Annotated in this window: 51 protein-coding genes and 3 tRNA genes (1 of these 54 cut by a window edge); 29 read left to right on the top strand and 25 right to left on the bottom strand. The window is 70.5% G+C overall.

The window, feature by feature from the left end:
• Positions 1-264: the 5' portion of a PH domain-containing protein gene (locus tag GUI43_RS12360; protein ID WP_112583838.1), read on the bottom strand. The gene continues 165 nt to the left of window position 1, outside the view; 264 of the gene's 429 nt are visible here — the first part of the coding sequence; it begins with the start codon at positions 262-264; the stop codon falls past the left edge of the window.
• 112 nt (positions 265-376) lie between these two features.
• Between GUI43_RS12360 and GUI43_RS12355 the strand changes: the two genes are divergently transcribed.
• The 6 genes from GUI43_RS12355 to GUI43_RS12330 all read left to right on the top strand — a co-directional run bounded on the left by GUI43_RS12355 (position 377) and on the right by GUI43_RS12330 (position 6,132).
• Positions 377-1,549 carry a thiolase family protein gene (locus GUI43_RS12355; RefSeq protein ID WP_112583837.1) on the top strand — a complete coding sequence of 391 codons (1,173 nt, stop codon included), beginning with the start codon at positions 377-379 and terminating at the stop codon, positions 1,547-1,549.
• A gap of 56 nt (positions 1,550-1,605) precedes the next feature.
• Positions 1,606-2,619, top strand: coding sequence for an aminoglycoside phosphotransferase family protein (locus GUI43_RS12350; RefSeq protein ID WP_112698844.1), 1,014 nt, complete (start codon positions 1,606-1,608; stop codon positions 2,617-2,619).
• Between the two features lie 111 nt (positions 2,620-2,730).
• Positions 2,731-3,237 carry a hypothetical protein gene (locus GUI43_RS12345; RefSeq protein ID WP_112583835.1) on the top strand — a complete coding sequence of 169 codons (507 nt, stop codon included), beginning with the start codon at positions 2,731-2,733 and terminating at the stop codon, positions 3,235-3,237.
• An 87-nt stretch (positions 3,238-3,324) separates the two neighbouring features.
• On the top strand, positions 3,325-4,017 hold the full coding sequence (locus GUI43_RS12340; protein ID WP_112583834.1) for a response regulator transcription factor: 693 nt from the start codon (positions 3,325-3,327) through the stop codon (positions 4,015-4,017).
• Complete coding sequence (locus GUI43_RS12335) at positions 4,010-5,476, top strand: sensor histidine kinase (protein ID WP_112698843.1); 1,467 nt, start codon at positions 4,010-4,012, stop codon at positions 5,474-5,476. The genes GUI43_RS12340 and GUI43_RS12335 overlap by 8 nt, the downstream gene beginning before the upstream one ends.
• A gap of 56 nt (positions 5,477-5,532) precedes the next feature.
• Positions 5,533-6,132: a hypothetical protein gene (locus GUI43_RS12330; protein WP_112698842.1), complete on the top strand. Its 600-nt coding sequence runs from the start codon at positions 5,533-5,535 to the stop codon at positions 6,130-6,132.
• Positions 6,133-6,171: 39 nt separating this feature from the next.
• Here GUI43_RS12330 and GUI43_RS12325 read toward each other — a convergent pair whose 3' ends face one another.
• Positions 6,172-7,773: a ricin-type beta-trefoil lectin domain protein gene (locus GUI43_RS12325; protein WP_112601315.1), complete on the bottom strand. Its 1,602-nt coding sequence runs from the start codon at positions 7,771-7,773 to the stop codon at positions 6,172-6,174.
• A gap of 174 nt (positions 7,774-7,947) precedes the next feature.
• Positions 7,948-10,167, bottom strand: a complete 2,220-nt coding sequence (locus tag GUI43_RS12320; RefSeq protein ID WP_249037730.1) for a glycosyltransferase family 39 protein — start codon at positions 10,165-10,167, stop codon at positions 7,948-7,950.
• 123 nt (positions 10,168-10,290) lie between these two features.
• Between GUI43_RS12320 and GUI43_RS12315 the strand changes: the two genes are divergently transcribed.
• Positions 10,291-10,998, top strand: a complete 708-nt coding sequence (locus GUI43_RS12315; protein WP_030487790.1) for a glycosyltransferase family 2 protein — start codon at positions 10,291-10,293, stop codon at positions 10,996-10,998.
• Here the strand turns inward: GUI43_RS12315 and GUI43_RS12310 are convergent.
• Positions 10,984-11,877, bottom strand: coding sequence for a transketolase family protein (locus GUI43_RS12310; RefSeq protein WP_112698880.1), 894 nt, complete (start codon positions 11,875-11,877; stop codon positions 10,984-10,986). The two genes, GUI43_RS12315 and GUI43_RS12310, sit on opposite strands and share 15 nt — an antisense overlap.
• A gap of 5 nt (positions 11,878-11,882) precedes the next feature.
• Positions 11,883-12,578 (bottom strand): thiamine pyrophosphate-binding protein, encoded by a 696-nt coding sequence (locus GUI43_RS12305; protein WP_112698841.1) that lies wholly within the window; start codon positions 12,576-12,578, stop codon positions 11,883-11,885.
• Positions 12,579-12,625: 47 nt separating this feature from the next.
• Here GUI43_RS12305 and soxR point away from each other — a divergent pair, with 47 nt between their 5' ends.
• The gene (gene soxR, locus GUI43_RS12300; protein ID WP_112583829.1) at positions 12,626-13,099 is read left to right on the top strand and encodes a redox-sensitive transcriptional activator SoxR; all 474 of its coding nucleotides are present in this window, start codon (positions 12,626-12,628) and stop codon (positions 13,097-13,099) included.
• Positions 13,100-13,119: 20 nt separating this feature from the next.
• Here soxR and GUI43_RS12295 read toward each other — a convergent pair whose 3' ends face one another.
• Positions 13,120-14,115: an NAD(P)H-quinone oxidoreductase gene (locus GUI43_RS12295; RefSeq protein ID WP_112583828.1), complete on the bottom strand. Its 996-nt coding sequence runs from the start codon at positions 14,113-14,115 to the stop codon at positions 13,120-13,122.
• A 161-nt stretch (positions 14,116-14,276) separates the two neighbouring features.
• On the opposite strand from GUI43_RS12295, the gene GUI43_RS12290 reads away from it, so the two are divergent.
• Positions 14,277-14,366: transfer RNA gene (locus GUI43_RS12290), tRNA-Ser, on the top strand.
• A 123-nt stretch (positions 14,367-14,489) separates the two neighbouring features.
• Here the strand turns inward: GUI43_RS12290 and GUI43_RS12285 are convergent.
• The gene (locus tag GUI43_RS12285; protein WP_112698840.1) at positions 14,490-14,678 is read right to left on the bottom strand and encodes a hypothetical protein; all 189 of its coding nucleotides are present in this window, start codon (positions 14,676-14,678) and stop codon (positions 14,490-14,492) included.
• Between the two features lie 110 nt (positions 14,679-14,788).
• On the opposite strand from GUI43_RS12285, the gene GUI43_RS12280 reads away from it, so the two are divergent.
• Positions 14,789-15,331 (top strand): YbhB/YbcL family Raf kinase inhibitor-like protein, encoded by a 543-nt coding sequence (locus GUI43_RS12280; RefSeq protein ID WP_112583826.1) that lies wholly within the window; start codon positions 14,789-14,791, stop codon positions 15,329-15,331.
• Between the two features lie 63 nt (positions 15,332-15,394).
• Here the strand turns inward: GUI43_RS12280 and GUI43_RS12275 are convergent, their stop codons facing one another.
• The gene (locus tag GUI43_RS12275; protein WP_112583825.1) at positions 15,395-16,105 is read right to left on the bottom strand and encodes a class I SAM-dependent methyltransferase; all 711 of its coding nucleotides are present in this window, start codon (positions 16,103-16,105) and stop codon (positions 15,395-15,397) included.
• 314 nt (positions 16,106-16,419) lie between these two features.
• On the opposite strand from GUI43_RS12275, the gene GUI43_RS12270 reads away from it, so the two are divergent.
• Positions 16,420-18,153: a DUF6311 domain-containing protein gene (locus tag GUI43_RS12270; RefSeq protein WP_112698839.1), complete on the top strand. Its 1,734-nt coding sequence runs from the start codon at positions 16,420-16,422 to the stop codon at positions 18,151-18,153.
• A 39-nt stretch (positions 18,154-18,192) separates the two neighbouring features.
• Here GUI43_RS12270 and GUI43_RS12265 read toward each other — a convergent pair whose 3' ends face one another.
• Positions 18,193-18,969, bottom strand: a complete 777-nt coding sequence (locus GUI43_RS12265) for an IucA/IucC family C-terminal-domain containing protein (RefSeq protein ID WP_112601320.1) — start codon at positions 18,967-18,969, stop codon at positions 18,193-18,195.
• Positions 18,970-19,295: 326 nt separating this feature from the next.
• On the opposite strand from GUI43_RS12265, the gene GUI43_RS12260 reads away from it, so the two are divergent.
• Positions 19,296-20,825, top strand: a complete 1,530-nt coding sequence (locus GUI43_RS12260; RefSeq protein ID WP_112583823.1) for a peptide deformylase — start codon at positions 19,296-19,298, stop codon at positions 20,823-20,825.
• 68 nt (positions 20,826-20,893) lie between these two features.
• Here GUI43_RS12260 and GUI43_RS12255 read toward each other — a convergent pair whose 3' ends face one another.
• Positions 20,894-22,009 (bottom strand): globin domain-containing protein, encoded by a 1,116-nt coding sequence (locus GUI43_RS12255; RefSeq protein ID WP_112698838.1) that lies wholly within the window; start codon positions 22,007-22,009, stop codon positions 20,894-20,896.
• A 144-nt stretch (positions 22,010-22,153) separates the two neighbouring features.
• Between GUI43_RS12255 and GUI43_RS12250 the strand changes: the two genes are divergently transcribed.
• A complete protein-coding gene (locus tag GUI43_RS12250) occupies positions 22,154-22,924 on the top strand; it encodes a CPBP family intramembrane glutamic endopeptidase (protein WP_112583994.1) in 771 nt (256 codons plus the stop codon).
• 4 nt (positions 22,925-22,928) lie between these two features.
• Here the strand turns inward: GUI43_RS12250 and GUI43_RS34540 are convergent, their stop codons facing one another.
• On the bottom strand, positions 22,929-24,317 hold the full coding sequence (locus GUI43_RS34540) for a hypothetical protein (protein ID WP_249037729.1): 1,389 nt from the start codon (positions 24,315-24,317) through the stop codon (positions 22,929-22,931).
• A gap of 146 nt (positions 24,318-24,463) precedes the next feature.
• Between GUI43_RS34540 and GUI43_RS12240 the strand changes: the two genes are divergently transcribed.
• Both GUI43_RS12240 and GUI43_RS12235 read left to right on the top strand, forming a co-directional pair.
• Positions 24,464-24,554 (top strand) — tRNA-Ser (locus tag GUI43_RS12240).
• A 35-nt stretch (positions 24,555-24,589) separates the two neighbouring features.
• Positions 24,590-24,662: transfer RNA gene (locus tag GUI43_RS12235), tRNA-Arg, on the top strand.
• Between the two features lie 179 nt (positions 24,663-24,841).
• Here GUI43_RS12235 and GUI43_RS33845 read toward each other — a convergent pair.
• Positions 24,842-25,219 carry a dihydrofolate reductase family protein gene (locus GUI43_RS33845; RefSeq protein ID WP_249037728.1) on the bottom strand — a complete coding sequence of 126 codons (378 nt, stop codon included), beginning with the start codon at positions 25,217-25,219 and terminating at the stop codon, positions 24,842-24,844.
• Positions 25,220-25,537: 318 nt separating this feature from the next.
• On the opposite strand from GUI43_RS33845, the gene GUI43_RS12220 reads away from it, so the two are divergent.
• The 4 genes from GUI43_RS12220 to GUI43_RS12205 all read left to right on the top strand — a co-directional run bounded on the left by GUI43_RS12220 (position 25,538) and on the right by GUI43_RS12205 (position 31,329).
• Positions 25,538-25,819 (top strand): SCO0607 family lipoprotein, encoded by a 282-nt coding sequence (locus GUI43_RS12220; protein ID WP_249037727.1) that lies wholly within the window; start codon positions 25,538-25,540, stop codon positions 25,817-25,819.
• A 389-nt stretch (positions 25,820-26,208) separates the two neighbouring features.
• Entirely contained in the window at positions 26,209-27,321 is a 1,113-nt protein-coding gene (locus tag GUI43_RS12215; protein WP_112698836.1) for a ricin-type beta-trefoil lectin domain protein, read from the top strand.
• A 340-nt stretch (positions 27,322-27,661) separates the two neighbouring features.
• Positions 27,662-29,272 (top strand): serine/threonine protein kinase, encoded by a 1,611-nt coding sequence (locus GUI43_RS12210; protein ID WP_112698835.1) that lies wholly within the window; start codon positions 27,662-27,664, stop codon positions 29,270-29,272.
• A gap of 527 nt (positions 29,273-29,799) precedes the next feature.
• Positions 29,800-31,329, top strand: coding sequence for a non-reducing end alpha-L-arabinofuranosidase family hydrolase (locus GUI43_RS12205; RefSeq protein ID WP_112585954.1), 1,530 nt, complete (start codon positions 29,800-29,802; stop codon positions 31,327-31,329).
• 83 nt (positions 31,330-31,412) lie between these two features.
• On the opposite strand, the gene GUI43_RS12200 is transcribed toward GUI43_RS12205, so the two are convergent.
• Together GUI43_RS12200 and GUI43_RS12195 are read right to left on the bottom strand one after the other, a co-directional pair.
• On the bottom strand, positions 31,413-31,907 hold the full coding sequence (locus tag GUI43_RS12200) for a class I SAM-dependent methyltransferase (RefSeq protein ID WP_146765897.1): 495 nt from the start codon (positions 31,905-31,907) through the stop codon (positions 31,413-31,415).
• 227 nt (positions 31,908-32,134) lie between these two features.
• The gene (locus tag GUI43_RS12195; protein WP_112698833.1) at positions 32,135-33,622 is read right to left on the bottom strand and encodes an MFS transporter; all 1,488 of its coding nucleotides are present in this window, start codon (positions 33,620-33,622) and stop codon (positions 32,135-32,137) included.
• A gap of 332 nt (positions 33,623-33,954) precedes the next feature.
• Here GUI43_RS12195 and GUI43_RS12190 point away from each other — a divergent pair, with 332 nt between their 5' ends.
• On the top strand, positions 33,955-34,677 hold the full coding sequence (locus GUI43_RS12190) for an SDR family NAD(P)-dependent oxidoreductase (protein ID WP_249037726.1): 723 nt from the start codon (positions 33,955-33,957) through the stop codon (positions 34,675-34,677).
• A 67-nt stretch (positions 34,678-34,744) separates the two neighbouring features.
• Here GUI43_RS12190 and GUI43_RS12185 read toward each other — a convergent pair whose 3' ends face one another.
• Positions 34,745-37,975 carry a S8 family peptidase gene (locus GUI43_RS12185; protein ID WP_112698832.1) on the bottom strand — a complete coding sequence of 1,077 codons (3,231 nt, stop codon included), beginning with the start codon at positions 37,973-37,975 and terminating at the stop codon, positions 34,745-34,747.
• Positions 37,976-38,156: 181 nt separating this feature from the next.
• On the opposite strand from GUI43_RS12185, the gene GUI43_RS12180 reads away from it, so the two are divergent.
• The 3 genes from GUI43_RS12180 (at position 38,157) to GUI43_RS12170 (ending at position 41,279) form a co-directional block, all read left to right on the top strand.
• Positions 38,157-38,657: a sigma-70 family RNA polymerase sigma factor gene (locus GUI43_RS12180; protein WP_112585943.1), complete on the top strand. Its 501-nt coding sequence runs from the start codon at positions 38,157-38,159 to the stop codon at positions 38,655-38,657.
• A complete protein-coding gene (locus GUI43_RS12175; protein ID WP_112698831.1) occupies positions 38,650-39,339 on the top strand; it encodes an RICIN domain-containing protein in 690 nt (229 codons plus the stop codon). Before GUI43_RS12180 ends, GUI43_RS12175 begins: the two co-directional genes overlap by 8 nt.
• Positions 39,340-39,569: 230 nt before the next feature.
• The gene (locus tag GUI43_RS12170) at positions 39,570-41,279 is read left to right on the top strand and encodes a glucuronyl esterase domain-containing protein (protein ID WP_249037725.1); all 1,710 of its coding nucleotides are present in this window, start codon (positions 39,570-39,572) and stop codon (positions 41,277-41,279) included.
• A gap of 70 nt (positions 41,280-41,349) precedes the next feature.
• On the opposite strand, the gene GUI43_RS12165 is transcribed toward GUI43_RS12170, so the two are convergent.
• On the bottom strand, positions 41,350-42,012 hold the full coding sequence (locus GUI43_RS12165; RefSeq protein ID WP_112698829.1) for a type 1 periplasmic-binding domain-containing protein: 663 nt from the start codon (positions 42,010-42,012) through the stop codon (positions 41,350-41,352).
• Between the two features lie 340 nt (positions 42,013-42,352).
• Between GUI43_RS12165 and GUI43_RS12160 the strand changes: the two genes are divergently transcribed.
• The 3 genes from GUI43_RS12160 (at position 42,353) to GUI43_RS12150 (ending at position 46,698) form a co-directional block, all read left to right on the top strand.
• On the top strand, positions 42,353-43,411 hold the full coding sequence (locus GUI43_RS12160) for a HupE/UreJ family protein (protein ID WP_249037724.1): 1,059 nt from the start codon (positions 42,353-42,355) through the stop codon (positions 43,409-43,411).
• Between the two features lie 144 nt (positions 43,412-43,555).
• The gene (locus GUI43_RS12155; protein ID WP_112698879.1) at positions 43,556-45,529 is read left to right on the top strand and encodes a purple acid phosphatase family protein; all 1,974 of its coding nucleotides are present in this window, start codon (positions 43,556-43,558) and stop codon (positions 45,527-45,529) included.
• 89 nt (positions 45,530-45,618) lie between these two features.
• Positions 45,619-46,698, top strand: coding sequence for a WxL protein peptidoglycan domain-containing protein (locus tag GUI43_RS12150; RefSeq protein ID WP_112698827.1), 1,080 nt, complete (start codon positions 45,619-45,621; stop codon positions 46,696-46,698).
• 12 nt (positions 46,699-46,710) lie between these two features.
• On the opposite strand, the gene GUI43_RS12145 is transcribed toward GUI43_RS12150, so the two are convergent.
• On the bottom strand, positions 46,711-47,409 hold the full coding sequence (locus GUI43_RS12145) for a YoaK family protein (protein ID WP_112601346.1): 699 nt from the start codon (positions 47,407-47,409) through the stop codon (positions 46,711-46,713).
• 234 nt (positions 47,410-47,643) lie between these two features.
• Here GUI43_RS12145 and GUI43_RS12140 point away from each other — a divergent pair, with 234 nt between their 5' ends.
• Entirely contained in the window at positions 47,644-48,615 is a 972-nt protein-coding gene (locus tag GUI43_RS12140) for a quinone oxidoreductase family protein (protein WP_211326680.1), read from the top strand.
• A 4-nt stretch (positions 48,616-48,619) separates the two neighbouring features.
• On the opposite strand, the gene GUI43_RS12135 is transcribed toward GUI43_RS12140, so the two are convergent.
• The 5 genes from GUI43_RS12135 to GUI43_RS12115 all read right to left on the bottom strand — a co-directional run bounded on the left by GUI43_RS12135 (position 48,620) and on the right by GUI43_RS12115 (position 52,865).
• On the bottom strand, positions 48,620-49,210 hold the full coding sequence (locus tag GUI43_RS12135; RefSeq protein WP_112585927.1) for an HAD family hydrolase: 591 nt from the start codon (positions 49,208-49,210) through the stop codon (positions 48,620-48,622).
• Between the two features lie 16 nt (positions 49,211-49,226).
• On the bottom strand, positions 49,227-50,483 hold the full coding sequence (locus GUI43_RS12130) for an RNA polymerase sigma factor (protein WP_112698878.1): 1,257 nt from the start codon (positions 50,481-50,483) through the stop codon (positions 49,227-49,229).
• Between the two features lie 2 nt (positions 50,484-50,485).
• On the bottom strand, positions 50,486-50,833 hold the full coding sequence (locus tag GUI43_RS12125; protein ID WP_112585978.1) for a YciI family protein: 348 nt from the start codon (positions 50,831-50,833) through the stop codon (positions 50,486-50,488).
• A 129-nt stretch (positions 50,834-50,962) separates the two neighbouring features.
• On the bottom strand, positions 50,963-52,174 hold the full coding sequence (locus GUI43_RS12120) for a low temperature requirement protein A (protein WP_170158719.1): 1,212 nt from the start codon (positions 52,172-52,174) through the stop codon (positions 50,963-50,965).
• Positions 52,175-52,214: 40 nt separating this feature from the next.
• A complete protein-coding gene (locus tag GUI43_RS12115; protein WP_146763139.1) occupies positions 52,215-52,865 on the bottom strand; it encodes a winged helix-turn-helix transcriptional regulator in 651 nt (216 codons plus the stop codon).
• A 72-nt stretch (positions 52,866-52,937) separates the two neighbouring features.
• Between GUI43_RS12115 and GUI43_RS12110 the strand changes: the two genes are divergently transcribed.
• Complete coding sequence (locus GUI43_RS12110) at positions 52,938-53,663, top strand: hypothetical protein (protein ID WP_112601335.1); 726 nt, start codon at positions 52,938-52,940, stop codon at positions 53,661-53,663.
• A 58-nt stretch (positions 53,664-53,721) separates the two neighbouring features.
• Here GUI43_RS12110 and trpS read toward each other — a convergent pair whose 3' ends face one another.
• The 3 genes from trpS to GUI43_RS12100 all read right to left on the bottom strand — a co-directional run bounded on the left by trpS (position 53,722) and on the right by GUI43_RS12100 (position 55,520).
• On the bottom strand, positions 53,722-54,780 hold the full coding sequence (trpS, locus tag GUI43_RS12105; RefSeq protein ID WP_112601336.1) for a tryptophan--tRNA ligase: 1,059 nt from the start codon (positions 54,778-54,780) through the stop codon (positions 53,722-53,724).
• An 88-nt stretch (positions 54,781-54,868) separates the two neighbouring features.
• Positions 54,869-55,045 carry a hypothetical protein gene (locus tag GUI43_RS33840; protein WP_170158718.1) on the bottom strand — a complete coding sequence of 59 codons (177 nt, stop codon included), beginning with the start codon at positions 55,043-55,045 and terminating at the stop codon, positions 54,869-54,871.
• A gap of 4 nt (positions 55,046-55,049) precedes the next feature.
• Complete coding sequence (locus tag GUI43_RS12100; RefSeq protein ID WP_112698824.1) at positions 55,050-55,520, bottom strand: PRC-barrel domain-containing protein; 471 nt, start codon at positions 55,518-55,520, stop codon at positions 55,050-55,052.
• A 175-nt stretch (positions 55,521-55,695) separates the two neighbouring features.
• Between GUI43_RS12100 and GUI43_RS12095 the strand changes: the two genes are divergently transcribed.
• Positions 55,696-55,950 (top strand): SCO4848 family membrane protein, encoded by a 255-nt coding sequence (locus GUI43_RS12095; protein WP_112585916.1) that lies wholly within the window; start codon positions 55,696-55,698, stop codon positions 55,948-55,950.
• Positions 55,951-56,641: the final 691 nt, after the last annotated feature.

The following is a 56,641-nucleotide window of genomic DNA, read 5'->3' as shown; positions in this document are numbered from 1 at the left end:
CGACCAGGGCAGCAGCCGCCGGCCGGCGAAGCCGTGGATGACGGTGAGCCCGGCCGGGTCCACCGCCAGTCGGACCGGCGCGACCAGGTCACGTACCGCCCAGCCGGCCAGCGCGGCGGCGGCCAGGACGGCCACCGCCAGGCGGACCGGGTCGCCGTCGGCGAAGAGCAGCCCGAGCGCGACGAGCAGGACGGCGCCGGCCAGTTTCGCCGCCGGCAGGCTCGACGGCACCCGCCACTGCTGTGCCGGGGAGGTCTCATTCACCCGCCCAGCATGCCAGCGGCAGTCGGACTCCGGCACCTCGTGCGGGTGTGGCCGGACGACCGGTCGATGGACGACGTAGGATCGGGGCAGCCCAAGTTACCGGGGAGTAAACATGAGTGACGCGGTCATCGTCGGCGCGGTACGTACCCCGGTCGGGCGGCGCAAGGGCAGCCTCGCCAGCGTCCACCCGGTCGACCTCTCGGCGCACGTGCTGCGCGCCCTCGCCGAGCGCACCGGGCTCGACCCGGCCCAGGTCGACGACGTCTTCTGGGGCTGCGTGTCCCAGGTCGGCGAACAGTCGTGGAACATCGCCCGCAACGGCGTGCTCGCCGCCGGCTGGCCCGAGACGGTGCCCGGCACCACACTGGATCGGCAGTGCGGCTCCAGCCAGCAGGCCCTGCACTTCGCCGCAGCGACGGTGCTCTCCGGTCAGGCCGACCTCGTGGTCGCCGGCGGCGTCGAGTCGATGACCCGGGTGCCGATGGGCTCCAGTGTGGCCGGCGGCATGCCGTTCAGTGACCAGCTACGCGCCCGTTACCGGGGCGTCGAGGGCTTCGCCGACGACGCGCCGCTGCCGTTCAACCAGGGGGTCGGGGCCGAGCTGATCGCCCAACGGTGGCGCCTCTCGCGTACCCAACTGGACGAGTTCGCGCTGGCCAGCCACGAGAAGGCGGCCGCCGCGCAGGACGCTGGCGCGTTCGACCCGGAGCTGGCTCCGGTGCCGCTCGCCGACGGTGGCAAGTTCGCCGCCGACGAGGGCATCCGCCGGGAGACCTCCCTGGAGAAGCTGGGTGAGCTGGCCACCCCGTTCCGTGCCGACGGCGTGGTGACCGCCGGTTCCGCGTCCCAGATCTCCGACGGCGCCGCAGCCCTCGCGGTGACCACCTCCGACTGGGCCAGCCGACACGGTCTGCGCCCGCTGGCCCGGATCCACACCGCCGTGGTCGCCGCCGACGACCCGGTCACCATGCTCACCGCGCCCATCCCGGCCACCGCGAAGGCGCTGCGCCGCGCGGGGCTGGGCATCGAGGAGATCGGGGTGTACGAGGTGAACGAGGCGTTCGCCCCGGTGCCGCTGGCCTGGCTCGCGGAGACCGAGGCGGACCCGGAGCGGCTCAACCCGCGCGGCGGGGCGATCGCCCTCGGCCACCCGCTCGGCGGCTCCGGTGCCCGGATCATGACCACCATGCTCCAGCACATGCGGGACAACGGCATCCGCTACGGCCTCCAGACCATGTGCGAGGGCGGCGGCATGGCCAACGCCACCATCGTCGAGCTGGTCTGACGCGGGGCGGGAAAACGCCTCGCCTCGACGCGGAACGGCCGCCTAAGGTGCCCAGCGTGACGACGATCGCCGGTGAGCGCGCCCCCGACTGGTCCAGCGAGCAGTGGCAGGTGCGGGCCCGATCCTGGGTCGACGCGCAGCTGAGCCAAACCGGCCGACGGGTGACCGGGCTGGTGGAGCCGAGGCTGCGGCCCTGGTCGCTGGTGTGGCGGGTGCCCACCGACGACGGTCCGGTCTGGTTCAAGGCCAACAACCCGGGCACTGTGCACGAGGCCGTCCTGATCGCGGCGCTCGCGGAGTTGACGCCCGACCGGGTGCTGACGCCGATCGCGGTGGACCCGGCGCAGGGCTGGTCGCTGCTGCCCGACGGCGGCGAGTCGTTGCGCGACGTGCTGGCGCGCGACCCCGACCTGGCGCACTGGGAGCGGGCGCTGCCCGGGTACGCGGCACTGCAACTGGCGAGCGCGTCGCGCGCCGACGAGCTGGTCGCCCTGGGCGTGCCGGATCAGCGTCCGGAGGTGCTGGCCGGTCTCTTCGCCGAGCTGCTCGACGATCACGAGGCGCTGCTGGTCGGCGCCGAGGGCGGGCTCAGTCCGGAGGTGCACGAGCGGTTGCGGGCCGAGCTGCCGGCGTACGCGCAGCGGTGTCGCCGGCTCGCCGACCTCGGCATTCCGGCGACCGTGCAACACGACGACCTGCACGACGGCAACGTCTTCGCCGGCGCGGCCGGGTACCGGTACTTCGACTGGGGCGACGCCTCGGTGGCGCACCCGTTCGGCACGCTGCTGGTGACCCTGCGCTCCATCGGGCACGCCGGGAAGCTCGCCGCCGACGACGCCCAGCTGGTGCGGTTGCGTGACGCGTACCTGGAGGTGTGGACCGACCGGTACGACCGGCGGACCCTCGTGGAGGCCGCCGACCTCGCGATCGGCCTGGGGCCGGTGAGCCGGTCGCTCTCCTGGCGTCGGGCACTGGACACCCCCGAGGAGTCCCGCGCCGAGTACGCCGACGCGGTCCCGGGCTGGCTGGAGGAGCTGTTCGCCGCCAGTCCACTTCAGCCGAACTCCTGACCATGATCCGTCCGAGTCGGAAGTCGGACAGGCAGTGCGACAGGCGGCGTGGAACTTCCAAAATTCCCGCGTGACCCACGTCACCCTGCTGGGGGCGTCGTTGGGCAGGTCATGGACGTCTTCTCCCGAACGTTCCTCCCGGCCGCCGCTGAGGCTGGCCTGGCCGTGCAGACGGTGAGCCGGCACATGCCGGTCTTCCGGCGCTGTGTCGGCTCCGGTGACGCCACCATCCTGGTCACCCGTTGCAGCCGCCCCGACCGCCCGGTCACCGGCGACTACCTGTTGCTACTCACGCACCGCCGCCTGGTGGTGACCCAGCAGACCCGGCTCCTGCACCGACTGCGACTGCACCTCAACACCGAATTGCGCGAGCTGAGCAACGTCACCTGGAGCCCGGACCCGCGGCTGCAGTCGGTGGAGATGGCGGCCACCGCGATCGACGGGATCCGTGAGCGGTTCCTGATCCGGACCAGTCACCCGAAGCAGGTCTGGCAGCTCGACGCGTTGCTCAACCAGGCGTTCCGGACCCGCCTGCGGCCGGCCGGCGCGCGGGTCGTCGCCAGCATCGGTGACGCACCGGCCGCCGCCCGGCCCGGGATGTTCGCTCCGTCCTGGTGAGCTGACTCCGCTGGGCGTCGCCCGGCTTTACCGAACTCGAACACACACCGATCGCGCCGAGCCCGCGCAGTCGGCAATCATGGGCCGGTGACCGTCGAACCACCGCATCGCGGGCTCGTCCTCGTCGTGGAGGACGAGCCGGCCATCGCCGACCTGGTCCGGCTCTACCTGACCCGGGACGGGTTCGGCGTCCACCTGGAACGTGACGGCGAGGCCGGGCTGAACGCGGCACGCCGGTTGCGCCCGGTGGCCTGCGTCCTGGACATCGCGCTGCCGGGCCTGCCCGGCACCGAGATCTGCCGCCGGCTGCGCGAGGCCGGCGACTGGACCCCGGTCATCTTCCTCACCGCCCGCGACGACGAGGTGGACCGGATCGTCGGTCTGGAGTTGGGCGCCGACGACTACGTCACCAAGCCGTTCAGCCCCCGGGAACTGGTTGCCCGGGTACGCGCGGTGCTGCGTCGATCCGCCGGCGGCCCGGAGGGCGCGGACCGGCAGCGTGTCGTCGGCCCGGTGACGCTCGACCCGGCCCGCCGTACTGTCACCGCCGCCGGCTCTCCGGTGCAGCTCACCTCCACCGAGTTCGACCTGCTGGCCCACCTGATGGCCCGGCCCGGCCGGGTCTTCACGCGGGAGGAGTTGCTGGCCGGTGTCTGGGGCTACGCGGCGCACGCCGGCACCCGGACGGTGGACGTGCACGTCGCCCAGGTGCGGGCGAAGCTCGGCCCGGCGAGTGTGATCCGGACCCATCGCGGCGTGGGGTACGCGGTCGATGCCTGACCACCCTGGGCACGTCGAGTCGCCGACCATGGCCCTGCCGGTGGTGGGCGCCGCCCCACCCACCGCACCCCGACGAGGCCGACTCGGCCGTACGCTGACCGCCCGCGCGGTGCTCGTCACCTGCGCGGTGGCGCTGGTGTCGGTGCTGGTCACCGCCATCGTCGCGGTGCCGTTGGCGATCCGTGGCGCGGAGCGGAGCGAGCAGGAGGCGCTCGCCGCCCAGGCCCGACTCGCCGCCGAGGTGCTGCGGACCCGGCTCGACCGGGGTCGCAGCGCCGACGAGGAACGGCTCATCCGGCAACTGCGCGACCAGGGCATCGACGCGTACCTGGTCCGCCGTGGGGCGGTCGACCGGGCGGGTCTGCCGCCCCGGGTGGTGCAGCGGATCGGGCAGGGCCGCAACGTGTCGGCCCGCCGCTCGGTCAGCGGTGAGCGGGCTCTGGTCGAGGGTCGGGCCCTGCCCGGCGGCAACGGGGTGGTGCTCTCCCGTCCGCTGGCCGACGGGCTGTGGGCCCGGGTGCTGCTCAGTCTGTGGTTGCCGCTGCTGGCCGGGTTGACCGCCGGTGTGGTGGCCGGGCTGCTGCTGGCCCGTCGGCTGGCCCGGCCGATCCGGGTCGCGGCCACCGCCGCCGCCCGGCTGCGCGCGGGTGACCGCGCCGTCCGGGTGCCGGTCGAGCCGCCGGACGAGGTCGCCGACCTGGCCGAGGCGTTGAACGGCCTGGCTGCCGCGCTGGCCACCAGCGAGGGCCGACAGCGGGAGTTCCTGCTCTCCGTCTCGCACGAGCTGCGCACCCCGCTGACCGCGATCCGGGGGTACGCCGAGGCGCTCGCCGACGGGGTGCTCGGTGCCGACGACACGGTGGACACCGGTCGGACGATGCTGGCCGAGGCTCAACACCTGGACCGGCTGATCGGCGACCTGTTGGCACTGGCCCGGCTGGAGGCCGCCGACTTTCCCCTGGAACCGGTGCCGGTGGACCTGACCCAACTGGCAGTGGACGCGGAGCCGACCTGGTCCGGGCGGTGCGCGGCGGTGGGCGTGCCCTTCCGGGTGGAGACGCCCGGCCAGCCGGTGCCCGCGTACACCGATCCGGGGAGGATCCGGCAGGTGCTGGACGGGCTGCTGGAGAACGCGCTGCGGGTCGTACCCCCGGGGTCGCCGGTGGTGCTCGCGGTCCGGCCGGCCGGTGCGGACCCGGCGCACGGCGGCGTGTTGGAGGTTCGCGACGGCGGGCCCGGCTTCACCGACGACGACCTGGCGGTGGCCTTCGAACGCGGTGCGCTGCACGAGCGTTACCGGGGGGTGCGCAAGGTGGGCAGCGGACTGGGGTTGGCGCTGGCCGCCGGGCTGGTCCGCCGGTTGGGCGGGGAGATCGCCGCGGGGCACGCGCCGGAGGGCGGCGCCGCCTTCACCGTCCGGCTGCCCGGCGATCCTTACCTGACCCGAACATCGGCCTGACGCTCCGCTCGTCGTTCCCGGGAAGGCTGAGGGCTCCACGGACGAGAGGGAGAGTCATGCCACGTTGGGGTATCGCCACCGGCACTACGGCACTGCTCGCGGCGGTCGCGCTCGGCGTCAGCGGCTGCGGCGCAGCCGAGGTGGCCAGCCAGCCCGCCCGGGATGTCGCCGTCGAGGTCGCCGCCGCCATGGGAGTCGAGGGTCAGGCGCTGGCCGCGATGGGCTTCGACGCCGACGACCTGGACGTGCGGACCGTCGCCGCACCGGCCACGCCGACGCCGGGTGCGTCCCCCAGCGCCAAGGAGAAGGCCCGGGACAAGCGCGGTGAGGAGTGGCGCAAGCGCCGCCAGGCCCGCGTGCTGCTGCGCAGGAACACCTTGCACGGTGAGGCGGTGGTGAAGACGAAGGACGGCGGTACGCAGACCGTCGCCGTGCAGCGCGGCGAGGTGACAGCGATCGACGGCGACTCGATGACCGTCAAGTCCACCGACGGCTTCACCATGACCTGGACCTTCGGCGACGACCTGCGGGTGGTCGAGCGGCGGGCCACAGTGCAGCCGAGCGACGTCACTGTCGGCGCGACGCTCGGCGTCGCCGGCGCGAAGGACGGCGACAAGGGCGTGGCCCGGCTCGTCCTCATTCCCCGCGCCAAGTGAGCGCAGGGGCCCTGGTCGACGCCAGGGCCCCTGCCCTCGTCAGTAGACGCGGGAGCCGATGAAGTCGTCGTGACCGTAGCCGACCGGGTTGGCGGCGGTACGGGCCTCGAACGACCACTGCTGCCGGGTGCTGCTGGAGCAGTTCGCCAACCGCAGGCGAGAGCTGCCCAGCAGCGGGTTGTCGAACGCCACGCAGAGGTTGTTGGCGCTCGCCGGCCTGATCTGGTTACCCACGAAGACGAACTGCTGCGCTCCGGTGCCGTTGCAGTCGTAGATGTTGACAGCGGTGCCGGCGGTCATCGAGCTGTTGGCGACGTCCAGGCAACGGTCGTGGGACAGCTCCGAGTGCAGCGACCGTCGGGCCGAGTCGTACCAGAAGCCCTGGTTACGCCCGCCGTGGCAGGAGTACGGCTGCTGCGCGGTGCCGTTGCGGGAGTCGTACCCCTTGCCGTCGACACAGGTGCCGGTGGCCACGTTGCGCAGTTGCTTGAACTCCAGCAGCCCCGGGTAGAGCACGCCACCGCCGGTGCTGGCCGGGTCGACGCAGCTGGCCCGCGTCTGCCCGGAGTTCCAGAACTGGGTGATGCACTGGGCGAACATGCCGTGCCCGCGGGCGTTCGGGTGGAACGACTGTCGGGCGGCGTTCTCGTTCCAGATGCCGACCTCGATGAAGAGGCCGCGGACCGAGGTGTTGTCGGTGCACACCTCGTGCCCGTGGAAGAGCCGGCTGGCATCCAGGTAGCGGGTGCCGGTGTTCGCCGCGGCCGAGCGCAGCGCCGACTCGAACATCGGCACCGCCTTGTTCCGGGCGAACGCCGCGTCGGCCAGGTAGAGCAGACAACCGCCGGAGTACCAGCCGGGGAAGTTGGGGTTGTCCTCCACGTCGGGGCTGCCGGGGCTTGGGTACGACATCAGCACCAGTTCGTAGTCCGACCGCAGGTAGCCGGCGTTGGTCATGGTCTGCCGGATGTCGGTCAGCGCCGACTCCACGGCCTGCCGGCTGCCGTCGGTGCGGATCGTCCACTGGTCGGTGTAGGTGGGGTAGCAGGCACCCTGGAAGAAGACGCGGCGGACGGCGCAGTCGGTGGCGACCGGACCGAACTGGATGGTGCCGTCACCGTTCGCGCCGACCACCACCCAGATCAGCTTCACGTGCGTGTTGCGCGCCTTGATGCCCAGGTAGTCGCCCTGGTTCAGCTCGTTGTGCTGGGTCGGGCCGCCGGCGATCAGGTTCCACGGGGTGGCACCGGAGCAGGCGATGTTGTACTGCGCGTCCGACGTGATGCCGGTGCGGAAGACCGCCTGGTCGTACGAGCGGTCGCACCAGTTGCCGTCCTGGTGGGTGCCGGGGACGTAGTTGCCGACCCCCTCGCCGGATATCTCGCTGTCACCCATGGTGATCAACGCGGTACGCCGTTGTTCGATCGGGCGTATCGCCGGGCTGCCGTAGAGGGCGGTCGCCTCGGCGGCCCGGATGGCTTCGAGGTTGGCGGGGAGTGGTTGGACGGTCGGTCTGTCGGCGGCGGTGGCGGGGGTGGCCGGTCCGGCGAGCATCGGTAGGACGAGAGCGGCGACGGCGACGGCGACGGTAATGGCCCGTCGTCGGGTCGCGCGTTCGGGCCTGGCGGGGATTGCAGGCATCGACGCACTCCTTTCGGCTCAATCGCGGGACGTCGATTGAGTTACCAGACGGTAACGTGCGGATCAATAGATGTGAATGCGCTTCAGGTCCTTGCGCGCCGGATGCGGAACCGCCCGGATCGGACTATCCGGGCCCGCGCGCCAGCGCCACGGCAGCGCGGGCCGGCTTCTGGTTCAGCGGCCCGGCGGCAGGGCGTAGCCCACGTAGCCGCGGAACTCCAGCCGCCAGCCGGCCGGGACGAGTTTGGCGCAGGCCGCCTTGTTGCCGGTGCAGACGATCGCGTCGACCGAGGAGGGGTCGGCCGGCGGCCGTTCCGGCAGTACCGACTGCAACGCCACCAGGTCCGGTGAGCCGCCGTCGGGCTGCCGCAGCAGCAGCCACCACGGGTACTCCCAGTTGTCGTTCTGCTGCACCAGCCCGATCCGCCGCGCACCGCTGTCCTGGACCGCGGTCGCCGCCCAGCGGAACTCGTCGGCCCACTGGGGGCGGCGCAGGAACCGGGTGTCCCAGTCCGAGGTGGTGAAGACCGAGCCGGCGCCGACCAGCCGGCGCGGGAAGCCGTACGACACTGCGAGTACCCCGGCCAGCGCCGAGGTGGCCAGCACGGTGACGGCCGCCACCGTGGCAACCGTTCGACGCCCACCGGCGCGGTTGCGCAGGAGAGCGTCCAGCCAGAGGCCGGCGAGGGGCACGGCGAGCACCACGGCGTAGAGCAGCAGCCGGTTCCCCCACGGCTGCCACTTGATCATCGCGGTGTGCAGCAGCACGGCGGTCAGCACCACCGCGGCGTACGCCCGCAGCGACCCGGCCCGCTCGGGAGCGATCCGCCGTGGTCGGGCGAGCGCCATCACCGCACCGATCACCGCCAACGCCCCGGCCAGCGGAAACGCGACCCGGTCCTCGTCCGGATACCAGGCCGGCTCCGGGAACAGTTCCCGCCCGAAGGTGATCGCACGGTCCTGCGGGTCGACCCCGATCGCCTCGGCGCCGCTGATGATCAGCTCGGCCCCGGCCCGACGCAGCGGCGCCAGTGGCGTGTCGAACGCGGTGTGCCCGATCCGCAGCGCGTTGACCACTATCGACGCCGGGTCGTGCCGCTCCATCGGAATGGACTCGCGCAGCCGGGGCGGCCCCAGCGGGTGCCCGAACTCGGCGGTCACCCGAGCCAGGAAAGGGCCGACCACCACGGCAGCGACCACCAGGATCAGCACCGAACCGCCGACCGTGCGGGCCAGCCCACCGATCGGCCAGGACCGCCGACCACCGCCCGCGGCTGCCGGGTCGGTCGACGCGGCGTTCCTGCTCCGGGCCAGCCTCAACTGGGCCAGTCCCCAGAGCACCAGCAGCGGGCCGACCGCGATCAGGCCGCTGGTCTTGGTCACCGCGGTCAGCCCGGTGGCCGCACCCAGCCCGAGCAGCGTGCCCCAGCCGGTCCGTCGACTCAGCCCGTCCAGCACCACTGTCGCCGCGCAGGCCACCCACGCCGCGCAGATCAGGTCGGTCTGCGTGCTGGTGGCCTGGAGCACCACCATCGGCGTGGTCGCCAGCACGAACGCGGTGAGCAACTGGGCCCGCCTGCCGCCGCCGAGCTGTGCGGTGATCCGGGCGGCCACCAGGAGACAGACCACCCCGGCCGCCCACTGCACCAGGTTGTGCAGGTGGTCCCCGCCGGTGAGCAGGCGCAGGTGCAGCAGCAGGTACTCGGCTCCGGGCGGGATGGTCACCTGCCGGTGGATGGCGGTGGGCCAGAAGTCCAGGTCGCCCTGGGCCACCCAGTGCTCCACCTTCGGCAGGTGGTACGTCTGCGAGTCGAAGTTGTTCGGCTCGGCCAACAGCGCGACCAGCAGTTCCACCAGGACCAGCCCGCCGACCGTGCCGGCGAGGAGCCGCTCACCCGGTCGGGCCGTACGCCACGCGTCGACCGCTACGGCACGAAGGTCAGCGAACCTTCGAGCAGCCCGGGTCGGCGCGGAGGTGGGCTCACCGCGCTCGGCGGCCGGGGTGGACACGTCGGGTCCGCCACCGGACACCACAGCGCCGACCGGCACCGGCCGCGATGCAGCGCTGACTGCCGGCGCAGCGCTGACCGGCACCGGTGCGGCGGCGGGCGGCTGCCCGAGGCGGGTCGCCCGTCGCCAGCGCAGACCGGTCGCCGCTGCCGCCGCGACCAGGAAGAGCAGCCAGGCGACGGTGAACGCGCCTCGGGTCAGCGCGTGCGACGCGCCGAGCACCTCGACGACGAGCACCGCGTACGCCCCGGTGAGCAGGACGGCGCGCACCACGGCGAGCCGCAGCGGTGCGACCGCGCCAGCCTCGCGTGGCATCGCCGCGACGATGAGCAGGAGCACCGCGGCGGCAGGAACCGCCGCGAGCAGGGAGCCGGCAGCCGACATGGCGGAAGTAAACACCATTGATCTGAAGCCGCCGCGCCGACTGCCCAGCGGTAGCGGTACGCGGTAAACAAACCAACCAGGCTAGGCTATGGCCGACGTGTTGCCGCCACCGTGGAGATCCCCGTGAAGCTCTCGATCCTCATGCCGGTCTACAACGAGGAAGAACGCATCGCGGATGCCCTCAAGCAGGCATTGGCGGTGGACTATCCCTGTGAGATCGAATTGGTCGTTGTTGACGACGGCAGCCGCGACGGCACCGGCGAGGTCCTCGGTCGCGCCGACGACGCGCGCCTGCGGGTCATCACCCACCAGCGCAACGCCGGCAAGGGTGCCGCCATCAAGACGGCGGTCGACAGCGCCGAGGGTGACTACATGGTCATCCTCGACGCCGATCTGGAGTACGACCCGCAGGACATCCCCAAGCTGCTCGACCCGGTGCTCGACGGTCGGGCCACGGTGGTCTACGGCAATCGCACCTTCGGCAGCCACAGCGCCTACAGCTTCTGGTACGTGATGGGCAACAAGGGCGTCACGATGGCGGCCAACGTGCTGTTCAACTCGTACATCGGCGACCTGGAGACCTGCTTCAAGCTGATGCCGGTGGCGCTCTACCGGTCGCTTGAGGTGCGCTCGCGCGGCTTCGGCATGGAGGCCGAGGTGACCGGCAAGCTGCTGCGTCGCCGGATCCGGCCGTACGAGGTGCCGATCAGCTACCGGGCGCGCGGCCGCGAAGAGGGCAAGAAGATCACCTGGAAGGACGGCGTCGAGGCGATCTGGATCCTCGGGCGCGAGCGCGCTCGCCGCCGCCCCGCCGTCTCAGCCGCCAACTGACCCCAGGAACCCGCTGATCGACCGCCGCAGGCCGTCGGCGTCCAGACCATGCCACCGGGCGTGGTCGGCCGGATCGCCGTACCGTCGCAGGTCGGTCTGACCCACCCCGAGGGCGAGCAGTCGGTGCGGCACGTCCGCCAGGGCCCGGCTGACGAGCGCGCTCGATGTTCCCGCCAGGTACGGCTCGACCAGCACCACGTCGGTGTTGGCGAGCGCCCGCAGCCCGGGCGTGTCGAGCGGCCGGGGCGTGTGGGTGTACGCCACAGTCACGTCCATTCCCTCGGTCGCCGCCACTGTGGGGTCGAGCATCGGTCCGACCGCCACCACGAGGGGCGCATTCGTCAGGCCTCGCCGGATCACCCGTAGCCCTGTGGCGTCCGGGTACGCCTCGGCGTTGCGCTGCTCGGAGAGCCGCAGGTAGATCGGATCGTCGCTGGTCGCGGCGTTGCGCAACAGCGGCGCCACCTCGTCCGGGTGGCCGGGCACCCGGACCGTCCAGCCGTCACCGAGGGAGTCGAAGAGCGCCACGTCCCCGGGCGACTGGTGGGTGCGGCCCTCAGCCGACCCGTCGTACGACGCGCCGATGCTGACCAGGACGGCGCCCACGCCCTGGTGGTCCAGATCCAACTTGATCTGCTCGTACGCCCGGTCCACCAGGAACGTCGCGTACGAGTGTGCGATCGGACGCAGCCCGGTCAGGGCGAGCCCGCCGGCCACCCCGATCATCAGTTGCTCCCGGATCCCGACGTTGAGCACCCGGTCCGGGTGGCGGTGGCTGGCCGAGGCGAACTGGGCCACCGAGATGTCGGCCAGCACCAGTGCGGTACGCGGATTCTCGTCGAGGAGCGCGTTGGCGGTGTCGATGAAGGCGGTACGCATGTCGGTCATCCCTTGCTCTCGGTGCGGGCGACCACCAGGTGCGGGTGTCGTGGTCGGTGCCCGGTCAGCGCCGCGTACAGGGCTTCGTGGTTCCGGCCGTCGACGGTGTCGGCGGTCCAACCGTTGACGGTGAACCGGCTGGCGATGCCACCGGCCCACCCGTGGCTGGCCGACGAGTTGTCGACAACGATCGCGGTGAGGCTGTCGAGGCCTGTCGCTCCCGCGTACGCGATCGCCTCGTGGTTGGATCCCTCGTCCAGTTCGGCGTCGCCGAGCAGCACGTACACCCGGGGGTTGAGCAGCCCCTGGGCGCGCAGGCCGAGCGCGGTGCCGACGGCCAGCCCGAGCCCGTGCCCGAGGGAGCCGGAGCCGATCTCGACCCCGGGCACCAGGAGCCGGTCCGGGTGGTGGCCGAGCCGGCTCGCCGGTCCGGCCAGGTCGTCGAGCCAGGCGTCCGGGATGAAGCCGTGCGCGGCGAGCACCGCGTAGTAGGCGGCCGGTCCGTGACCCTTGGAGAGCAGGAACCGGTCCCGCTGCGGATCGTCGGCGGTGTCGGGGGTGACCCGCAGCACGCGGTCGTAGAGCACCTGGAGCACATCGGTGGTGGAGTGCGCGCTCGGCGCGTGCTTCTCGTCGCCGGTCAGTCGTCGGATCAGCCCGGGCAGTCGGGCGCTGCTGTCGGTGGGCAGTGTGGTGGTCATGCCACTACTGTGTGAGTTGAAGTGGACTTCAACTCAAGGACCTGGGGATGCCGGATCTACTGACGATCGGTGAGCTGTCCGCCCGCTCCGGGGTGGCACCGTCGGCGCTGCGCTACTACGAGCGACTCGGGCTGATCCGCGCCGACCGCACCGGCGGCAATCAGCGCCGGTACGCCCGCGCCGAGCTGCGGCGGGTCGCCTTCATCCGGATCTCCCAGCAGGTCGGCGTCTCGCTCGACGAGATCCGGGAGGCACTCGACTCGCTTCCCGAGGCCCGCACCCCGAGCCCGCAGGACTGGGCGCGGCTCTCGGCGAGCTGGCGCAGCCGACTGGACGAGCGGATCCGGTTGCTCACCAAGCTCCGTGACGACCTGGACGGCTGCATCGGCTGCGGCTGCCTGTCCTTGCAGCGCTGCACGCTCAACAACCCGGAGGACACGCTGGCCGGCGAGGGCCCGGGCGCCCGGCTGGTGCTGCCCCGACCGACGGACGACCCGACGCTGGCAGGCTCGCTCAACTGACGGCCACCCGGCAGGCTCGCTCAGCTGACGGCCGACCCGCCACCCGGCGGGCGGGTGAGCAGCACCTTGCCGAAGTGATCGCTCGACTCGACGAGCCGGTGCGCCTCCGCCGCCTCCGTCATCGGCAGCCGTCGGTCCACGATCGGCCGGATCCGACCCGCCTCGACCAACGGCCACACCTCGTCCCGTACGCCCTGGACGATCTCCGCCTTCTCAGCGAGCGGACGGGACCGTAGCGACGTCGCGGTGACGCTCGCCCGCTTGGTCAACAGCGCGCCGAGATCCAACTCCGCCTTGCGCCCACCCTGCATCCCGATCACCACGAGCCGACCGCCGGTGGCCAGCGCGGAAACGTTCCGCCCCAGGTAGGACCCACCCATGATGTCGAGGATGACGTCCACGCCGCGCCCGTCGGTGACCCGCCGGACCTCCTCGACGAAGTCCTGCTCCCGGTAGTCGATCAGGTGCGCCGCACCCAACTCACGCAGCCGGGCGTGCTTGCCCTCCCGCGCGGTGGTCAGCACTGTGACGCCGAGGGCCGCCCCGAGCTGCACGGCGAAGGTGCCGATCCCGCTGCCCCCGCCGTGCACCAGCAGCGTGTCGCCAGTGCCGAGCCGCGCCACCTGAACCAGGTTCGACCAGACCGTGCAGGCCACCTCGGGCAGCGCCGCCGCGTCGACCGGGTCGCAGGGCACCGGCAGCAGTTGCCCGGCGGGGACCGCAACCCGCTCCGCGTACCCACCGCCGGCCAGCAGCGCGCAGACCTGCTGCCCGACCGCCCAACCGACGACCTCCGCGCCAACCTCCGTGATCACCCCAGAGCATTCCAACCCGGGGTACGCGGGCGCGCCCGGCGGCGGAGGGTAGTGCCCCTGCCGTTGCAGCAGGTCAGCGCGGTTGACCCCGCTGGCCCGCACATCCACGATCACCTCGTCCGGGCCCGGCTCCGGGTCGGGCACCTCGGCCCAGACCAGCGCGTCGGGTCCACCGGGCTGCGGAATCGTGATGGCTCGCATGGGCCCAGTCTTCCCGATCTCACCGGGTGCCGCAGGCGCACCCTCCAGCCCACAGTGGACGCGGCAGACCGCCTGGCCGGCGCACCGGGGAGGGACGCCGGGCCGCCCGGAGCGAGCCGTGGCAGACTATGCGTGGCCGTACGCCCACGGGTGACGGCCCAGGAGGGTTCGCCTAGTGGCCGATGGCGCTGGTCTTGAAAACCGGTAAGGCAGCGATGTCTTCGTGGGTTCGAATCCCACACCCTCCGCCACCTTGATCCACTCGACTTCCCGGAAGTCGGGGGGTTCGGCCCACGCGGATGCCGCGATTTCCTGAATGTCGAGTGGATCTGGCGCGGGTGGGGTGATGGCAGTCCGGTGCCCCCGTGTCCCGGTCACTCCGGCGGGTCGGTGGACCGCCGTTCCCGGCGGATCGTCTCCTCGGCCAGTCGCTCGACAGCGCGTCGGCGTTCGTCGGCGATGGCTCGCTCGTCCCGGCGGCGGAACGCGGTGATGACGGCTACCGCGAAGTCCCGCCAGATGCCGGCCACGATGTCCCCCTGCGGAACGTTGCCCGAACTCAAACGTAGCTCCGCGAAACCACAGTCGGTCAGCGCGCGCTTCCGGTCGTCGGGAGGGCCGTGGCGGGGTAAGAAGGGGCTGGTATCTCCGCACATCGGAAGGACGCGTCCCCATGACCCTGGAACGACCGATCGCCCCGGACCCGTACGAGCTGCTGCCGACGGTGCCCTCGTTCACGCTGACGAGTGACGACGTGCAGAACGGCGAGCCGATGGACGCCCGGCACGCGCATGGCAGCACCGGGGGCGACAACGTCTCGCCGCAGCTGACCTGGTCGGATTTCCCCGCCGAGACGAAGAGCTTCACGGTGACCTGCTACGACCCGGACGCGCCGACCGGCAGCGGTTTCTGGCACTGGGTGCTGGTGAACGTGCCGGTCAACGTCACCCAGTTGCCCACCGGGGCTGGTGGCGCGGCGGGCACCGACCTCGGCGGGGCGTTCCCGGTCCGCAACGACTACGGCGAGCAGGGCTACGGCGGCGCGGCTCCGCCGCCCGGCGACCGCCCGCACCGCTACGTCTTCGCGGTGCACGCCCTGGACGTCGACCGCCTGGACCTGACTCCGGACGCCAGCCCCGCCTACGTCGGCTTCAACCTGACGTTCCACACCCTGGCCCGAGCGGTGATCCGCCCGACCTACCAGATCAAGGAATGATCCGTACCCCGCGATCTTGCACGTGACCGCGAGGTGCGGTGCAAGATCGCGGGGATGGGTGCGTCAGGCTGGGACGCGGGCTACGGCGAAGACGGACTGGCCGAAGGGTGGGAGAACCAGCTGCTCGGCGGCCTTGGTGGCGGGCAGGACGAGGGTGTCGTACACCTTGACCATCGGGCCCTCCTTCGGCATCAGCCGGAAGACCTTGGTGGCCATGAAGTAGCCGATCAGCCCGAGCGCGTTGGCGTAGTGCATCTTCTCGATGGTCAGACCGGCGTCGGTCATCGCCGCCCCGAGCGTCTTCTTCGTGTAGCGGCGGACGTGCCCGGTGGCGATGTCGGCCGGGCCCATCGCGAACTGGAACGCCGGCACGATGATGATCACGGCGCCGCCGGGTCGGACCAGGTCGCGCATGCTCTCCAGCGCGCCCACGTGGTCCTCGATGTGCTCCAGGACGTTGTACGAGACGGCGGCGCTGTAGTCGCCCCGGTCGTTGTGCGGCAGCAGCATCTGCCGGACGTCGATGTTCGGACGGTCGGCGAGGCGCTCCTTGAGCTGCACGAGCCGGTCCGGGTCGGCCTCGGTTGCGGTGAACCGCGGCAGCCGCTCGGACCATTCCAGTGCGTAGTCACCGAGGCCGCTGCCGATCTCGATCGGGTCGTCGCCGAGATACGGCACGGCCAGTTCGATGAACCAGCGACGGTGGTTGACAGCGGTTGCCAGGCCTTCCAGCACCTCGGACTGCACGCGCTGATCCCCAGTGATTTCTGCCATGCGTCGATTCCTCACGATATGAACTCGACCCGTGCCTGGACCGACAGAGTGAATCATCCGCTGGGATGGCGAAAGAATCGGGGCATCGGGGTGGCCGAATTGTGGTCGGGGGGTGGGTTCGTGATCGGCGGTCGGCGAACCCGGCACATAGTACGGCAGTACCCCGAAACATGTCACGGCGGCGCCATACGCTGACTACCCTATGAATTGTCATGACTACTCCTGAACCGGACGTGCCCAGCGGCAGCGGCGGCCCGGCCGCCGCGCCGTCGGCGGAGAGGGCTTCCGGTGCCGTTCGGCCTTCCCGTAGGGGGATGTGGGCCGATCTGGTCGCCGTGCTGAGCTTCGTGCTGCTTGGCTTCTGGGTCACCTGTCGACTCTGGCTGGACCCGAACAGCGATGTGCGGGACAACCAGTCCGATCAGTCGCAGTTCGAATGGATGATGGCCCACGGTGCGCGAGTAGTCACGCACTTTGCGTATCCGTTCCATTCCAATCAGATGAACGTCCCCGACGGCGTCAATCTGATGGCCAATACGTCCGTATTATCCATTTCATTGCCAATGACGCCGATCACCCTGTTGTTCGGGCCGCGAGCGTCATTTCTGATCTTTCTCACCGCCGGCATGATTGCCACCGCCACGGCCTGGTATTTCGTGCTCTCCCGGGTTCTGATCGGCAGCCGGGGGCCGGCGTGGCTGGGTGCCGGCTTCTGCGCGTTCGCGCCGGCCATGGTGTCGCACGCCAATGGGCACCCGAACATCGTGTCGCAGTTCGTCGTCCCGTTGATCATTTGGCGCACGCTACGACTCGGTGAACCGGGCCGCTGGCTGCGCAACGGGGTCCTCCTCGCGCTGGTCATCGTCTGGCAGGCGTTCCTCAACCTGGAGATCCTGCTGATGACCGCGATCGGGCTCGGCGTGACCGTCGGCGTGCTCGCCCTCGGCCGCCCGGATCTACGGTCGCGGGCCCGATCCTTCATCGCCGGGCTGGCCGTCGCCGCCGGGGTCGCCGCGCTCCTGCTCGCGTACCCCCTTTACGTCCAGTTCTTCGGACCGGACGCGTACTCCGGGCTGTCCCGCCTCATCCGCGGCTACTCCAGCGACGTGGCCTCGTTCGTCGCGTACTCCCGGGAATCACTCGCCGGTAGCGCACGCACCGCCGCGGGCCTGGCCAAGAACCCGACCGAGGAGAACAGCTTCTTCGGTTGGTCACTGGTGGTGCTGGTGATCGCCCTGGTCTGGTGGCTGCGCCGCTCGATCGTGGTGCTCGCGCTGGCCGCGCTCGGGTTGCTCTTCGCGGTGCTCTCGCTGGGTCGGGAGGTCCGCTTCGACAACCGGGGTACGGGTGTGCCGGGCCCCTGGGCGGCGCTGGAGAACCTGCCCATCCTGCACTCGGTGGTGCCGACACGCTGGGCGTTGGCGATCACCCCGATCATCGGGCTGCTGCTCGCCTACGGTGCCGAACGTGCCCGCGAGTTGGCCGAGGCGCACCCGGCCGCTCGGGGGCAGGTTCGCTTCGTCACCGCCACAGTGCTCACGATGGCCCTGTTGCCGATCGTCCCCACCCCGCTGCCCGTGGCCCGCCCCGACCCGGTCCCCAGCTTCGTGACCAGTGGGGCCTGGCGGCCGTACGTGACCGGTGGGCGCAGTGTGGTGACCCTGCCGTTGCCGGACACCACCTACGCCGAGCCGCTGCGCTGGTCCGCGGCGACCCGGTTGGACATGCCGCTGGCCCGTGGCTACTTCCTCGGCCCGGACACCCGCCCGAACGCCGATCCGCCGAAGGTCGCGTTGTTCGGTGCGACGCCCCGCCCCACCAGCAGCTTCTTCGCCACCATCCGGCGCACCGGGGCGGTGCCGCCGATTACACCGCAGAGTCGGGTCCGAGCGGTCGACGACCTGCGCTACTGGCGGGCCGGGGTGGTCATCCTCGGGCCACACGAGCACGAGGCCGCACTGCGCCGGGGCATGACCGAGCTGACCGGGATACAACCGGTCTTTACCGGCGGCGTGTGGGTGTGGGATGTCCGGTCACTGACCGACTGAGCAGTACGGCACCGACTGAGCGGCGCGGCCCAGGCCGCCCTAGCGGACGCAGCAGCCCTGGCAGACCTTCGGGCGGGGCAGGGTGAAGGCGAGGCAGCAGGTGCGGCGCTGCACTGTCGGCTCACCGGTCGGCCCCGGCACCAGCTCGATCAGGTCGGCCAGGTCGAGCGCGCCGAGCACTGTGTCGATGCTCTGCACCGTGGAGCCGGGCAGGGCGTCGGCGGCCCGCAGGATGCCGTGCGCGATGCCGGAGGCGACAGAGCCGAGCAGCGTCCGGGTGCCCACCCGGACCTCGGACTGGATCGCCGTGATGAGCGGCGCCAGGTGAGCGTCGAGCAGGGACGCGCGCAACGCGGCCAGCAGCTCCGCCTCGTCGGCGACGACCCGCACCTCCGGCAGGCCGGCCAGTGCCAGCGGATCGTTCGGCAGCACCGCCACTGTGGTGCCCCGGCGCAGGCCCATGGTGAGCAGCTGCCGATGGTCCTCGAAGTGAATCAGCAGGTCGGCCGGATCGAGCAGTGGCACGCGCCGGGCGGAGGCCCAGCCGAGCACGACCGGGAGCGCGGCCCAGTAGCTGTAGGACTTCCAGGCCAGCGCCGCGCAGGCGTGCGGGGTGCCGCCCCAGCGGACGGCGGCGCCGTTCAGCAGCTCCGGCAGTCGGCTGCCGTCGATCAGGGTGGTGGCGGGCGCCCAGCCGAGCTCGTCGTCGACCAGCAGGCCCCGGGCGAGGCCGGGGAGGTCGTCGGTGCCGAACATGGCCCGGAGCGCCGCGGTGACGGGAGCGAGCGGCGTGGTGGCGGCCTCTCGCCGTGGCATCACCGCTGTCACCTGAGTCGTCCCCTGTCTGTGTGACCGAGGAGTGCGCCCCGGCGGACGAACCAGTGCCGTCCTGAGCTAAGGCTAGCCTAACCAAGCCCCTGGCCGTAAGGGAAGCCTCACCTTGGTCACATCCCTGACTCCCAGGTCACCCCGTATCCGAAGGGTGTAGCGCTTCGCGTACTACCCGGAGTCAGTGCTGGGAAACGCCGCCGCACAATCGATGACCATCGGTGGATTGTCAAGCGGTGTGTCGAAAACATGCCACTTGCGTGTGTGCTTGCGCACGGAACGTGAAACTTATAGCCCCGGCCACGAGGAAGCTGATGACGACCTCACCCCTCGAACGGGCTGCCGACTCCTTCGCGGCCGAACTCGCCCGGCAACGGACCGGGCGCGGGTTGTCCAAGAAGCAACTGGCCGTCCTGATGGGGTTCGACCCGTCCTACGTGAGCCATGTCGAGGGGCGCCGGCACCGCCCAACCGAGGACTTCGCCCGCCGCGCGGAGGCCGTCCTGGAGGCAAGCGGCGCGATCTGGCAGCGCTTCCGGGAGTACGACGACCTACGCCACGCCCGGTCGGGTCAGCCGCACCGCGAGCCGTACCTGCCAGGCCAGTGGCTGCCACCCGGCACCGGCCTGGTCGTGGAACGGGAGCTGGCCACCCTCACCCACGCCGACGACGGCTACCGGTGCGTCATCCACCGTGAGCTGTACAACGCCGGCACCGAGCCGGTCACCCGCTACCTGGTCCGGGTCGCCGTCGACCGCTACCCGAACGACCCCGGCCGCTCCAACCGGCACCATCGGGAGCACCCCCTCACCTTCGCCGAGCTGCAGATACAGGCCCGTCGAGACGACGGCGGCGGAGACCCGGAGCCGATGCACTGGCGAGCCAAGCACGATCGGGACGCGTTCAAGGAGATCTGGCTGCTCTTCGAGAACGGGGAGCGACGCTTCCCCCTCTACCCGGGCGACCGGGCCACCATCGAGTACGCGTACAGCGTCGGGCACGAGAAGTGGGGCCCCTGGTTCCAGCGAGCCGTCCGACTGCCCACCCGGCAGCTCGCCGTACGCCTGGACCTGCCCGCGGCCCTCGACCCGCAGGTCTGGGGCGTGGAGACCTCCCTCAGCGCGGAGGAGGGCCCGCTGCGGACGGCGCCGCAGCGTCACGACGAGGGCGACCGGGTGATCTACGACTGGCAGACCGACGATCCCCCGTTGAACGCCCGCTACCGGATGCAGTGGCGGTTCCGTGCCCGCCCGGACACCGAACCGGACATCGGCCCCGGCGGCGCACGGGTCCGACCCAGCGACCGGATGCGCGGCCTCGGCATCGTGCAACGCGGGGACGACCTGCTCCGCCAGCGGGCTCGCCCGTTCGACCTGCCCGGGGAGGAACACGTCGCCCGGGACGTGGTCGACCGGCTCACCATGGCCCTGGCCCGGCTCGACGAGCTGCACCCGTTCAACAAGGGGGTGGGCGTCGCCGCCCCGCAGTTCGGCATCGGCCGCGCGGCGGCCGTGGTGCGGCCCCCCGACCGGTCGGCGGAGCCGGTCGTACTGCTCAACCCACGTGTGGTCGACGCCGACCCGGAGACCGACGAGCAGTACGAGGGCTGCCTCTCCTTCTTCGACCACCGAGGTCTGGTGCCCCGGCCACTGCGCCTGGACGTGGAACACGCCCAGTGGGACGGCAGCCGGATCATCACGTCGTTCGAATTCGGCATGGCCCGGCTGGTCGCACACGAGATCGACCACCTGGAGGGTCGGCTCTACGTCGACCGGATGGCACCCGGCGTGCCGTTGGTGCCGGTGGAGGAGTACCGCGAGACCGGGCGCCCCTGGCGCTACTGACCAGGAAGGGACCGGGGCGCGTGCCCCAGGGGGCAGGGGCACGCGCCCCGGTGTGGGGGGAGGAACGTCTAGAGGTCACCGAAGGTGTCGTAGCGGATGTGCGGCGGCGGCACGTTGTCCGCGGCCAGCACCCGCAGGGTGGACCGGACCATCCGGGCGGCACCGGAGACGAAGCAGTCGTGCGTGGTCCACGGGCCGTACCGGGCCACGACCTCCGGGATCTCGCCCTGCTCGCCGTCGAAGTCCGGATCCTCACTGCACGCCGCGGTGACCGACAACCACGGGTGTACGGCCACCAACTCCTGCAACCCGTCCAGGCCGTACAGGTCGGCCGCCTGCCGTGCGCCGTAGAAGACGTGCACCCACCGGGTCCGGTTGAAGGTGGCCAACTCCTCCACCAGCGCCTTGATCGGCGCCAGCCCGACGCCGCCGGCCACGCAGAGGATGTCCCGTTCCGAGGCGCGGTCCACTGTCATCGACCCCATCGGCGCCGCCAGGCGGAGCAGGTCACCCGGCCGTACCCGCCGCACCAGGGCGCCGGACACCCAGCCGGCCCCCGGAGACCGCACGTGGAACTCCAGCACGTTGTCGTCGTTCGGGGCGTTCGCCACCGAGTAGTTGCGCCACACCCGGGGGTGGTAGCGCGGCACCTCCAGGCTCACGTACTGCCCCGCCTGCCAACGCAGCGGATGCTGCAACGCCCGGCAGGTCAGAACGGCGGTGTCCGGGCCGTACCGCTCGTGGGTCAGCACCTCGGCGTGCCAGAACGGCGGGTCGTCGTCGGAGGCGGCGCCGGCCACCATCAGGGCGGCGATCGCCGCGTACGCCTCCCGCCACGCCTGGTCGTACTCCAGGTTCCAGCCGTCGCCGGCGGTGCTGCGCAGCGCGTCCAGAAGTGCGACGCCCATCGTGGCGTAGTGCCGCTCGTCGACGTGGTACTTGCGGTGGTCGCGGCCCAGCGCCCGGAGGAACTCGTCGAAGCTCTCCGGGTCGTCGACAGTGTGGATCGCCGTGATGATCGCTTCGAGTAGGCGGTCGCCCTGACCGGTCATCTGCACCGGGAAGAGTTGCCGCAGGGCGGGGTCGAGCAGGAACAGCCGAGCGTAGAAGTGACCGCTCAACCGGACCCGGTCGTCCTCGACCAGGGTCCAGCTCTCCTTCAGCAACCGCGCGAGGTTGTCCACGGACGCTCCTTCTCCAGACGGCAACGGATCGGGCGCCCATAGAATCTCCACGGAGAGTGTCGACCGGTCGCACAGAATGTGCGATCGGCTCATGGTGGCCGGTCGGCCGTGTCCCGGGTGCCGTGCGTCGGGCAGAGTGGTGCGGTGACCGTTGAGCTGACCCGCCCGGTGTCCCGCCGACTGCTGGGCACCGAGACGCTGCTGGTCCTCGGCCTCTCCCTCGGCCAGTCCGCGATCTACGCGGTGGTCTCGATCATCGCGAAGTTGACCGCCGACGGTCCGCTCTCCAAGCAGACCGCCTCGTTGAACACCTCGGCGTCGGCCCGCCCCTGGCTGGACCTCACGTACCAGCTGCTCGGCATCGTGTTCGCGCTGCTGCCCGTGCTGCTCGCCGTACACCTGCTCACCCGTGACCCCGGCGACCCGGCGCGGACTCTCGGCCTGGACGCCCGGCGGCCCGGTCAGGACGTGGCGCGCGGCGCCGGCCTGGCGGCGCTGATCGGCCTACCCGGGCTGGCGTTGTTCTGGGTGGCGGCCCACCTGGGTCTCAACGCCACGCTGGTGCCGGCCGCGCTGCCGGACGTCTGGTGGACGGTTCCGGTGCTGATCCTCGCCGCCGTGCAGAACGCCGTGCTGGAAGAGGTGATCGTGGTCGGTTACCTGGTCACCCGGCTGCGCCAGCTCCAGTGGCGGCTGGCCGCGATCATCGCGGCCAGCGCGCTGCTGCGCGGCTCGTACCATCTCTACCAGGGCTTCGGCGCCTTCGTCGGCAACGCGATCATGGGCGTCGTGTTCAGCCTCTTCTACCTGCGCACCCGGCGGGTGCTGCCGCTGATCATCGCGCACACACTGCTCGACGTGTTCGCCTTCGTCGGCTACGCGCTGCTGCCCCGGGAGTGGTTCGACTGGCTCTGACCCGTCAGCGCCGGTCGGGTCGGTAGACGGCCGCCGCTCGGGCCGCGAGCCGGTCGGCCGCCGCCGAGTCACCCAACGCCGCCGCGAGCACCGCCGCGCCCGGCAGCAACCGGGCCACCAGCCGCAACGCCACCCAACCACCGGCCTGCGCCGTGAGCGGCGCGGCCAACCGCCAAGCCGCCTCCGCCGCCCGCGGCCACGCCCCCTCGACCGGGTCACCCGCCGACTCGGCGGCGGCCAGGGCCGCCGCCGCGCTAGCCCGATCCGGGTGCACCTGGGTCAGCACCAGCAGGTCGACGGCCCGGTCGGGATGCGTCGGATCCTTGCCGTACGCGGCGGCCAGGTGCAGCACCAGCTCCGAGTGCGTCCACAGCACCGCCGCCAACTCGGCCAGCGGTGCGAAGAAGCCGGCCAGCGCGGCGGTCGCCCCACCCGCACCCGCGGAGCGGACGAACCGCCGGGTCGCCAACCGGGCCAGGCCGTCCGCCGAGGCGTCCGGGTACCGGGCACGCAACCCGGCGGCCCACCCGGCCGCGCCGGGCCCGAACGCCCGCACCGCGGCCAGAGCCAGCAGCTCCGGTGCGAAGCCAGGGTGGTCGAGCACGCGCGCGGCGACCGCGCGCAGCTCCGATTCCGGGGTACGCCGCAGAGCCGGCTCAGCCTGCCGCACGGCGGGTGCTGCCGGTGCCGTCCGCGGCTCGGCGGGCGCCGTGTGCGGCCCGACCACGGGTTCGGGGGCGGGCTCTGTCGGCGTGGTGCTCTTTCGTGGGGTGGCCGCGCGCTTGGTGGTCTTTGCGGCTTTGGCCGGGGCCGTTGGCGTGATGGTGCTCGCCTCGCCGGTGGTGCTCGCGGCTGTGATGGTCTGCGCTTCGGTGGTGGTCTGCGCTTCGGTGGTGCTCGCGGCTTCGGTGATGCTCGCGGCCTTGGTGGGTTTTGCGGCGCGCTTGCGGGGTGCCGGCGTGGCCGGGGTCACCTCGGCGGGCGTGTCGGCCGCCTGCGGAGGGGCAGCCCTGCGAGCAGGGGCGGTCCGCGCCTTCGGCGGTGTCGAGGCGAGGCCGGTTGCTGGACTTGGATGGTCGCCGGTCGGCTGCTCCGCGTGCTCCGTGTGCTCCGCGCTGGCCTCGGCGGTCAGCTCGGTCGGTGCGCGCCGGGGCTGTCGAGGCAGGGGGCGGTCCGGCTCCGGTGGCTGGAAGAGCACCGCCGGGGCAGCCTTGGCCCGTCGAGGGCGCTGGCCCGCCGGGGCGGCTGCCGGCGGTGCCGCCGCTTCAGGCTCCACCACCTCGGCGGGCTCGTCGGCCACGATCGGCGGCCGGAAGGTGGCCCGTGGGGAGCGCCGACGCGCTCGTTCAGCAGGCTCTCGACGGGTCGACTCGCTGGGCGGCTGCTCCTGCATATCGATGGAGCGTAGTCCCGATCACGCCGGCGCACAGCGTTGAAACACGGGCCCGGGCGAAGCCCGGGGGGCGTACCCAGGAAGTCGTTTTGCTCCCGGTGGGTGGCGACCTGTATCCTCGGGCGCGGTGGTCTGAGGATCACCAGGGAGACTTCGCCTAGTCTGGTCTATGGCGCCGCACTGCTAATGCGGTTGGGGTCTTAAAGCCCCTCCCGGGTTCGAATCCCGGAGTCTCCGCGCGAAAGCCGGGTGTGTACACTGGCTGAGCACAAGCGCCCGTAGCTCAATGGATAGAGCATCTGACTACGGATCAGAAGGTTAGGGGTTCGAGTCCCTTCGGGCGCACAGCAGTAGCAGAGAAAACGCCCCTTTGGCCGTCGACGGAAGTCGACCAGAGGGGCGTTTTTCGTGCCCCCATGGGTGCACGACCCGGCCGCTGAGGCTGGCTGACCGTTACGGAGAGTTGCCGAGAGCGACCCCTGGAGATGGTCCACCTACGTCGGCGTTCATAGCGATCTTCGGGGCTATTCGTGTTCCCCGCCTGGCCACGGGTCGTCGCAGGACCGGCCGGACCGGTCCTGGCCGACAAGGCGTACGCGTCGAAGGCGAGCCGGGCCTACCTGCGCCGGCGCGGGATTGCCGCAAGCCGTTGTCAGTCGAAGGACCGTCGCCGAGCGCCCTTTGTTGACCGCGTACGCGCCTGCGGAGATCGCGCCGAGGCTCGTGGGGTTGAGGGTCAGCGAGACGACGCCGCCAGGCAGTACGCGCGAGCTCTCTTCGCCGGTTGCGAACGTCGCGGGCGTCGATCCGTCCGGGAACAGGCGCTTTCCCGTGCCGACGATGACCGGGTATTGGAGTAGCCGGTAGACATCGACGAGTCCTGCCTGGTGCAGCGTCTGCACGAGTTCTCGAACGTCGGCGCCTCCCAGCTTTCGCCGCCGATGACGATCCTGCCCGATTCCGTCACTGGGAACGGCACGTACCCATCGACGATCGAGGCTGCAGGCTCACGTCGGTCTCGGTGTCGCGATGCTCGAACCGCAACGCCACGGCCTCCTCCGTCTTCAACCTGCCGAGGTTCCTCCTGAGTCTAGCGACGTCGACAGTCAGGACCGACAACCTCCGGCCTGGTCGACCCCGGGCGAGGAATCGTGACGCCCGGCACGAGATGAGTACGCGTGCGGATGGCAGGCGCGGCTGCGGCGACCAGAATTCCCTCCATGCGAACGCCAATCATGATCGCCCTGGCCATGGTCGGTCTGGGCGGGCTGATGGCCACCACCGGTTGCTCGTTCCAGGAGAACATCTGTGCTGGCGGTGAGTATCCGGCGATCGCGGTGGGCGGGCAGGGCGGTAGCGCCTGCTTCCCGGATGGGGAGGAGCCGACCCCGCCGCACGTCCGCTACCCGGAGGGCAAGGTCCCGCAGCACGTCGACGACGAGTGGGACGTCTATTGGCGCAGCCACGGCATCGACGAGAACAACAACATCATCGATACCTGAACCGGCTACCCGGAGGATCGTCGCCCGGCAGAGGAGCGACGGTTCGAGTCCCGGCGGTCGTTCCGCGGGGAGGGCGGGTCGATCGAAGGCGGTATACCTCAGAGGTATTTATATGACTCTCAGGTATACCGCTCGCCGAGAGCGGGGGCGGCAAGTCACCGCCACCGCCAGCGCCATCCTGGTGCCTCGCGGCCATCGCGCTGGTTCGGTGCACGGAAACCGAGGTTGCTGGTGCTTGACGTGGGCCAGATCAGCGACAAGAATTTACAGGAATCGCTGTTAGCGTTAACAATCCGTCCCAGTGCTGCGACGGCATCGTCATGCCGATGTCGCGGCGGTCGCGACGGCCTGACTCCTCGGTCAGCACTACCACTGCAGGGGAGAAACCTATGCGAACGAGGGCAAGATGGCTCGCGGCGACTGCCGCACTCGGTGTTGTCCTCGCCGGGGTGCTGACCTCGACCGGACCGGCCAACGCCGAATCCAATGGCGGGGTGCGGGTGATGCCTCTCGGCGACTCCATCACCGAGGGCACCCAGGTGCCGGGCGGGTACCGCATCGGGCTCTGGCAGCGGCTCGTCAACGGTCGGTACACGGTGGACTTCGTCGGGTCGCAGTTCAACGGGCCTGCAAGCCTGGGTGACCACGACCACCAGGGACATCCCGGCTGGCGCATCGACCAGATCGACGCGAACATCGTCGGCTGGCTGAACACCCAGCGGCCGCAGACTGTTCTGCTGCACATCGGCACCAACGACATCCTGCAGAACTACAACGTGAGCACCGCGCCGAACCGGCTCTCCACCCTGATCGACCGGATCACCACCACGGCTCCCACCGCCGAGGTGTTCGTCGCGCAGATCATCCCGCTCTCCAACAGCAACCAGGAGGCGGCCGCACGTACCTTCAACGCGGCGATCCCCGGCATCGTGCAGAGCAAGGTGAACGCCGGCAAGCGGGTACGCCTTGTCGACATGCACAGCGCACTCACCACCGCCGACCTGATCGACGGCGTCCACCCCACGTCCGGCGGATACGACAAGATGGCTGCCCGCTGGTACAGCGCGCTGCAGTCGGTGCCCGGCAGCATCGGCAACCCGGGCAGCGGCGGCGGGCAGACCACTGCGATCGTGGGTGCCCTGTCCGGTCGCTGCGTCGACGTCCCCGGTTCTTCCACCACCAACGGCACCCAGGTGCAGTTGTGGGACTGTCACGGCCGCACCAACCAGCAGTGGACCTACACGAGCAGCAAGACGCTGACCGTGTACGGCAACAAGTGTCTGGACGCCGCCGGCTACGGCACCTCGCCGGGCACCCTGGTCACCATCTACGACTGCCATGGCGGAACGAACCAGCAGTGGAACGTCAACGCCAACGGCACCATCACCGGGGTGCAGTCCGGCCTCTGCCTGGACCCGTACAACGTGGGCACCGGCAACGGCACGAAGCTCGTCCTCTGGACCTGCACCGGCCAGACCAACCAGCAGTGGAGCCGCCGATAGCTCGTACGGTCGCGTCGGGTGGCGTCGCCCCGGCCGGCGCCTGCACCGACGGCGCGACGGTGGCCGTGCCGTACGGCGCTGTCTATGTCTTCTGGGCCTCCAAGCGGTAAAGGTCTCGTCCCGGGCGGAAGCCGCCCCTGCCCGGCCAGACGGACAGGGGCGGCTTCAGTAGCGCCAGCCGTGACGAGGCGACAAGCTCCGGGTCCCGGCCGACAGGTGGACGGCATCGACGGGATTCGGTGGACGGGCGATAGGCTGCGGCCGGCGTTGGAGTGACCTGAGGGGAACGGGTGATGGGCGGAACGGTTCGCGCGGTGGTCGCGGTCTGCGTGCACCCGGCGTGAGCAACGGGTTGCGTCCCGGTGACCCGGCACGCCTCGGTGGGTACGAGGTGCTCGACCGGCTCGGCGACGGGGGTATGGGCAGTGTCTTCCTGGCCCGTTCGCCGCAGGGGCGGCGGGTGGCGGTCAAGGTCGTCCGTGCGGAACTCTCGCACGACGAGGAGTTCCGGGGTCGGTTCCGTAGTGAGGTGAACCGCGCCCGCCAGGTTCCACCGTTCTGCACCGCCGAGGTCCTGGACGCCGACCCGGACCATGACCCGCCGTACCTGGTGGTGGAGTACGTCGAGGGCCCCAGTCTGGCCCAGGTGGTCCGGGAGCAGGGCCCGCTGGGAGCGGCGCGACTGCACAGCATCGCGGTTGGGGTGGCCACCGCGCTCACCGCCATCCACGGTGCCGGGGTGATCCACCGCGACCTGAAGCCGGCGAACGTCCTGGTCGCGCCGGGCGGGATCAAGGTCATTGACTTCGGCATCGCCCGAGCGTTCGAGGCGACGAGCCAGCACACCCGGACCAACCAGATGGTCGGGACCGTCTCGTACATGGCGCCGGAGCGGTTCGACACGGCTTCCGGCCGTCCGTCCGGCCCGGCCGCGGACATCTTCGCCTGGGGCGCCCTGGTCGCCTACGCCGCGACCGGCCGCAGCCCGTTCGGTGGCGACTCCGCTACCGCCACCGCGATGCGGATCCTCACTCAACCGCCGGACCTGACCGGGCTCGGTGGGCCGTTGCGGGAGTTGGTCTCCCGGGCGTTGGAGAAGGACCCCGCCGCCCGGCCCACCGCCCGGGAGCTGCTCGACGGGTTGCTGACCACAGCGTCTCCAGAGGGCGCGCCGGCCCAACTCCCGGGCGCGACGCCGCCGAGTGTGTCGTCCGCTGCCGGCGGTGATGATCAGGGCGCGCTGTCGACGCCGTCGGGTCTGGCCACGGCCGGTCGCGAGGGTCCACGCGGACGTGGCTGGCTCACCGCGCTGGGGGCGACTGCTGCGGTGATCGCCGTGCTGGTGCCCGCTTTCCTGTTCGGCCCGCACCTGTTGAGTGGACTGTCCAAACCGGACCGGACCGGCTCGACGCCGAGCGGTAGCCCGACGACGAGCGGGCCGGCGGCCACGACGTCCACACCCGCGTCGGGCAGGCCGTCCGCCTCACCGCCGGCCAGCGTGGACCCGACCCAGGCCATGCTGGCCGGTCAGCGGCGATTCCTGCTGCACGTGGTGGAGATCGACGGTGACCTGTCGCTGCCGTCGCACGGTGAAGTCGAGGTCGGGAACGGAACCGGCAAGGATGCGCTCTTCGTGCTCGAACCGGTCGGTGTCGACTACATGATCAAGTCCACCAACCCGGAGATCGCCCACCGACCGTGCCTCGGGGTCAAGGTCGATTCAAAGGGGTACAAGTCGCTGGTGGGAGCCGACTGTCGGCCCACCAAGGCAACCCTGTTCACGATCTTCCGTGAGGGCCAGGACGACAAGGGGCGCGCCTCCTACTCCATCATCAACGAGGAGTACGGCCCGGTGCAGTGGAGCCCGACCAAGAAGGAGATCTTCGTCGAGTTTCTCGGCGACGCCCCGCTGGACACCACGTTCAGCCTGGTCGACCGAGGCGCGGTCTGACTCGGACGTACCCCGGCGCCTGCGGACCAGCCACCCGGTGGGCCTTGACTCGCACGACGGTCGTTGGCTGACCGTCGCCGCGCCAGCGCTCCTGCCGGTCGACCCGTCAGGCTGAGTTCACCGGCACCACCAGCAAGCCGCCGGCGATGGGCAGTCGTCGATGTTAACGCGCTCGCAGGGGCCTCCTCAAGGGTTCGGTGGTGGTCCTCGCCTGGCATCTGGGGCGATGCCTGCGGGAATGCGGTTCAAGACGTTCCACCACAAGATCCGCAGCCCGGTAGCGGCAGATGTTCCCAGCACATTACGTCTTGACGAACGGCATGTTATCGCTCACAGTCGATGCCTAAGGACGACGACACCTTGGCTTTCCGGGCAAGCCCTGCTTCGTCGATCTCGAATCAGGCGTGCGCCACTGCGCGCCGGCGTCTTGTTAACGCTAACTCTCTGACGCCTGCGCGCTCGGCCACGCGTCGCGGTACGCCCACCCTCGGGCAGGCCGTTCGGCTCTTGGTCACTGGAGGAGGATCATGTCTGCCCTCGATAGGTCTCCATCGATCGCAACGCCGTCGCGGCGGCGTTGGTGGTTGCCCCGCATCCTCGCCGCCAGCGCGGCGGCGTTGATGGTCGGTGGCGCTGCCGTAGCGGTGGTGTCGTCTCCCGCCGCTGCGGCGTCGGTCGACACGAACGCGTGGTACGTGTTGGTCAATCGCAACAGCGGCAAGGCCCTGGACGTCTACAACCTGGCCACGAATGACGGTGCCCGGATCACCCAGTGGGCCCGCAACAACGGCAACCAGCAGCAGTGGCAGTTCGTCGACTCCGGTGGTGGCTACTACCGGGTGAAGTCGCGGCTGTCCGGCAAGGTGCTGGATGTCTCGGGCTTCTCGACCGCCAACGGTGGCAGCATCGTGCAGTGGAGTGACCTCAACGGCACCAACCAGCAGTTCCGGCTGGCCGACTCGGACAGCGGCTACGTCCGGTTGATCAACCGGAACAGCAACAAGGTGATGGAGGTGCAGGGCGCCTCGACCGCCGACGGCGGAAACATCGTGCAGTACGACGACTGGAACGGCACCAACCAGCAGTGGCAGTTCGTCCGCGTCGACGGAACCACGCCGCCGACGACGACCCCGCCGCCGGGCGGCACGTGCGACCTTCCCTCGACGTACCGGTGGTCCTCCACCGGAGTGTTGGCGAACCCGAAGTCGGGTTGGGTGTCGCTGAAGGACTTCACCGTCGCCCCGTACAACGGCCAGCAGTTGGTCTACGCCACCACGCACGACTTCGGTAGCAGCTGGGGTTCGATGAACTTCAGCCTCTTCTCGAACTACTCGCAGATGGCCTCGGCCACCCAGAACACGATGAACTCCGGGACTGTCGCGCCGTCGCTCTTCTACTTCGCGCCGAAGAACATCTGGGTGCTCACCTACCAGTGGGGTGGCACGGCGTTCTCCTACCGGACCTCGACCAACCCCACCAACGCGAACGGCTGGTCCGCGGCGCAGCCGCTGTTCACCGGAAGCATCACCGGGTCCGGTACCGGTCCGATCGATCAGACGATCATCGGTGACGGTACGAACATGTACCTGTTCTTCGCCGGGGACAACGGCAAGATCTACCGGGCCAGCATGCCGATCGGGAACTTCCCGGGCAACTTCGGCAGTAGCTACACGACCATCATGAGCGACACCACGAACAACCTGTTCGAGGCCGTTCAGGTCTACAAGCTGCAGGGTCTGAACAAGTACCTCATGATCGTCGAGGCGATCGGTTCGACGGGCCGCTACTTCCGTTCGTTCACGGCGACCAGCCTGAACGGTTCGTGGACGCCGCAGGCCGCGTCCCAGAGCAACCCGTTCGCGGGCAAGGTCAACAGCGGCGCGACCTGGACCAACGACATCAGCCACGGTGAGCTGCTGCGCACCAACGCCGACCAGACGATGACAGTGGACGCCTGCAACCTGCAACTGCTCTACCAGGGGCGTTCCCCCAGCTCCGACGGCGTCGACTACGGCCTGCTGCCGTACCGGCCGGGTCTGCTGACCCTGCAGCGCTGACCCGATCTGATCAAGCTCGACTGACACGGAACGGGCGGGCTCGGCGTCACGCCGAGCCCGCCCGGCTCATGTCAATGCTGCGATCAGCCCTGGCTCACCGGGATCGGGGTACCGGTGACACAGGTCAGCACCCGGCCCTGACCACGGGTGGCGCTCGATGTGGTCGTGGCGAAACCGTGGGTTTCGAGCAGTAGTTCGGTCGCTGCGAGGTTCGCGGTGGCGTGGGCTTCGGTGGGTCGCTCGCCGAAGACGTAGAGCCGCCCTCCCGGTGCCAGCAGGCTGCGCATCCGAGCGATCTGCTGCGCCGCGTCGCCCAACCAGAAGAGGCTGACGTTCACCGCGAAGATCTTGGTGAAGTGGCCGGTCGGAAGGTCGGCCGACTCGAACCCTGCTCGCCGGATCTCGGCTCTACCGGCGTCGATGTGGCTCAGGTTCCGTTCGGTCGCGAGCCGCACCATCGTCGTGGCACGGTCGATGGCGACGATCCGACCGGTGGTGAGTTGGCCGGCGACCAGGGAGACGGCAGCTCCCCGACCGCAGCCGATCTCCAGCACCTGGTCGTCGGGCGCGACAGCCATGATCTGCACCGCCCAGCGCTGCCGATGGGCGGGCGTCACTCGAACCGGTTCGTTCGCTGAGGGCGTCGTGCCAGCGCTGGACGAACCCGCATCGCGGCTCGAAAGAGTGGACCTCACGACGTCACTCGCCGGCGCCTTCTCTGCTCACACCCCTGATTCCACCCTCTCAGCGGAGTCGGTGCACCGTGTCCTCGGTCACCGCGCCGGATCGGCAGGCGCGACAGCGATCAGTGCACGGGCACCGGGGTGACGTCCCCGAGGGCGTCAGTCGGGGCCGGGACGTGCTTCGGGGCACCGGCGTTCACCATGACCACCGAGACCACTGCCGCCGCGACCACAAATCCGACGGCGACCCAGTACGCGACCGAGTAGCCGTGCATCAGGGCTTCGTTCCGCTCCTGGACTCGCGCCGCCGGGCCACCGTGCGAGAGCAGGTAGGTGGCGGCCGAGCTGGTCGCGATGGTGTTGAGCAGCGCGGTGCCGATCGACCCGCCGACCTGCTGCGACGAGCTGATCATCGCGGAGGCGACGCCGGCGTCCCTGGGCTCGACGCCATGGGTGGAGATGCTCATCGCGGGCATGAACGCGGTGCCGATGCCGAGCCCGATCACCGCTTCGCTGAACGCGATCTCCAGGAAGCCGCTGTCCGCGTCGAGCAGAGCCAGCAGCACCAGACCGACCGCTGTGACGAGGTACCCGCCGACCATGATCGGCCGGGGTGCGATCCGGTGCGCGAGTCGGGCGCCGATCTGCGTGGCACCGATGGCCTGCGGCACGGCCATCGGCATGAACGCCAACCCGGCCATCACCGGCGACCATCCCTTGACCTGCTGGAAGTAGTAACTGAGCAGGAGGAACATCCCGAACATGCTGACGATCGCAAGGCCCACCGAGAGGTACGCGGCGGCCCGGTTGCGTTCGGTCAGGACGCGCAGTGGCAGCAAGGGGGACGTGACCCGCGCCTGCACCACGACGAAGGTCGCCAGCAGCAGCACCCCGGCGGTGAACGACCCGATGGTCACCCCCGCCGACCATCCGCGGCTCTCGGCGACACCGAACCCGTAGACGAGGCCGACGAGTCCGGAGCTGGCCAGCAGTACGCCGGGCAGGTCGAGTCGGGCGCGGTGCCGCTCGCCGTCGTCGTGGACGGTGCGACTGGCGCCCAGGATCCCGATGACCGCGATCGGCACGAGGACGAACATCGCGAAGCGCCAGTTCAGGTACTGGGTGAGCAACCCGCCCACGATCAGACCGACAGCGCCGCCGGCGATCGAGACGGCGCTGAACACGCCGAACGCCTTCGCGCGTTCCCTCGGCTGGGTGAAGGACAGGGAGAGCAACGAGAGCGCGGCCGGCGCGAGCAGGGCCGCGAACACACCCTGGAGCGCCCGGGCGAGCAGCAGCATCGCGGCGTTGACGGCCAGGCCGCCGATGGCCGAGGCGATCGCGAAGCCACCCAGCGCGATCAGGAAGGTGCGCTTGCGCCCGACCATGTCACCGATCCGGCCGCCGACCAGCAGCAGACCGCCGAAGGCCAGACCGTACGCGGTCACCACCCACTGCCTGCTCCCGTCGGTGAAGTGCAGCGCCTGTTGCGCCGAGGGCAGCGCGATGTTCATGACCGCCCCGTCGAGCACCACCATCAGTTGAGCGATGGAGATGAACAACAGGGCCTTCCACCGCTGGGACTCCGGAGCGGCGCGACCTGTGGGCATGACTGTTCCTTAAGAGTGGTTTGTGGGGATTCGAACGACTCGCCCAACGCTAACTAGTTTATGGAACGCCCACCAAAGAATGTGCCTGCGGTTACAGCGTCGTTCTGAGTGATCACCAGGTCTAAATCAGTGCACTTGTCGGCTGAAGATGCCCAATCGAGAGGCAGTCGCGGTTGCGGAGGTGCCGTCTGTGACTGTCATTACTTTGTCGAACGTTCCAGAAAAGGTTAGCGTTCCGTCCCACGAAGAGCCCTGCGGGCCCCGTGGCGGCTCACCAGTCGAAGTGGATGTGAGACGAGATGTCTGGACGGTTGGAAGCAAAGGTGCTGGTCGTGACCGGCGGTACGCAGGGCATGGGCCTGGCGTTCGCCCAGCGGGCGGCCACGGAAGGGGCCCGCGTCGTCATCGGCGCCCGGGACAAGGACCGGGGCGAGGAGGTCGCCGCGCAGATCAGGAGCGCGGGCGGCAGCGCCCTCTTCGTGCCCACCGACGTGACGGTCGAGGAGGACATGGCGCGGCTCGTCGACGCCGCCGTGACGGAGTACGGGCGACTGGACGGCGCGTTCAACAACGCCGGCGGTGGCCCGATGGCCAGCGTGCGCGAGACCGACAGCGACAACTGGCACCGGTCGCTCGCCCTCAACCTGACGAGCGTCTTCTACGGCCTCAAGTACGAGCTCCCGGCGATCATCGCCTCCGGCGGTGGCGCGATCGTCAACAACGCCTCGGTCTCCGGCGTGAAGGGCGACGGGACCCAGGCCGCCTACAACGCGGCGAAGCACGGGGTCATCGGTCTGACGCGCTCGGCGGCCCTCGACGTGGCGCGCTCAGGTGTGCGGGTCAATGCCCTGGTCACCGGCCTGATCGACACTCCGCTCTGGCAGGGCGTGGTCAGCCAGGCCCCGGAGATCGCGGAGCGCTACCTGTCGGCGCAGCCGACCGGACGAGCCGGCACCTCCGACGAGGTCGCCGCGCTCACCGCGTTCCTGCTCAGCGACGAGGCCACCTTCATCAGCGGCGCGTCTATCGCCATCGACGGCGCCCTCACCGCCTGAGGCACCGAGGCACTGAGGTCCGGTCCGGGGCGGCGGCTTCAGCGACCGCCCCGGACCGGGCAATGCGTCAGGCGATCCGGTAGGCCCGCTGGATCGTCTGCGTGACCGTGTTGCCGGCGGTGTCGGTGGCGGTCAGTCGCAGCGAGACGAATCCGGCCCCTCGTGGATGACTGATCAGCGCGACGTTTCGGATCACCGGCAGGGCGACCCAGGTCCGGCCGTCGTCGAACGACGCGGACACGGCGAGCGTCCGGTTGGGCGCGGCCTTCGAACCGGCCTGCCGGTCCAGCGCCACCGGGATCGTCATGATCCGGCCGGTCCGTGCCGTGTTGGTGTCGTCGAGCATGGGCGTCGGGCGAGCCGTGGTCAGAGGCAACCGCTCCGGCGACGTGGTGTGCGCCGAGGTGAAGGTCCAGGCCACCGAGACCGACGTCGACAGGGTGTCCGGTGCGCCTCGGGTGGCGGTCGCCTCCAGCCGGTAGGTGGCCTTCCCGGCGGGCACCGCGAACTCGGCCCACGGGCTGTCCGAGGTGCCGATCTCCTTACCGTCGCGCAGCAGCCGGAACCGCACCGGCTGGTCGTCGCGGCTCGCGGGGCGACCGGTCGCGTCGCCGAACAGCGGCACCGACGCGATGGAGATGGTGTCGCCGTCGCGGCCCGCGTACCCCAGGGGTGACAGGGTCGGCGCCTGGGTCACTGTGGGTCCGAAGGGCGCCGCGTTCCAGGTCTGGGTGTACGTACGCCCCGACCTGAAGGTCGAGTCCTGCGTCGTGAGGTTGTCCCCCTCGACGAACGTGGACGTCCAGACGATGCCACCGTCGGTGTTGTAGTACTCGGTGCCCTTGAACGGCAGGTCGACAGGCGTGTTCGACCCGATCGGGCCCGCGCCTCCGGGCGCCGACGCGCGGTGGAAGCGGGTGGCCGTAGCCGTCGTGGACTGGCTGCGGTAGGTCGTCTTGACCGTGGCCAGGTTCTTCGACGACAGCTTCCTGGTCAGGCCGGTGAACATGTCGCCAGTGCTGACGTACGCCAGGTCGTAGGTGTAGGGGCTGTTCCGGAAGGTACCGTCCCTGCCCGGCCGGGCGAGCCCGACGCCCAGCGTCGCGGTGAACTCGGGTGCCGCGGCGGCGGGTCCGAGCCGGCCGAAGAAGACGTCCGTGAAGGACACTCCGCTGAGTTGGACGCCGGGGTAGCGCAGGCCGTCGTCCCAGTTGGCGCTCACGTTGATCGAGGTCGGCGCGGCGTCGTGCTGCGGCACTGTCAACGCGACCGGCTTGGCGGTGCGGGCGTCGACCGCCTCGGTGACCGGGCCGCGTACGTCCAGGACCGGCTGCGCGAGCAGGGTCGACACGGCACCCTCGTGGATGGTGCTGTACAGCGCGTACCGACCCTTGGGCAGCCGCAGGACGCCGCCGCCCGGTGTCGCGGGGAGGGTGCTGAACTCGCCGGTGGTCAGGTTCGCCGCCACTGTCGTGTACTCGGTGGCCGGCTTGCCGTCGCGTCCGGTGTGGTCGAGCCGTACGTCGTAGCTCTCAATCTCACGGTTCAACACGAAGGGCGTCCGTACCCGCAGGTCGCCGGCGCCGGTCGCGGTCAGCGCGCCCTGGTAGACGCCGTCCTGGGCGTCCACCCGGGTGTCCACAGTGATCGTCGCCTCGGCGCGGCCACCGGCCGGCACCACCAGCGTGGCCGGGCTGACGGTGAGCATGCCCGCCGGGGCCGGAGCGATGGCCAGCGTCAGGGTGACCGGCGCGGTGCCCGTGTTGCGGTAGCCGACGACCTGGGTGATCGGGCTGTCGTCGGCGTGCGGCCAGCGCTGCACCGGAAAGTCGATGGCGGCGATGTCGGTGGCGACCGGCTGGGCGACCGCGCGGGCGATGTCCACCCGGCCGGCCCCCTGCTCGTAGATGGTGTCCTCGCCGGTCGGCTTGGCCGAGTCCATCAGGGCGGCCTTGAGCTGCGGGCCGGTCCAGTCCGGGTGTTGCCCGGCGAGAATCGCGGCGGTGCCGGCCACGTGCGGGGTCGCCATCGACGTACCCGACATGGTGGCGTAGTCACCGCCGGGGGCGGCGGCCACGATGTCGACGCCCGGCGCGCTGATCTCGGGCTTGATGTGGTTGTCGCCGACGCGCGGGCCCCGGCTGGAGAAGTAGGCCCGCTGGTCGTCGGCGTCCACTGCGGCGACGGCGAGAGCGTCGTCGGCGGAGGCCGGCGAGGAGACCGACTTCGGCTTCCCCTCGTTGCCGGCCGCGACCACGAAGAGGGTGCCGTACCGGTGGCTCAGCTCCTGGACCGCGGTCTCCAGCGGGTCGAGGCCGGGTGCGTCGTCGCCGCCCACGCTCAGGTTGACCACCCGGGCCTGCGGCGCGAGCCACTGCATGCCGGTGATGATGTCCGAGTCCTGGCATTCGGTGGTGGCGCAGACCTTGCCGACGAGCAGCTTCGCCCCCGGCGCGACCCCGCGGTACCTGCCGCCGGAGGCGGCGCCGCTGCCGACGATCGTCGACGCCACGTGGGTGCCGTGGCCGACCGCGTCGCCGGGGTCGTTGCCGCCGGTGAAGTCCCGGACCTCGGTGAGGTGGCCGGCGAAGTCGGGGTGGCTGGCGTCGATCCCGGTGTCCAGCACGCCGACGGTGACGCCGGTGCCGTCGAAACCGGCCTGCCAGGCCGCCGGGGCACCGATCTGCGGCACGCTGCGATCGAGGGAGACAGTGCGCTTGCCGTCCAGCCAGATGTGGCTGACCCCAGTGGTGAGGGTGCGCGCGGACGGTGCACCCCGGGTGAGCGACGTCCAGAGGGTCACCCTGTCGTCCCGGTCCGCCCGGACCGCGAGCGCGTGCGCGGCCGGGAGGTCGGCCCGCACCCGCCCGGCACCCCCGGTGGTCGCGGTCCGTGCCCGCGCCGCCATGTTCTCGGGGTACGCGACCAGCAGCGGCAACTCGGCGGCCCGGTCGTCGTAGCCGAACTCGCCGAGCGTGGTGAGGTCGAACAGGCGCCGGTCGAGCCGCCCGTCCCGCACCAGCGGCATCGCGTCCACCGGGATGACGTACTGGTGACCGTCCTCCCGGCTGCTCACGAACCGCATGGCGGCCCGACCCGGCCCGCGCTGGATCTGCGGGCGACCCGCCGCGTCCAGCGACACCCGGTCCCCGGTGATCAGGGTGAAGGTTCCGTGGGTGCCGGGGGCCGTGGCCGTCGGCTTTTCCTGCGCGTTCGCCGCTTGGGCGGTCAGGCTCGCCGCCACCAGCGCGGTCGCGAGTACGCCGGCTGTCAGGGCGCGTCGTTGCCGTCGTCGCACATCGTCCTCTCCGCCACGGGCGTCTCCCGGGTCGGCACGATGACGCCTGGCCAGGTCGTTAGGTTGATCACTGCGGTGTGACGGAGGCCACAATCGCGCCCCGCGCCGACGCGGCCGGTCCACCCGGGCGAGTTCCATGCGGCGGTGACCAGGGGACGAGGCATGGGAGGGCACCGGTCGGATGCGTGACGCCGAAGAGTTCGACGCCCTCTACGCGGCCTGTGCGGGACGGGTCGTGGGTCACGTGTACGCGCTCACCGGCAACCGCGCCGAGGCGGAGGACGCCGTCGCCGAGGCGTTCATGCGGGCCTGGCAGCGATGGGCGACGGTGCGGGAGGCGGACAGTCCGGAGGCGTGGGTCCGCCGGGTGGCCTCCCGGATCGCGGTGAGCAGCTGGCGCAAGGCGTTCAACCGGGTCCGCGCGCACCGCCGGGCCGCGGTCGACCAGGGCGTGCCGGGACTGAACGAGGACCACGTCGCGCTGTTGCAGGCGCTGCAACGGTTGAGCGCCAACGAGCGGCGGGCGGTTGTGCTGCACCATCTCAACGACCTCAGCGTCGCGGAGGTGGCAGCCGAGATGCAGGCCCCCGTCGGAACCGTGAAGACGTACCTCGCCCGTGGTCGGAGAGCGATGGCCGGGTTGCTGACCGATGCGCACCAGGAGGAGACCTCCCATGGCTGATCCGCGCGACGATCTCACCGCGATCGTGGACGAGGTCCGGCGAGTCACCATCCTGCCGGGGGCAGAGACGTTGCGGCACCGCAGCGACCGGCGTCGGCGGCGTCGGACGGCCGTCGGCGCAGCGGGGCTGGCCGTGGTGGCCCTCGCCGCTGGCACCGCAGTGGTGCAGGTGCGGAACAACGTCGACACGCCCGGTGCCGGTCCGGCCACCCAGGTCGCACCGCCAGTGGTTCCGTCCGCGACCGCCTCGGCGGGACCGCAGGAGATCCTCGGCGGCCGCCGGCAGGTCCAGATCGTGCTGCCCGGCATGCGCGGGGCGACGTTGGCGATCGACCGTGACGGCGATCAGGTGCGGGCCACCACCGAACAGGGCATCGACGATCGGGCGCTGTGGGTGCTGCGCCCCGAGGGCGACAGGTACCGGATCGTCCTGGCGTCCGGTGCCGACGCGATCTGCATGACCGTCGTGCACGACGCCGCGCCGGGCAGCGTACGCGGCCGGGCGTGTAGTGCCGCCGCCTCCACGCAGCTCTTCCGGATCGATCAGGTGCCTGATGGCAGCTACTCGATCTTCCAGGGCAAGCGCTACGTCCAGGTGGTCGACGGCACCAACGCCCTGGTCCCCGACCTGCCCGAGGGCCTGACCACCACGTACGAGTTCCTGGACCGCGGGCCGAGGTGAGCAGCCGCGACAGCGGGCCACGATTGTGCCGGGGGTGCTCGGCGGGGACGTGATGCCGGCCGTCGAGCCGGACGCTGGCGTCGAAAGGTTTCGATAAGACGGGCCCGAAACTTTCGGAAAAACATTGACACCCTGCGATGGGCTGGCTCAGGCTTTACGTGGCTGGCAATCGTGATCATCGATCTCGCTTCGTCCCTTCCTGTAACCACCACCTCGGAAGGAGACCTCTAGTGACCATCCCCTCGGGCCGTTCCAGGACCCGGTTCCCGGTCGTCGTGCTGGCGCTGGCAGCGCTCACGGTCGCCGGATCGGTATCGGTAGTGACACGAACGACGAACGCTCAGGCCGCCGTGGGCACGCTGGCCGCGGCAGTGGAGGACGAGGGCGTCGACTGCGCCGTGCCCGGTCTGCCTGACCTGGGCTCGCTGCCCACCAACGCTAGGCTTCCCGATCCCTTCAAGAAGCTGAACGGGACGACCATCACCGCCAAGTCCGAATGGCGCTGCCGGCGGGCGGAGATCAAGGAGCTTGCCGAGAAGTTCGTCTTCGGCGAAAAGCCAGCCAAGCCCGCGACGATCACGGGGACGGTGTCCAACAGCAGCATCACCGTCAACGTGGCACACAACGGCCGGAGCTCCACCTTCTCGGCGCGGGTCGAACTGCCGAGCGGCACCGGTCCCTTCCCGGCCGTCGTGGTCGTCGGCGGGTTCGGCGCGGACACGGCCACCATCAAGGCCGCCGGCGCTGCCGTGATCAGTTACGACCCACTGGCAGTCGGCCGCGAGGGCACTCCCCGGAACAACAAGCAGGGCGCGTTCTACAGCATCTACGGCTCATCGAGCAGCACCGGACTGCTCGCCGCCTGGGGGTGGGGCGTCAGCCGGATCATCGACGTCATCGAGCAGTCCGACGGCAGGATCCTCAAGGCGGACGCGATGGGCGTCACCGGTTGCTCCCGTTACGGCAAGGGCGCCTTCGCGATCGGTGTGTTCGACCAGCGCATTGCCCTGACCATGCCGATCGAATCGGGCAGCGCGGGCGTCCCCATCTTCCGGGGCATCCCGGGTGAGGGCGCGCAGAGCCTCAGCAGCGCGTACGGGGAGCAACCCTGGCTGGGTGACGCGTTCGGGTCCTTCACCGGCAGCCCGAACCGGCTCCCGGTGGACACCCACGAGATGGTCGCCATGGTGGCACCGCGCGGACTGTTCATCATGGACAACCCGCACATCGCCAACCTCGGCCCCCGGTCGGCGAGCGTCGCGGCCCTGGGCGGTGCCGAGGTCTACAAGGCGCTCGGCGCTGGCGACAACATCACCTACTGGTCCGACGTCCAGGACGGCAGCCACTGCGCCAACCGCCCGGAGTGGCGTACCCCGTTGCAGAACAACATCCGCAAGTTCCTGCTGAAGACGGGCAACGAGCCGGGTGTGATCCGGATTTCCAGCAGGGCGCTCGGCCGGTTGGCCGACTGGCGGGACTGGCCGACCCCGGTCCTGGCTGACGGCCCGACCACCCCGCCGCCGACCACGCCGCCCCCGACCACGCCGCCCCCGACCACGCCGCCCCCGACCACGCCGCCGCCGACCACGCCGCCCCCCACCACGCCGCCCCCCACCACGCCGCCTCCGACCACCCCGCCCCCGACCGGTGGTGGCTGTGCGGCGACGGTGTCGGTCAACCAGTGGACGGGCGGTTTCGTCGCCACGGTGCGGGTGAGCGCTGGCACCGCGCCGATCAACGGTTGGACGGTCACCATGACTCTGCCGTCGGGTGCCAGCATCACCAGCATCTGGAGCGCCAACCGGAGCGGCAGCACCGGGACCGTTCAGTTCACCAACGTCGTCTACAACGGCGCCATCGCCGCCGGGCAGTCGACCGAGTTCGGTTACCAGGGCAGCGGCACCGGTGCGGGGATGACTCCCACCTGTTCGACCGGGTGACCCGCAGGCCCGGTGCGGAGGCGCACAGCCTCCGCGCCGGGTCGCGCGGCTGCGCGGCGGAGCCCGAGCGTCAGAGCCAGACCACGAGCCCGGTCAGGTCGTTGAGGACGGCGGCCACGCCCGCCCGGACGGCCGCCGCGCACCGGTCCGCAGTGAACGAGTTCGGGTCGTACGTCGAGGACATCCCGAGCCCCTCGCCACGGAACGACGCGCCCTCCCAGTCGACCGCTGTGACGTTGTGGGTGGGCTCGGCGAGTTCCGCGCCGACCACGAGGAATTTCTCGTCCAGGTGGTTCGGGGTGACCAGCGCGAGGCCGTCGATGAGGTCGTTGCCTGCGCTGACGATGAGGTCCGGGCCCATCTCCATCGCCTTGGCGATGCTGGGAACGGTGTCGTGCGCGTTGCCGACGGCGATGGTCCTCAGGTCGACGTGCTCGTCGTCGGCCCACTCCTTCACCGCCGTCACGAGGGCCTTCGTCGGGTTGTCCGCACCGCTGGTCAACAGGACGACCCGGTAGTCCTTCGGCGGGTGGACGTCAGCCCACGAGCCGGGCTGCGGGGTGATGGTCGCCTCCGGCGCGGGCTTCGTGGAGGGGTCGACGAACCCCGGGCCGAGAGTGCCGATGGCGCTGGGCGCCGGACGTGGCTCGGACCAGTCGTCGCTGGAGTTGCAGGCGGTGACCAGCGCGGCGGTCGCGGCCAGCATGGCAACGGCCCGAAGCGGGGGGCGCAAGGTGATCGTCCTCCGGGTGGTGGCGGAAAGTGCGCGTACTTCTTCGTATTCCTATCTCAATTCCGGTCACCGGTAATCGGTGGGCGGCCGTTCGGGGAAGTTGTTCTCCGGCGGTTCGTCGGTGCGCGGGTTGGTGTTCACCCACGGCATGCAACGTGCACTGGCCAACCGAGGGAGTCGAATGTCAGGCCGCATCCGCCGTACCGTTATCGTCGCCGCTGTCGGTTTCGCCGCAGCGGTGGTTCCGTTTCTGGGAGCCAAGCCGGCGTCCGCGCACGGCTTCTCGTCGACTGTGTACGCGAAAATTGCGGCGGGAGATGAGGGTCACATTCGAACCGAGGTGGAGCTCGAATACGACCTCCTCGTCGTGTCCGCGGCGGATGCCGGCGACGACGACCCGCTCTTCCAGGCGGGAACCGCCGCGTTCGAGGCGGGCGACACCGCCGCCCAGGCCGCTGCCCTGAAGGGTCACGCGTCGGCGGTTCTCGGGTACGTCTCCGACCGATTCTCGGTGAGTTCCCGGGGTGCGGCCTGCCGACCGATCCAGGTGGGTGACGCGACGATCGGCGAGCGCGAGGGTGTGCCGTACGCGGACCTGCTGCTCGACTGGACCTGCCCGGAGCCTGTCGACGAGCACGTGGTGCGCAGCGGCCTCTTCCCGGATGGCGAGGGCTACGTCAAGGGTACGAAGACGATCGTCACCTACGAGATCGACGGCCGTTCGGGCAGCGCGGCGCTCGACGCCGCCAACCCGTCCTTCTCGACCGCGCAGGCCTGGTACCAGCGGTTCGGCGAGTTCTTCCTCCTGGGCGCCGAGCATCTGTTGACCGGGATCGACCACATCCTGTTCCTGCTGGCGCTCATCGCCGGGTCTCGGCGGCTTCGGGAGATCGTGCTCGCAGCCACCAGCTTCACCCTCGCGCACTCGGTGACGTTCATGCTCGCCGCGCTCGGCCTGGTCGAGGTGCCGGGGGTGATCGTGGAGCCGATCATCGCGTTGTCGATCGCCGTCGTCGCCGGTTGGCACCTGTGGGGGATCTGGCGGCGTGGTGAGCACGCGGCCGACCTGGAGACGGCCGGGCGCGGCCACTTCAGCCTGGATCGGGCCGGCTGGATCCGCCTCGGTGTGGTGTTCTGCTTCGGCCTCGTGCACGGCCTCGGCTTCGCGGGCGCGCTGGGTATCGACGAGGCGTGGTCGTGGACCCTGCTGTGGTCGCTGCTGGTGTTCAACGTCGGCATCGAGGCCGTTCAGTTGACGATTATCGCTGCCGTCTTTCCGCTGCTGTTCGTGCTGCGCCGCCGTGCGCCGAAAGCCGGCCTCTGGGCGACCGGGGCTGTTTCCGCAGCCGTGTCCATTATGGGGTTGATCTGGTTTGTGCAGCGCATTTCTGGATCATGAGTAGGGCTAAGTAGTTCGTGAAGTGCAGTCTTTCGCAAGATCACGTTCATGGTCGGTTCATCGGGCGGCGAAAGCGTGGAATTGCTTCCCCAGCGTCGGGTGAAGGCACAATCCATTTCTCTATTTGAAAAGGGAACAATGTCGATGACATTGAGCACCTCGACACGGGCCTCCGCGCTCGTGCGGCGGCGCCTGGTCGCCGGGGTCGCAGCCGGGTTCCTCGGTATGGGCGCGGCCCTCGGCAGTGGCCTGATGGCCACCGCGAGCGCGGCCGAGTCCACCACGATCACCGGTGTGGTCCTCGGCGTCGGCGCCAACGAGACCCAGCGCATCGTGAGCTGGTACTCCTCCGCCGACACCGCGCAGAAGATCCAGCTCGCCCCGACCGCCGAGATCGTCAACGGCGAGTTCCCGGCCGGCGCGGTCAGCTTCGACGCCGTCGGTGCGGCGAACACCTCCACCACCGGCTTCAACCGGCACGCCACGATCAGCAACCTGCGTGAGAAGACGGTGTACTCGTACCGGGTCGGCGCCGAGGGCAGCTGGTCCCCGACGTACGCCTTCAAGACGCAGGACTTCGAGGGCGACTACGACTTCCTGTTCTTCGGCGACCCGCAGATCGGCTCCTCCGGTGACCGGCTGAAGGACCAGGCCGGCTGGGAGGACACCCTGAAGGTCGCCACCGCGGCCAACCCGAACGCCGAGCTGCTGGTCTCCGCCGGCGACCACGTCGAGAGCGCCAACGACGAGGGTCAGTGGACCTCGTTCCTGGCCCCCGAGCAGCTGCGCCAGATCCCCCTCGTCGCCACCATCGGTAACCACGACGTCGGCGGCAAGTCCTACGAGCAGCACCACTTCACCCCGAACACCGACCGCTCGTCCGCGTACTACAACGGGGACCAGGCGACCCGGTCCGGCGGCGACTACTGGTTCATCCACAAGGATGTGCTGTTCATCGACCTGAACAGCAACAGCTACGCCAACCCGGCGGACGGCTCCGCCGGCGGCGACGCGGCGCACGTCGCGTACGTCACCGACGTCATCAACAAGCACGGCTCCGAGGCCAAGTGGAAGGTGCTGGTCTACCACCACTCCATCTACTCGCCGGCCAGCCACGCGACCGACACCGACAACAAGCAGCGGCGGGAAGACTTCACCACCGCGTTCTCCAACCTCGGCGTCGACATGGTCCTGCAGGGCCACGACCACAGCTACTCGCGCAGCTACTCCATCAAGAACGGCCAGAAGGAGAACCCGGCTGAGAAGCCGGGCGCTGCCGACGTGTTCCCCGGCCCGGGTGGTGTCATCTACGTGACGGCCAACTCGGCCTCCGGCTCGAAGTACTACGACATCAAGAAGCCGGACGCCACCGGCACCGGCATCCGTGGCAACGGCCCGGACCCGCTGGACGCGAACAAGTACTGGTACAACTCCGTGCAGAACCAGGAGCACGTGCGCAGCTACGTCAAGGTGCAGGTTCGCGGCGACAAGTTGGTTCTCGCGAACGTTCGCAGCGGCACCTGCGCGGCGCCGAACGCGGCCGTCGAGAAGGGCCTGTCCTGCGTCAACACTCCGGACGGTCAGCCGGTCGGCTCGATCGTCGACAACGTGACGGTGCACCCGTTCCACGGTGACGGCCAGGCCATCCAGGTCAACGTGCCGAACCCGGCTCCGGGCGAGTTCGGCTGGACGATCGACGGCTACAACGGTCTGGTCGACCTGGGTACCGCGCAGGAGCGCAACGGCACCTACTTCCAGGCCAACGGCAAGATCAACCCGATCCTCGTGTCGGACAGCCGCCGGTCGCTCGCCCCGTGGTCGATCTCGGCCAACGTCGGCGACTTCCAGGACGCCGACAAGACGTTCTCCGGCTCCTACCTCGGTTGGAACCCGTACGTGCTCGACGCCGGCGTGGGCGCCGAGGCCGGTGCCCCGGTCCTGTCGTCCCTCGACGACCAGGGCAAGGGCCTCTCGGTCTCCAGCGCGCTCGCCGCGGCCGCGCAGGGTCACCCGCGTGGCGGCGCCAAGCTCGGCGCTGACCTGGATCTGAAGATCCCGGACAGCATCGCGAAGGGCAGCTACCGCACCACCCTCACGATCACCGCACTGAGCAGCTGACCGGACTGTTCCATTCGGCGGGGTAGGCACCTTCGGGGCCTACCCCGCCACCGGTTCACCCACTACCAAGATCACCACAAGGACTTGAGATGCGACCGTCCGTAACTCGCTGGAAGACCACGACCGCCGCAAGCCTCCGTACGACAGCACTGTCCCTGCTCGCAGTCGTCGCGGCCGTCGGTGTCGGCGCCGGTCCCGCCCTCGCGGCGGACGGCAACGTCGCCTGGACGGTCCGGACGGCCTCCAACGGCTACGGCGAGGCCCGGTCCAGCTACAGCTACAACGTCAATCCGGGTGGTGCCGTCGAGGACGCCATGGTCGTGGCCAATCGCGGCCCGGCGGCGCTCACCCTCTCCGTGTACGCGGCCGACGGCTTCACCACCGACGCCGGCCAGCTCGACCTGCTCACCAGAGACAAGAAGTCCATCGCGATCGGCGCCTGGGTGAAGCCGAACGCCGGCAGCGTCATCATCCAACCCGGAAAGACCGCCCAGGTCCCCTTCACTGTCAACGTTCCGGAGAACGCCACGCCCGGCGACTACGTCGGTGGCATCCTCACCACGCTGACCCAGGCCGACCAGGCTGAGGGGATCAACGTCGACCGGCGCCTCGGCATCCGGATCAAGTTGCGGGTGGGCGGCGAGCTGAAGCCGAACCTCGCGATCGAGAACCTCCACGTCACGTACGCCGGACCGACCAACCCGTTCAGCAAGGGTGACGCCACCATCACCTACAAGGTCCACAACGTCGGCAACGCGGCCCTGTCCGGTAAGCAGGCGGTGACCGTGTCGGGCCCGTTCGGCCTGCTGCGGGTGCGGGCCGAGGATGTCGCCGCGCCGCCGGAGCTGCTTCCGGGTGAGAGCTGGGACGTGACGGTCCCCGTGCACGGGGTGGCTCCCGCCATCTCGCTGGCCGCGACCGCGACAGTGACACCCCTGCTCACCGACGCATCGGGCTCCACCACCTCGCTCAAGTCGGTCCAGGTCACCGCGCACGGCTGGGCCCTGCCCTGGACGCTGGTGCTGGTGCTCGTCGTGCTGATCGCCGTGCTCGTCGGTGCGTACCTGTACCGACGCCGCAACCGGGCGCAGAGCAAGGCGCGCGAGGACGCCCGCGTCCGCGACGCCGTCGAGCAGGCGCTTCGTGGCCCGGAGCCGCAGACCTCCTGATCGCGGCTCCGGTCACCTCGGCTGGCTTCGGCCGGCGGTGGTTCTCGCCCGCTGGGTCAGGCCGATCGCGAACGCGATCACGGCGACCACCAGCACCGCCGCCGGCACGGATGCCCAGGTCGGGGCCGTACGCAGCACCAACGTGCCGAGCACGGCGCCGACCACCAGCCCCGCCAGCCGGCCGGCGCCACCGACGTCGGCGAACCGGTGCGGGTCGACGACGCGACGCCGGACCAACTCGGTCAGCGAGCCGGTCAGGTAGGTGGTCGACGCGCCCCGTACACCGGCGGCCACCGTGATCACGCTCTGGATGCCGCTCGACACGGCCGCCATCGCCAGCAGCACGAGCCCGAAGCCGTATCCCGGACGCGCTGAGCAGGCCACCCAGCCCACAGTGAAGCCGAGCAGCAGCACCGCCTCGACCGACGTCACCACAGCGGTGCGGCGGTTCCAACCCGGCGGGGTGTGCCGCAACGGCACAGTGGCGCCGGCCACGCCCACCGCGTACCCGCCAACCGCCACCACCGCCCCGGCGAGCGAGCGGGTGTCGGCAGTGGCGATCGCGTGGCCGAAGTGCACCAGGTTGCCGGTGACCACACTGGCGAAGTAGCCGTTGAGCTTGGTCAGACAGATCACGTCGATGCAGCCGGAGGCTGCGGCCAGTGCCACCAGGAGCCAGGCCGCGGCCCGCGTCGACGGAGCGTGCACGATGTCCCTTCCGTCGGTCCCGCGGCCAGCGCGACGCGCCCGGTCCTCCACGTCGAACGCACCCGCGCGTGCCCGGCGCGGCACGCGGACATTCCCCAGCCCGCCCCGGCTACGCCCGGCGAGGCCCACCGAGCGCGGACGTTCGTCCTTGTGGGTGAACGACGCTCGGCCCCGGGCCACGCCCGTTCCCGAGCCGGCATGCTGCGACGGTGACGCCGGCACGGAGAGGGAATCCACATGGTTGACGGGGATGTGCCAGAGCGGATGCAGGCTGCGGCCTTCGACGAGTTCGGCGGGCCGGAGGTGATCACCCTGCGGAAGCTGCCGATCCCGCAGGTCGCCGACGACGAGGTGCTGATCAAGGTCCTGAGCGCCGGTGTCGGGGTGTGGGACGCGTACGAGCGCGAGGGTGTGCTGGTGCCGGAGGGCTCCGCGCTCCCGATCGTGCCCGGCTCCGACGGTGCCGGAACCGTCATCGCGGCCGGCAGCAAGGTGACCAGCCTGGCGGTGGGCGACCTGGTCTACGTCTCCGCCACCATGCGCCCGAAGGGCGGCTTCTACGCCGAGTACGCGTCGGTAAAGGCGGAGTACGCGGCGACGGTCCCCGACGGTGTGCCTCCCGAACACGCCGGGGCCATGCCCACCGATGCGCTGACCGCGCTGGCCGGGCTCGACGCGATCAGCCTGTCGGCCGGTGCCTGGCTGCTGATCTTCGGTGCGAGCGGTGGTCAGGGCCACCTGGCCGTGCAGTTGGCGAAGCGGCAGGGGCTGAACGTGATCGCCGTGGCATCCGGGGCGGACGGCGTCGCGCTGGTGACCCGGCTCGGCGCCGACGTGTCCCTCGAGGGCCACGGCGACATGACCGACGTGCTGGCCCGGATCCGGGACGCGGCGCCGGGCGGGGTGAACGCCATCCTGGCGATGGCTGGCGGCGCGACGCTGGACCGGCTCACCGAGGCGCTGGCCGACGGCGGAGTTGTCGCGTTCCCCCACGGGGTGCGGCCGGAGCCGCAGGAGCGGCCGGGCGTCATGGTCCGCGCGTACGACGGCGAATCGAACCCTCGACAGTTGCAGCGCCTCAACGAACTCATCGAGGCCGGGCCGTTCATGGTGCACGTCGCGGAGAAGTTCCCGCTGGGCAAGGTGCGGGACGCGCACCAGCGCCTACAGACGTCCTACTCCGGCAAGCTCCTGCTGACGGTCGCCTGAGACGTCAGGGCGTGCGCTGCTGCGGCACGCGTACCGAAGCCATGCCGGCCGCCGTCGCGGCCTGGATGCCCAGGTCGGTGTCCTCGAAGACCAGGCAGGACTCCGGGGGTACGCCGAGCTGCTCCGCCGCGAGCAGGAACGCCTCCGGGTCGGGCTTGGCCCGGGTGTAGTCGTCGGCGCAGACCAGCACGTCGAACCGGTCCAACAGGCCGAGCGCCTCCAGGGAGGCGGTGACCGACGCGCGGGTGCTGCCGGAGACGACGGCGAACGGGACCCGCCGGTGCGCGTCGTGGATGTGCGCCAGCACCTCGGGCACGGCGGCGAGCTGCGGTAGCAACTCCTGGTAGTAGCTCTCCCGGCGCTCGACGACGGCCGCCACCGGCATGGCAAGACCCTGCTGCTCGTTCAGCGCGACGATGATGTCGGCGGTCGGCCGCCCACCCCAGGCGTAGAAAAGGTCCTCGGGGAACTCGCAGCCCCACTCCTCAAGGGCCCGCTGCCAGGCCAGATAGTGCAGCGGCATCGAGTCGACGATGGTGCCGTCGCAGTCGAACAGGTACGCGGCGAACGGCCCGGGAGGCAGAGGCAGACTCACCCGGGAAGGGTACAGCTCACTCGGTCGTGACGGCTCTCAGCTGGCTGAGCAGGTACGCGCGCTCCGGTTCGGTGCCGACCAGCGTCAACGCGCTGCGGTACGCGGCCGCGGCCTCGTCGTACCGGCCGAGCCGGCGCAGCAGGTCGGCCCGCGCCGCCGGATAGGGGTGGTGGCCGCGCAGCCGAGGCTCGTCGGCCAACTCGTCGAGCAGCGCGAGCCCCGCCGCCGGCCCGTCCCGCATGGCGACCGCGGCGGCCCGGTTCAGCGCGACGATCGGTGAGGGCACCAGGCCGAGCAGCACGTCGTAGAGGGCCACCACCTGCGGCCAGTCGGTGCTGGCCACGTCGGCGGCCTCGTCGTGCAGCGCGGCGATGGCGGCCTGCACGCCGTACGGGCCGGGCCCTCGGCCGGTCAGCGCGACCACCACCAGGCCCTGCCCCTCCTCGATCATCTGACGGTCCCAGCGTCCACGGTCCTGGTCGTCGAGAAGGATCATGGCGCCGTCCCGCCCGATGCGCGCGTCCCGTCGGGCGTGGACCAGCAGCATCAGGCCGAGCAGCCCGGCGACCTCCCGCTCGGCCGGCAGCAGCCGACGCAGGATCCGGCCCAGCCGGATGGCCTCCTCGGCAAGGTCGATCCGTTGCAGATCCGGGCCGGAGCTGGCCGCGTACCCCTCGGTGAAGACCGAGTAGACGGCCTGGAGCACAGTGGGCAGACGACCGGGCAGCTCGTCGGGGCCGGGCACCCGGAACGGGATGCGCGCGTCGCGGATCTTCCGTTTGGCGCGGACGAGTCGTTGGGCCATGGTGGCGGGCGGCACCAGGAAGGCCCGCGCGACCTCGGTGGTGGTGAGGCCGGCCAGGAACCGCAGGGTGAGCGCGCCGCGATCCTGCGCGGCCAGCGCCGGGTGCGCACAGGTGAAGAAGAGCGCCAACCGGTCGTCGGGCAGGTCGCGGTCCGCGTCGGCGGGCGGCGCGTGATCGGCCCGCTCGGCCTCCGCCTGCAGTACGGCGAGCCGGGTCGCCAGCACCCGGTCCCGACGCAGCCGGTCCACGGCCCGACGCCGAGCCGTGGTGAGCAGCCAGGCGCCCGGCCGACTCGGGACGCCGTCGGTCGGCCAGTGCGTCAGCGCCGCCTCGATGGCCTCGGAGGTGACCTCCTCGGCCAGGTCGAGGTCGCCGAAGCGGCGCACGAGCGAGGCGAGCAGCCGGCCGCGTTCCTCCCGGAACACCGCCTCCACCGACGACCCGACGGTTGCCCCCTCGCCCTGCACGGTCACTCCTGCATGTCGATCTCGAAGATCGGACGGACCTGGACGGATCCGGTGCCGATGGCCCCGGGACTGCGGGCCGCCCAGTCCAGCGCGGCATCGAGGTCCGGCACGTCGATGACGTCGTACCCGCCGAGCAGCTCGCGGGTCTCGGCGAACGGCCCGTCGGTGATCGTGCGCTCGCCGTCCGGGCCGACCTGCACGGTGGTGCAGGTGGTCAGGTCCTGCAAGGGGTGCCCGGAGACCCAGACCCCGGCGTCCTTCATCTCCCGGTCGTAGCGGATCCAGTCCTCGAAACTGCACCCGTTGTCGACGACCTCCCCGTCAACCATGGGGCTCATGAACAGCAGCATGTACTTCACGTTTCGGCTCCTCTCGGTGCGGCGGGTCGCCGTACAGCATGACGACGAACGCGGGCCGGGGATATCGACACGGCGCGGGCAGATCTTTTCGGCCGGGCCACACCGAAGCCGCGACCCTGCTCAGGACAGGTCCGGCTGTGCCGACCCGGGTCGTTCGTCGCGTCGGTCCACCCGTCGCTCGAACCAGGTCACCCCGATCAGGAGAGCGGTCAGCACTGTGAGCGCCACCAGTGGCGGCAGGGATCGGCCGATCGGCAGCAGGGCCAGGGGCAGCAGCGCGGCGACGACCTGCGTCGGGTACACCGCGCCAACTGTCAGCCGGCGGAAGACCAACCTGCTGAGCAGGTAGAGGGCGGCGCCGCCGTACAGAGCGGTGGCGGCCTCCCAGCCCAGTCGGTCGGGGTGCGCCGACTCCTCGGTGAGCTGGGCGATCACCTCCTCGATGCCGAGCGCGACGTAGATGGCACCGATGATCAGCGGGGAGTGCCCGATGCCGTACGCGTCGCCGGCCACGCTGGCCCGTCGCTCACCCGGCACAGTGCTGACGGCCTTCCGCGCGGCGGGGGCCAGCCGATCGAAGTAGAGCCACCACAGGCAGACCGTGCTGGTGAGGCCGAGCAGCGCGGCCAGCACGGCCGCACCGACCGGTGCCATCGTCCGTGGCCCTTCGCCGGCCGAGATCAACGACTCGCCCAGCGCGATGATGAGCACCAGGCCGAACCGCTCGGTGAAGTGGTCCACGCTGCCCAGTTGCCACGGCCGGAAGGCGGACGCGATCCGCGCGCCGCCGATGTCCACCAGCAACGCGGCGGTCCAGAGCGCCGTCTGGGCCGCGCCGCCGAGCAGGGCGCCGACGATCAGCGGGAGCCACGCCAGGATCACCGGCACGCTGAAGAAGCGCAGCGTCGAGCGCAGTGCCGGGTTCGTCGCGCTCACCCAGAACAAGATCGCCAGCTGCACCGCCCGGCCGACCACGTAGGCCAGGGCGAGGGTGAGCGGCGCGTCGAGCAACCCTGGGCTCTGTTTCCAGGCGTCCGGCAGCACCAGCGCGGCCACGAAGATCGCCGCCATCGCGACCAGGGTGGCCGCGCGGACCAGGCCGACGTCGGGCCGGACCAGGTTCCCCACCCAGGTGTACGGACCCCAGGAGTAGAGCAGCAGGAGCAGGAGGAGCAAGCCCTGGGCCAGGGTGAGCGCGCTCGGCGACCCCGCCATGAACGTGATGACCCGGGTGAGCGCGAAGACGAAGACCAGGTCGAAGAAGATCTCGAACATCGTGGTCCGGTGCGTCACCCCCGCCGGCACCGGACGAATGTCGAGAACCCTCCTCATCCTCGCATTCTGCGCCATAGGGGTCGACTGTTCATCCGGTCTACTCGCCTGGCGTCGCTCCGAACAGCAGGAAGAACCGCTGGGCCGCTGCGATGTCGCCGTGCACGTCGATTTCGCCCGCCGAGACCGCCGATCGCAGCGGCGTGCCGCCGAACATCAGGCCCCGCATTGCTCTGACCGTGCCGGTGACCGTGACGTCGACCTCGCCTGACCGGCCACGGACCACGCTGATCCCACTCGGAGACACCCCCACCTCGAAGGCGTCGGTGCCCACCTGCAACTGGAGTCGAGCGGTCACCGGCGCGCTGGTCGGTGGTCGATAGAGAGCCTTGAGCAACAGCATGAACGCGTCAGTGCTCATCTCGACGTCCGGCTCCGCGGGCAGGCCGGCGCCCCACCGGGACAGCTCGATCAGTGTCGGCTCCAGTTGCTGACCGCGTTCGGTCAGCTCGTACGCGTGCACGCTGGCCGGCGGCCCGAGCTGCACCCGCCGGACGATGCCGGACTGCTCCAGCTCCCGCAGTCGCTGGCTGAGCACGTTCTGGCTGGCCTTCGGCAGGCCGGCCCGCAGATCGCCGAAACGCTTCGGGCCGAACACCAGCTCTCGGACGATCAACAGAGCCCAGCGCTCGCCGACGATGTCCATCGTGCGCGCCGCCCCGCAGGCGTCCTGGTAAGTCCGCTGAGTCACATCGCCATCGTAGTCGGCGCCCACCGACCAGTGCTAATGTCGGACCTTCTAGTCCTAACTTAGGAGTAAGTCATGGATGCACTGCTCGCCAAGGTGATCGAGCGGCACGGCGGCCTCGATCGCTGGAACACCGCGTCGACCCTCACCACCCGGCTCACCTACAGCGGCCCGTTCTGGGCGTTCAAGGGTCGCCCCGACTTCGACAGCACCGAACTGGTCGAGGCCGACCTGCACCGGGAACGGATCCGCCACGTCCAGGAGGGCACCGGCCAGGTCACCGAGTACGACAGCGACACCGACCGGGTCACCGTCACCGCGGCGGACGGCAGCCTGATCGACGAGCTGGCGAACCCCCGGGCCAGCTTCGCCGGCTACACCCGGGAGAGCCAGTGGACGCTCGCCCAGGCGGCCTACTTCCGTGGCTACGCCACCTGGCACTACCTCGTCGAGCCGTTCCTGTTCACCTGGCCGGGCGTCGAGGCGCACGAGGTCGAGCCGTGGACGCAGGAGAACGGCGAGTCGTGGCGCGTACTGCGCGTCACGTTCCCCGAGAGCCTGCACACCCACACCGACACCCAGCTGTACTACTTCGACGACGGCGGGCTGCTACGGCGCATGGACTACCAGCCGGTGGTCAACGGCTCCTCCCCGACCGCGCACTACGTCAGCGGAGCCACCGAGGTCGACGGGCTGGTCGTGCCCACGCGACGCCGGATCCACATCCGCCAGGAGGACCGCACTCCGGATCTCTCCTGGACGCCGATCACCCTGGACCTGGCTGACGTCCGGATCCGCTGACACCCCGGCGGTGTCGCAGCGGACCCGGCGTCACGCCGCCGACCGGACGCCCCGGCCTTCAGGTCGAGGCGTCCGTCCGGCGTCGGCTCCGCTCAGCCCGCCGCCGCACCTGCTGGTACGCGCCGGTCAGCCCCATCGCCCGGCGTACCTCGAGCACCGTCTGGCGTACCTCCTGGCGGGTCCGCTCCGTGCCCTCGACGATCAGTCGGTCGACCAGGCCCCGGTCGGCTTCGATCTCGGCCCGGCGCTGCCGGATCGGCGCCAGGAACTCCTCCAGCGCGACGATCAGTCGTTCCTTGACCTCCACGTCACCCACCCGCCCGGCCCGGTACCGCCGGGCCAGGTCGGCCACCTCGTCGCGGTCCGGATTGAAGACCTCGTGGTACGCGAAGACCGGGTTGCCCTCCACAGTGCCCGGCACGTCGGCCCGCACCCGGTTCGGGTCGGTGTACATGCCGAGCACCTTGCGACGCACCGTCGCCGCGTCGTCGGAGAGCGCGATCGCGTTGCCCCGGCTCTTGCTCATCTTGGCGGCGCCGTCGGTCCCCACCAGGCTCGGGGTGTCCGCCGGGATCAACTCGGGCACCGGGAAGACGGGGCCGTACAGGTGGTTGAACCGCCGGGCGATCTCCCTGGTCACCTCGACGTGTGCGGCGTTGTCCCGGCCGACCGGAACCACCTCCCCCTTCACACAGAGGATGTCCGCGGCCTGGAGCACCGGATAACCCAGCAGCCCGTACGGCATCTCCTCCTTGCCGGCGTCGCGGGCCATGTCCTTGAGCGAGGGCACGCGTTCCAGCCGGGGGACGGTCACCAGGTTCTGGAGGAGAGTGTTGAGGTCGCCGACCTCGGGGATGGCCGATTGGAGGTAGAAGGTGGCCCGGTCCGGGTCGACGCCGGCGGCGAGGATGTCGGTCACCATCTCGCGGGCGTTGCCGGAAACCTGATCGATGTCCTCCCGGCGGTTGCGGGTGGTGAGCATGTGCAGGTCGGCGATGATGAAGAAGCTCTCGTAGCGCCGGTGCAGCCGTACCCGGTTGGCGATGCTGCCGACGTAGTGGCCGAGGTGCAGGCGGCCGGTAGGCCGGTCGCCGGTGAGCATTCGTGCGACGGACATGGTGGTGCCTCTCGTATCCGAAGGTGGGTCACGCGTGGGCGCGCGCCGAGCAGGGCTGGCTCAGCCCTGCTCGGTCAGCGAGATCGACTCAGCGAGTCGCCCGCCATCGCGCGCCGGCGCGAAACCGCAGACCACCGGCACGGAGGACGTTCAGAAGTTGCTCACGGCCATCGCCGGAGCTGGTCGGGATCTCGGGCACGGCAGCGAGGAAGCGGTCGTCGACCAGGTCGACCGCCTCGGATGCGCAGTTGCCCGTCCGGACCACGGCCTCAGATTACCCGCGGGATGGCGCCGGGAGGGGGAAGGTAGCTGTCGGCGTAGTAGGCGCCGACGCGTTCCCGGTACTCCTGGTCGGCCGAGTCCGGATCGAACGGTGGCGCGTCCTTGATCTGCTGGCGGGTCCGGTCGACGTACACGACGCGTTCCTGGTGATCCACCCGGTCGACCGTTCCGGCCGGCAGCAACACCTTCTGGCCGAAGATCCACGGCCCGGTGTCCACCACCAGGTGCCCGGCGTCCGCCTCGTTGCTCGTCTCGTCGATGGTGCCGACGCGCCCATCGCTCGCCTGCACCTGATAACCCACCAGGTCGACGGGGGTGCCCGGGCCGGGGGCATCCGGGCCGTCGTGCCCACCCTCCTGACCCTCCGGAGGGGTGACCGAGGGGGTGGTCTGGGTATACCCGCCGGCCAAGGCAGATGGATCACGCCAGGCCCAGGGGTTGAAGATCGAGGGTTGCATGGGGCACCTCCAGGGGACGGTCCTCAGCTGTCCCCCTTCGCAGTGCCCATCCCGCTGACGCCGGAAACAGCCTGCGCTCCGCACGGCGGCGCTCCTGTTCAGGTGTGGCAGGGCGTTCGCGTCCGCGTCCGCGTCGCCCGCCCGCTGAACAGCTGCGCTGGCATACTCGGCTGCCATGGTGCTGTCGCGAGGGTGGAGTCTCTTCCTGGTCGGGGTCGGCGTCTGGACCTGGGTGATCTGGCCGAGGTTCGCGGTGGCCATCTGGCAGGACCCGCGGTCCTGGGCGTCCGGCACGGTGGCCGACGGCGCACCCACCAGCTTCCTGTGGGTGCACGCGCTGCTGATCGCCGCGTCGCTGGCAATCGGCACCACCGCCGGCGTTCTCGGCGTCCGGGCCTGGCTCGCAGCCCGGCGGCGGCAGCCGTCCTGATCGGCACCCGCTCCTAGAGATCAGAACGGTCGGCGCCCCGCTGTTGGCCGCCGGATCCCGTTGCTGCCGGGTGGGCCGGACCGAGCTCGGTTGCTGCCGGGTGGGCCTGACCTGGGAAAACCGGTCGGGCGCGAGAATGTGACGCGCGCCGCTACCCATGGATTTGACGATCAAACCCGCAGACGCGTAACTTTCTCTCTGCCAGCGCGGAACGGGGCAAACGGGACGAAGGTCCTAGAGCACCGAAACGGGGTGGCAACCGGGTCAAGCAGGGGTTCGCTCCTGTGCGACGCGGTCCGGGCGGGGCTTGCCGGATCGGCCGCGAGGCGGATTTGGTGCGGCGAAGCCGACCGGGTAAGGTTCACGACCGGCAGGGAACCGGGCGAGACTGCGGGAGATCGCAGCGGCCGGCCTGCTGAATCCGACGACCTGACGCAGCGGTTCGCTGCTGCGTGAGTGCGCCGGCGCTGACCCGTACGAAGCATGACAGACCGGGACACACGGTTTGACACGGCGAAGACGGTGAGGTAACGTAGTAAAAGTGCCCGGCGCGAGAGCGGCGGGGACGCGGTACGAAAAGCCCCGGTTGGGGTTCCACTTGGTGGGGCTTCTGGTCGGTGTGTGGTTGTTCTTTGAGAACTCAACAGGGTGCTTGTAAAGCCAGTGCCAATTATGATTTATACCCCGGACT

Source organism: Micromonospora noduli, assembly GCF_003264365.1.
GTDB classification, from domain to species: Bacteria; Actinomycetota; Actinomycetes; order Mycobacteriales; family Micromonosporaceae; genus Micromonospora; species Micromonospora noduli.
Note: the sequence above shows the minus strand (reverse complement) of the source record. Positions and strands in the feature narration are given on the sequence as shown.

Coding starts and splice junctions, on each gene's coding strand:
- GUI43_RS12180 (WP_112585943.1), top strand. CDS start 38,157: ATGCGTGACGCCGAAGAGTTCGACGCCCTCTACGCGGCCTGTGCGGGA.
- GUI43_RS12325 (WP_112601315.1), bottom strand. CDS start 7,773: ATGCCTGCAATCCCCGCCAGGCCCGAACGCGCGACCCGACGACGGGCC.
- GUI43_RS12280 (WP_112583826.1), top strand. CDS start 14,789: ATGACCCTGGAACGACCGATCGCCCCGGACCCGTACGAGCTGCTGCCG.
- GUI43_RS12195 (WP_112698833.1), bottom strand. CDS start 33,622: ATGCCCACAGGTCGCGCCGCTCCGGAGTCCCAGCGGTGGAAGGCCCTG.
- GUI43_RS12200 (WP_146765897.1), bottom strand. CDS start 31,907: ATGGCTGTCGCGCCCGACGACCAGGTGCTGGAGATCGGCTGCGGTCGG.
- GUI43_RS12265 (WP_112601320.1), bottom strand. CDS start 18,969: ATGCCACGGCGAGAGGCCGCCACCACGCCGCTCGCTCCCGTCACCGCG.
- GUI43_RS12310 (WP_112698880.1), bottom strand. CDS start 11,877: ATGCGTACCGCCTTCATCGACACCGCCAACGCGCTCCTCGACGAGAAT.
- GUI43_RS12175 (WP_112698831.1), top strand. CDS start 38,650: ATGGCTGATCCGCGCGACGATCTCACCGCGATCGTGGACGAGGTCCGG.
- GUI43_RS34540 (WP_249037729.1), bottom strand. CDS start 24,317: ATGCAGGAGCAGCCGCCCAGCGAGTCGACCCGTCGAGAGCCTGCTGAA.
- GUI43_RS12295 (WP_112583828.1), bottom strand. CDS start 14,115: ATGCGAGCCATCACGATTCCGCAGCCCGGTGGACCCGACGCGCTGGTC.
- GUI43_RS12095 (WP_112585916.1), top strand. CDS start 55,696: ATGGTGCTGTCGCGAGGGTGGAGTCTCTTCCTGGTCGGGGTCGGCGTC.
- GUI43_RS12335 (WP_112698843.1), top strand. CDS start 4,010: ATGCCTGACCACCCTGGGCACGTCGAGTCGCCGACCATGGCCCTGCCG.
- GUI43_RS12330 (WP_112698842.1), top strand. CDS start 5,533: ATGCCACGTTGGGGTATCGCCACCGGCACTACGGCACTGCTCGCGGCG.
- GUI43_RS12220 (WP_249037727.1), top strand. CDS start 25,538: ATGCGAACGCCAATCATGATCGCCCTGGCCATGGTCGGTCTGGGCGGG.
- GUI43_RS12155 (WP_112698879.1), top strand. CDS start 43,556: ATGACATTGAGCACCTCGACACGGGCCTCCGCGCTCGTGCGGCGGCGC.
- GUI43_RS12120 (WP_170158719.1), bottom strand. CDS start 52,174: ATGAGGAGGGTTCTCGACATTCGTCCGGTGCCGGCGGGGGTGACGCAC.
- GUI43_RS12275 (WP_112583825.1), bottom strand. CDS start 16,105: ATGGCAGAAATCACTGGGGATCAGCGCGTGCAGTCCGAGGTGCTGGAA.
- trpS (WP_112601336.1), bottom strand. CDS start 54,780: ATGTCCGTCGCACGAATGCTCACCGGCGACCGGCCTACCGGCCGCCTG.
- GUI43_RS12355 (WP_112583837.1), top strand. CDS start 377: ATGAGTGACGCGGTCATCGTCGGCGCGGTACGTACCCCGGTCGGGCGG.
- GUI43_RS12110 (WP_112601335.1), top strand. CDS start 52,938: ATGGATGCACTGCTCGCCAAGGTGATCGAGCGGCACGGCGGCCTCGAT.
- GUI43_RS12320 (WP_249037730.1), bottom strand. CDS start 10,167: ATGTCGGCTGCCGGCTCCCTGCTCGCGGCGGTTCCTGCCGCCGCGGTG.
- GUI43_RS12100 (WP_112698824.1), bottom strand. CDS start 55,520: ATGCAACCCTCGATCTTCAACCCCTGGGCCTGGCGTGATCCATCTGCC.
- GUI43_RS12345 (WP_112583835.1), top strand. CDS start 2,731: ATGGACGTCTTCTCCCGAACGTTCCTCCCGGCCGCCGCTGAGGCTGGC.
- GUI43_RS12125 (WP_112585978.1), bottom strand. CDS start 50,833: ATGCTGCTGTTCATGAGCCCCATGGTTGACGGGGAGGTCGTCGACAAC.
- GUI43_RS12260 (WP_112583823.1), top strand. CDS start 19,296: ATGACGACCTCACCCCTCGAACGGGCTGCCGACTCCTTCGCGGCCGAA.
- GUI43_RS12150 (WP_112698827.1), top strand. CDS start 45,619: ATGCGACCGTCCGTAACTCGCTGGAAGACCACGACCGCCGCAAGCCTC.
- GUI43_RS12305 (WP_112698841.1), bottom strand. CDS start 12,578: ATGACCACCACACTGCCCACCGACAGCAGCGCCCGACTGCCCGGGCTG.
- GUI43_RS12140 (WP_211326680.1), top strand. CDS start 47,644: ATGGTTGACGGGGATGTGCCAGAGCGGATGCAGGCTGCGGCCTTCGAC.
- GUI43_RS12215 (WP_112698836.1), top strand. CDS start 26,209: ATGCGAACGAGGGCAAGATGGCTCGCGGCGACTGCCGCACTCGGTGTT.
- GUI43_RS12205 (WP_112585954.1), top strand. CDS start 29,800: ATGTCTGCCCTCGATAGGTCTCCATCGATCGCAACGCCGTCGCGGCGG.
- soxR (WP_112583829.1), top strand. CDS start 12,626: ATGCCGGATCTACTGACGATCGGTGAGCTGTCCGCCCGCTCCGGGGTG.
- GUI43_RS12270 (WP_112698839.1), top strand. CDS start 16,420: ATGTGGGCCGATCTGGTCGCCGTGCTGAGCTTCGTGCTGCTTGGCTTC.